This window comes from Devosia sp. WQ 349K1 (assembly GCF_016595685.1).
GTDB lineage: Bacteria > Pseudomonadota > Alphaproteobacteria > Rhizobiales > Devosiaceae > Devosia.
In genome coordinates this window covers 110,546-168,216 of sequence record NZ_JAENGO010000006.1, presented here as the reverse complement: position 1 = coordinate 168,216, position 57,671 = coordinate 110,546, and the positions used below count along the sequence as shown (strand labels likewise).

Annotated in this window: 51 protein-coding genes and 1 pseudogene (2 of these 52 running past the window's edge); 39 read left to right on the top strand and 13 right to left on the bottom strand. The window is 56.9% G+C overall.

What is annotated here, in order from left to right; all coding sequences use genetic code 11:
• Positions 1 to 730: the 5' portion of a ParB/RepB/Spo0J family partition protein gene (locus JHL21_RS13205; RefSeq protein ID WP_200213936.1), read on the bottom strand. 122 nt of this gene lie to the left of the window's left edge; the window shows 730 of its 852 coding nt (coding positions 1-730); the start codon lies at positions 728 to 730; its stop codon lies beyond the left edge, outside the window.
• Positions 720 to 860 (bottom strand): hypothetical protein, encoded by a 141-nt coding sequence (locus tag JHL21_RS13200; protein WP_200213934.1) that lies wholly within the window; start codon positions 858 to 860, stop codon positions 720 to 722. Before JHL21_RS13200 ends, JHL21_RS13205 begins: the two co-directional genes overlap by 11 nt.
• A gap of 676 nt (positions 861 to 1,536) precedes the next feature.
• Here JHL21_RS13200 and JHL21_RS13195 point away from each other — a divergent pair.
• From JHL21_RS13195 to JHL21_RS13140, 12 genes are all read left to right on the top strand, one after another.
• Positions 1,537 to 2,439 (top strand): PfkB family carbohydrate kinase, encoded by a 903-nt coding sequence (locus JHL21_RS13195; protein ID WP_200213932.1) that lies wholly within the window; start codon positions 1,537 to 1,539, stop codon positions 2,437 to 2,439.
• Between the two features lie 171 nt (positions 2,440 to 2,610).
• Positions 2,611 to 2,874, top strand: a complete 264-nt coding sequence (locus tag JHL21_RS13190; protein ID WP_200213930.1) for a PepSY domain-containing protein — start codon at positions 2,611 to 2,613, stop codon at positions 2,872 to 2,874.
• A 177-nt stretch (positions 2,875 to 3,051) separates the two neighbouring features.
• Positions 3,052 to 3,519 carry a serine protease inhibitor ecotin gene (eco, locus tag JHL21_RS13185; RefSeq protein ID WP_200213928.1) on the top strand — a complete coding sequence of 156 codons (468 nt, stop codon included), beginning with the start codon at positions 3,052 to 3,054 and terminating at the stop codon, positions 3,517 to 3,519.
• Between the two features lie 643 nt (positions 3,520 to 4,162).
• Positions 4,163 to 4,483 (top strand): STAS domain-containing protein, encoded by a 321-nt coding sequence (locus JHL21_RS13180; RefSeq protein WP_200213926.1) that lies wholly within the window; start codon positions 4,163 to 4,165, stop codon positions 4,481 to 4,483.
• Positions 4,484 to 4,494: 11 nt separating this feature from the next.
• Entirely contained in the window at positions 4,495 to 4,863 is a 369-nt protein-coding gene (locus JHL21_RS13175; protein WP_200213924.1) for a response regulator, read from the top strand.
• Positions 4,860 to 6,839 carry a chemotaxis protein CheA gene (locus JHL21_RS13170; RefSeq protein ID WP_200213922.1) on the top strand — a complete coding sequence of 660 codons (1,980 nt, stop codon included), beginning with the start codon at positions 4,860 to 4,862 and terminating at the stop codon, positions 6,837 to 6,839. The genes JHL21_RS13175 and JHL21_RS13170 overlap by 4 nt, the downstream gene beginning before the upstream one ends.
• Positions 6,836 to 7,324 (top strand): chemotaxis protein CheW, encoded by a 489-nt coding sequence (locus JHL21_RS13165; protein ID WP_248308998.1) that lies wholly within the window; start codon positions 6,836 to 6,838, stop codon positions 7,322 to 7,324. The genes JHL21_RS13170 and JHL21_RS13165 overlap by 4 nt, the downstream gene beginning before the upstream one ends.
• Positions 7,324 to 9,423, top strand: a complete 2,100-nt coding sequence (locus JHL21_RS13160) for a methyl-accepting chemotaxis protein (protein ID WP_367948192.1) — start codon at positions 7,324 to 7,326, stop codon at positions 9,421 to 9,423. Before JHL21_RS13165 ends, JHL21_RS13160 begins: the two co-directional genes overlap by 1 nt.
• A gap of 90 nt (positions 9,424 to 9,513) precedes the next feature.
• Entirely contained in the window at positions 9,514 to 9,978 is a 465-nt protein-coding gene (locus JHL21_RS13155) for a chemotaxis protein CheW (protein WP_200213920.1), read from the top strand.
• 56 nt (positions 9,979 to 10,034) lie between these two features.
• Complete coding sequence (locus tag JHL21_RS13150) at positions 10,035 to 10,919, top strand: protein-glutamate O-methyltransferase CheR (RefSeq protein ID WP_367948191.1); 885 nt, start codon at positions 10,035 to 10,037, stop codon at positions 10,917 to 10,919.
• Positions 10,916 to 12,061, top strand: coding sequence for a chemotaxis response regulator protein-glutamate methylesterase (locus JHL21_RS13145; protein WP_200213918.1), 1,146 nt, complete (start codon positions 10,916 to 10,918; stop codon positions 12,059 to 12,061). The genes JHL21_RS13150 and JHL21_RS13145 overlap by 4 nt, the downstream gene beginning before the upstream one ends.
• A complete protein-coding gene (locus tag JHL21_RS13140) occupies positions 12,058 to 14,037 on the top strand; it encodes a hypothetical protein (protein WP_200213916.1) in 1,980 nt (659 codons plus the stop codon). Before JHL21_RS13145 ends, JHL21_RS13140 begins: the two co-directional genes overlap by 4 nt.
• Before the next feature lie 12 nt (positions 14,038 to 14,049).
• Here the strand turns inward: JHL21_RS13140 and hemN are convergent, their stop codons facing one another.
• A complete protein-coding gene (gene hemN / locus JHL21_RS13135; RefSeq protein WP_200213914.1) occupies positions 14,050 to 15,405 on the bottom strand; it encodes an oxygen-independent coproporphyrinogen III oxidase in 1,356 nt (451 codons plus the stop codon).
• 69 nt (positions 15,406 to 15,474) lie between these two features.
• Positions 15,475 to 16,398 (bottom strand): EamA family transporter, encoded by a 924-nt coding sequence (locus JHL21_RS13130; protein ID WP_200213912.1) that lies wholly within the window; start codon positions 16,396 to 16,398, stop codon positions 15,475 to 15,477.
• Between the two features lie 104 nt (positions 16,399 to 16,502).
• On the opposite strand from JHL21_RS13130, the gene JHL21_RS13125 reads away from it, so the two are divergent.
• From JHL21_RS13125 to JHL21_RS13105, 5 genes and pseudogenes are all read left to right on the top strand, one after another.
• Positions 16,503 to 17,564, top strand: coding sequence for an aldo/keto reductase (locus JHL21_RS13125; protein ID WP_200213910.1), 1,062 nt, complete (start codon positions 16,503 to 16,505; stop codon positions 17,562 to 17,564).
• Positions 17,557 to 18,240: a fumarylacetoacetate hydrolase family protein gene (locus tag JHL21_RS13120; RefSeq protein WP_367948190.1), complete on the top strand. Its 684-nt coding sequence runs from the start codon at positions 17,557 to 17,559 to the stop codon at positions 18,238 to 18,240. Before JHL21_RS13125 ends, JHL21_RS13120 begins: the two co-directional genes overlap by 8 nt.
• Positions 18,240 to 19,334 (top strand): ATP-dependent RecD-like DNA helicase, encoded by a 1,095-nt coding sequence (locus tag JHL21_RS13115; RefSeq protein WP_182394466.1) that lies wholly within the window; start codon positions 18,240 to 18,242, stop codon positions 19,332 to 19,334. The genes JHL21_RS13120 and JHL21_RS13115 overlap by 1 nt, the downstream gene beginning before the upstream one ends.
• Positions 19,335 to 19,501: 167 nt before the next feature.
• Positions 19,502 to 21,292, top strand: a pseudogene (locus JHL21_RS13110) (cation:proton antiporter); the annotation flags it as partial.
• A 510-nt stretch (positions 21,293 to 21,802) separates the two neighbouring features.
• Complete coding sequence (locus JHL21_RS13105; RefSeq protein ID WP_200213905.1) at positions 21,803 to 22,243, top strand: Rrf2 family transcriptional regulator; 441 nt, start codon at positions 21,803 to 21,805, stop codon at positions 22,241 to 22,243.
• A 216-nt stretch (positions 22,244 to 22,459) separates the two neighbouring features.
• Here JHL21_RS13105 and purU read toward each other — a convergent pair whose 3' ends face one another.
• The 5 genes from purU to JHL21_RS13080 form a co-directional block, all read right to left on the bottom strand.
• The gene (purU, locus tag JHL21_RS13100) at positions 22,460 to 23,314 is read right to left on the bottom strand and encodes a formyltetrahydrofolate deformylase (protein WP_367948189.1); all 855 of its coding nucleotides are present in this window, start codon (positions 23,312 to 23,314) and stop codon (positions 22,460 to 22,462) included.
• Between the two features lie 325 nt (positions 23,315 to 23,639).
• Positions 23,640 to 24,455 carry an ABC transporter permease subunit gene (locus JHL21_RS13095; RefSeq protein ID WP_169195593.1) on the bottom strand — a complete coding sequence of 272 codons (816 nt, stop codon included), beginning with the start codon at positions 24,453 to 24,455 and terminating at the stop codon, positions 23,640 to 23,642.
• Position 24,456: 1 nt separating this feature from the next.
• Entirely contained in the window at positions 24,457 to 25,338 is an 882-nt protein-coding gene (locus JHL21_RS13090) for an ABC transporter permease subunit (RefSeq protein WP_254082053.1), read from the bottom strand.
• Positions 25,339 to 25,447: 109 nt separating this feature from the next.
• Positions 25,448 to 26,599, bottom strand: a complete 1,152-nt coding sequence (gene potA / locus JHL21_RS13085; protein ID WP_169195591.1) for an ABC transporter ATP-binding protein — start codon at positions 26,597 to 26,599, stop codon at positions 25,448 to 25,450.
• A gap of 178 nt (positions 26,600 to 26,777) precedes the next feature.
• A complete protein-coding gene (locus JHL21_RS13080) occupies positions 26,778 to 27,869 on the bottom strand; it encodes a polyamine ABC transporter substrate-binding protein (protein ID WP_182394464.1) in 1,092 nt (363 codons plus the stop codon).
• Positions 27,870 to 28,306: 437 nt separating this feature from the next.
• Here JHL21_RS13080 and JHL21_RS13075 point away from each other — a divergent pair, with 437 nt between their 5' ends.
• Entirely contained in the window at positions 28,307 to 29,254 is a 948-nt protein-coding gene (locus JHL21_RS13075) for a pseudouridine-5'-phosphate glycosidase (protein ID WP_200213902.1), read from the top strand.
• A complete protein-coding gene (locus tag JHL21_RS13070; RefSeq protein WP_200213901.1) occupies positions 29,251 to 30,135 on the top strand; it encodes a carbohydrate kinase family protein in 885 nt (294 codons plus the stop codon). Before JHL21_RS13075 ends, JHL21_RS13070 begins: the two co-directional genes overlap by 4 nt.
• 15 nt (positions 30,136 to 30,150) lie before the next feature.
• Here JHL21_RS13070 and JHL21_RS13065 read toward each other — a convergent pair whose 3' ends face one another.
• A complete protein-coding gene (locus JHL21_RS13065) occupies positions 30,151 to 30,957 on the bottom strand; it encodes a siderophore-interacting protein (protein WP_254082052.1) in 807 nt (268 codons plus the stop codon).
• 131 nt (positions 30,958 to 31,088) lie between these two features.
• Here JHL21_RS13065 and JHL21_RS13060 point away from each other — a divergent pair, with 131 nt between their 5' ends.
• Complete coding sequence (locus JHL21_RS13060) at positions 31,089 to 31,616, top strand: HPP family protein (RefSeq protein WP_200213900.1); 528 nt, start codon at positions 31,089 to 31,091, stop codon at positions 31,614 to 31,616.
• 41 nt (positions 31,617 to 31,657) lie between these two features.
• Here JHL21_RS13060 and JHL21_RS13055 read toward each other — a convergent pair whose 3' ends face one another.
• The gene (locus JHL21_RS13055; RefSeq protein WP_200213899.1) at positions 31,658 to 32,974 is read right to left on the bottom strand and encodes an NAD(P)H-dependent oxidoreductase; all 1,317 of its coding nucleotides are present in this window, start codon (positions 32,972 to 32,974) and stop codon (positions 31,658 to 31,660) included.
• A 216-nt stretch (positions 32,975 to 33,190) separates the two neighbouring features.
• Here JHL21_RS13055 and JHL21_RS13050 point away from each other — a divergent pair, with 216 nt between their 5' ends.
• From JHL21_RS13050 to JHL21_RS13035, 4 genes are all read left to right on the top strand, one after another.
• Positions 33,191 to 33,481, top strand: a complete 291-nt coding sequence (locus JHL21_RS13050; protein WP_199532129.1) for an STAS domain-containing protein — start codon at positions 33,191 to 33,193, stop codon at positions 33,479 to 33,481.
• Entirely contained in the window at positions 33,478 to 33,843 is a 366-nt protein-coding gene (locus tag JHL21_RS13045; RefSeq protein WP_169195583.1) for a response regulator, read from the top strand. Before JHL21_RS13050 ends, JHL21_RS13045 begins: the two co-directional genes overlap by 4 nt.
• 85 nt (positions 33,844 to 33,928) lie before the next feature.
• Positions 33,929 to 36,217, top strand: a complete 2,289-nt coding sequence (locus JHL21_RS13040; protein WP_200213898.1) for a chemotaxis protein CheA — start codon at positions 33,929 to 33,931, stop codon at positions 36,215 to 36,217.
• Positions 36,218 to 36,303: 86 nt separating this feature from the next.
• Complete coding sequence (locus tag JHL21_RS13035) at positions 36,304 to 36,792, top strand: chemotaxis protein CheW (RefSeq protein ID WP_169195580.1); 489 nt, start codon at positions 36,304 to 36,306, stop codon at positions 36,790 to 36,792.
• A 108-nt stretch (positions 36,793 to 36,900) separates the two neighbouring features.
• Here JHL21_RS13035 and JHL21_RS13030 read toward each other — a convergent pair whose 3' ends face one another.
• On the bottom strand, positions 36,901 to 37,254 hold the full coding sequence (locus JHL21_RS13030; protein ID WP_200213897.1) for a hypothetical protein: 354 nt from the start codon (positions 37,252 to 37,254) through the stop codon (positions 36,901 to 36,903).
• 161 nt (positions 37,255 to 37,415) lie between these two features.
• Here JHL21_RS13030 and JHL21_RS13025 point away from each other — a divergent pair, with 161 nt between their 5' ends.
• The 15 genes from JHL21_RS13025 (at position 37,416) to JHL21_RS12955 (ending at position 57,372) form a co-directional block, all read left to right on the top strand.
• A complete protein-coding gene (locus JHL21_RS13025) occupies positions 37,416 to 38,006 on the top strand; it encodes a chemotaxis protein CheD (RefSeq protein ID WP_169195577.1) in 591 nt (196 codons plus the stop codon).
• Positions 38,007 to 38,205: 199 nt separating this feature from the next.
• Complete coding sequence (locus JHL21_RS13020; protein ID WP_254082051.1) at positions 38,206 to 39,609, top strand: methyl-accepting chemotaxis protein; 1,404 nt, start codon at positions 38,206 to 38,208, stop codon at positions 39,607 to 39,609.
• 23 nt (positions 39,610 to 39,632) lie between these two features.
• Positions 39,633 to 40,472 carry a protein-glutamate O-methyltransferase CheR gene (locus JHL21_RS13015; protein ID WP_169195575.1) on the top strand — a complete coding sequence of 280 codons (840 nt, stop codon included), beginning with the start codon at positions 39,633 to 39,635 and terminating at the stop codon, positions 40,470 to 40,472.
• Positions 40,473 to 41,525: a chemotaxis response regulator protein-glutamate methylesterase gene (locus tag JHL21_RS13010; protein WP_169195574.1), complete on the top strand. Its 1,053-nt coding sequence runs from the start codon at positions 40,473 to 40,475 to the stop codon at positions 41,523 to 41,525. It abuts the gene before it with no gap.
• Between the two features lie 95 nt (positions 41,526 to 41,620).
• Positions 41,621 to 42,010: a response regulator gene (locus JHL21_RS13005; RefSeq protein WP_169195573.1), complete on the top strand. Its 390-nt coding sequence runs from the start codon at positions 41,621 to 41,623 to the stop codon at positions 42,008 to 42,010.
• A 245-nt stretch (positions 42,011 to 42,255) separates the two neighbouring features.
• Positions 42,256 to 44,757: a methyl-accepting chemotaxis protein gene (locus JHL21_RS17790; RefSeq protein ID WP_254082050.1), complete on the top strand. Its 2,502-nt coding sequence runs from the start codon at positions 42,256 to 42,258 to the stop codon at positions 44,755 to 44,757.
• A gap of 158 nt (positions 44,758 to 44,915) precedes the next feature.
• Positions 44,916 to 46,991, top strand: a complete 2,076-nt coding sequence (locus JHL21_RS12995; RefSeq protein ID WP_254082049.1) for a methyl-accepting chemotaxis protein — start codon at positions 44,916 to 44,918, stop codon at positions 46,989 to 46,991.
• Between the two features lie 197 nt (positions 46,992 to 47,188).
• The gene (locus JHL21_RS12990) at positions 47,189 to 49,231 is read left to right on the top strand and encodes a methyl-accepting chemotaxis protein (RefSeq protein ID WP_200213896.1); all 2,043 of its coding nucleotides are present in this window, start codon (positions 47,189 to 47,191) and stop codon (positions 49,229 to 49,231) included.
• A 262-nt stretch (positions 49,232 to 49,493) separates the two neighbouring features.
• On the top strand, positions 49,494 to 51,209 hold the full coding sequence (locus tag JHL21_RS12985) for a methyl-accepting chemotaxis protein (protein ID WP_254082048.1): 1,716 nt from the start codon (positions 49,494 to 49,496) through the stop codon (positions 51,207 to 51,209).
• A 184-nt stretch (positions 51,210 to 51,393) separates the two neighbouring features.
• Positions 51,394 to 53,010 (top strand): globin-coupled sensor protein, encoded by a 1,617-nt coding sequence (locus JHL21_RS12980; RefSeq protein WP_254082047.1) that lies wholly within the window; start codon positions 51,394 to 51,396, stop codon positions 53,008 to 53,010.
• Between the two features lie 71 nt (positions 53,011 to 53,081).
• A complete protein-coding gene (locus JHL21_RS12975; RefSeq protein ID WP_169195568.1) occupies positions 53,082 to 53,444 on the top strand; it encodes a methylglyoxal synthase in 363 nt (120 codons plus the stop codon).
• 109 nt (positions 53,445 to 53,553) lie between these two features.
• The gene (locus JHL21_RS12970) at positions 53,554 to 54,339 is read left to right on the top strand and encodes an ABC transporter ATP-binding protein (protein ID WP_169195567.1); all 786 of its coding nucleotides are present in this window, start codon (positions 53,554 to 53,556) and stop codon (positions 54,337 to 54,339) included.
• Positions 54,339 to 55,043 carry an ABC transporter ATP-binding protein gene (locus JHL21_RS12965; protein ID WP_200213894.1) on the top strand — a complete coding sequence of 235 codons (705 nt, stop codon included), beginning with the start codon at positions 54,339 to 54,341 and terminating at the stop codon, positions 55,041 to 55,043. Before JHL21_RS12970 ends, JHL21_RS12965 begins: the two co-directional genes overlap by 1 nt.
• Positions 55,044 to 55,045: 2 nt before the next feature.
• Positions 55,046 to 56,053 carry a branched-chain amino acid ABC transporter permease gene (locus tag JHL21_RS12960; RefSeq protein ID WP_199532139.1) on the top strand — a complete coding sequence of 336 codons (1,008 nt, stop codon included), beginning with the start codon at positions 55,046 to 55,048 and terminating at the stop codon, positions 56,051 to 56,053.
• Entirely contained in the window at positions 56,050 to 57,372 is a 1,323-nt protein-coding gene (locus JHL21_RS12955; RefSeq protein WP_200213893.1) for a branched-chain amino acid ABC transporter permease, read from the top strand. The genes JHL21_RS12960 and JHL21_RS12955 overlap by 4 nt, the downstream gene beginning before the upstream one ends.
• Before the next feature lie 60 nt (positions 57,373 to 57,432).
• On the opposite strand, the gene JHL21_RS12950 is transcribed toward JHL21_RS12955, so the two are convergent.
• A protein-coding gene (locus tag JHL21_RS12950; protein WP_200213892.1) for a bifunctional 2-polyprenyl-6-hydroxyphenol methylase/3-demethylubiquinol 3-O-methyltransferase UbiG crosses the window boundary here: on the bottom strand, positions 57,433 to 57,671 show its 3' portion. It continues 352 nt past the right edge of the window; the window shows 239 of its 591 coding nt (coding positions 353-591); its start codon lies beyond the right edge, outside the window; it ends in the stop codon at positions 57,433 to 57,435.

The following is a 57,671-nucleotide window of genomic DNA, read 5'->3' as shown; positions in this document are numbered from 1 at the left end:
TTTGGAAGTGAGGTGTCCGCCCGAGGACGGGCTTGAGGGCCTCTTTGATGTCGTTTGCTTTCATGCGTGTCTCTAGGTCGTGGTCCCGTTCTACGGTCTCAAAGTGATTGCATTGGCGTCGGATGCTCTCCCAGCTTTCATCAGCGAGGGTCATTCGGCGGTGGCCTTCGGAAACCAGTTGATCGACAGCTTTACGGATCTTGGCCACCTGCGTTTTGCCAACGCCGCTGATCTTGGCGATCTCGCGTAGGGACTTCTCGGGCATGAGGCATACGTAGAACACGGCCAGCGTCATGCGCTCTGCGTTGTTCATCGGTAGCTTGTTCCGAGTGTTGCTCAGGCCCACGTGAGCGAGGGCCGCATTCAAAGAGCCAGACACTACCCTGACGGGTACTCGCCCGGTGAATGATAGGCGTTCGTAAGCCTGATGACGATGATGCCCGTCTACAAGGTACCATCCGTCGCCCCCCCACCAGACATCGATGGGTTCCATGCCTGTGGGATCGTCCTTGATCGCTCGCTTGAGTTCGCGAATGTGCTCTTCGCGGCCAAGCTTGTTTGCCCATTGGTCGCGTCTTTGGAACAACGTCTCGCAGACGATGATTTCCGACACGCGGAGACCATGGACTGGTGGTTGCGGTGGTTGGGGATACGCTGCGAGGGTCTTTTCCAGCGTCTCGATGGCAGAGGCGATGCTGTCGTATGTTCGTCTTTCGGCCTTAGCGGACATGGAAGCGCTCCGAGTGATGTGCGGTGGACTGGATTAAGGCAATCGCCCAGCAGAGGAGCGAGTGGTTCTGCGGGCAAGCGCCGACGATGGCCAGCACGAAGCTGCGCCCGAAAGAGGTGTTGATGGTCATAGGAAATCCTGCGGGCACCGCTCAGGGATGCCCGGTTACGAACGGTGTAGATTGGGGGAAGCGCCCGAAAAAGGTGGGCGGAGGGACGCGCTCGGATGAGCGTTCTATGTCCTCATTATGGGTACGTAATCAACCGAAGACGGGGGGGTCAAATTGCTGGCAATGCTACAGTTTTATGCTACAAGCCTCGTCGCAGCAGAAGGCTGAAAGGCTCGGAAATGCTGGACTTCAGGCGTCGGTCAGGAAACTCCCCCCCTCTCCGCCACTTCACTCTGGAATGCCCAGAGTTTGTAACGTCCCATTATATCACTGCCTTGACCATCCTGCTGTTCCATTGAACTGCTACAGCGCGGGCGTCATCAGTGTGCCCAAAATCGCCGTCGGGTGTCCCGCTATGGCCCTCAAGCGCCGTTTTGGCGCTGAGAGCGTTTCCTTTGAGACGCTTCCGCAAGGCTCGCAGTGTGAACTCTGCCGAGAGGCGAGTGCGTTGAGCCCCTCCACCTCCAGCACGACTGATTGCCTTGGTCTAGCGCTTGTCTATGATTGACGCGCGAGGGCGAGTTTCAATCGGCCCCCAAAAAGGGGCGGCTCAGGTTATGGGCCCGCACCTTATCGCACACCAATGACGACCCTTAGCCGCGGGCTTGTGCCCGTTGCTCATTTCTGCGAGCGCGTAATGTCTCCATCGCCCAAACTCGTTTTCTCAGGTGCTGCGACCATCGACATGATCTTTTCTGTCGATAGCCTGCCGACGGGACCGGGCAAGATCATGCCAAAGGCGATGGTTCAGGCTGCGCATGGCATGGCGACCAGTGCCGCTATTGCAGCCCGCCGACTGGGTGGTGACGTGTCGCTGATCGCCCGAATTGGCAATGACCTCATGGGCGATCAGTTCTTGCGCGAGGTTATGGGCGAGGGTGTCGATTGCGCTTTTGTACGTCGGTTTGATGGAGTGGCCACTCCGCTCAGCGCGGTCGTTGTCGACGCTGCAGGGGAGCGCCTTGTCCTGCCCTATTATGATAAGGGCTTAGGCGCAGATCCGGCCTGGATACCAGAGGCTTTGGTTCAAGGGGCAGACGGGGTCCAGGTTGATGTGCGATGGCCCGAGGGTGCAGAGCGCGTGCTATCGCTCGCATGTGAAGCCGGAAAAATCGCAGTCCTTGATGCCGATATTGGACCGGTGGACGTTATTGATCGGCTCGCAAAACTGGCGACACATACCGTCTTTTCTGCGCCCGCCGCCTTGAAAGTTGCAGAACGAGACAGCGTGGTGGAGGCACTCGCTGTTCTTACCGCGCGATACGCGGGTTTTATCGCGATCACCGACGGTGCAGACGGCTGTTATTGGCAGGAAAACGGCGCGCTCTGCCAGCTGCGCCCTCCAAGAGTAGACTCTATCGATACGCTTGCGGCGGGCGACGTCTTCCACGGCGCCTTCACGCTCGCCATTGCAGAAGGTCAAAGCATCCGCGAAGCGATTGCATTCGCCAATGTCGCAGCGGCTCTCAAATGTAAAACCTTTGGTGGACGCCTTGGGGCGCCCCATCGAGATGCCGTTCTCGCGGCATTAGCGGATTAGAAACGGCCGCAGCGGACGACACTGTTGACTCGAGATTGGTTTTGCAATCATTATCAATATAATGTGATTGTTCTGCAAAACTGCACAGTTCGTTGTGAAAACGCCTTCTTTTTTGTGTCGCGTACGGCCCCATATCTTGGCCACGAACGACATACAAAAAGGATTTAACCTATGTCACTCAAGGCCCTCGCAATCGCAACCGTCGCGACCGTCGCTTTCACTTCGACCGCAGCTTTCGCAGAAAGCCACTTCTCCAAGGACGAAGTGTTCGGCCGCTCGACCTATGCCACCACCGTTCTTCTGGCTGAGCAGGGCATCAATGCCACCAGCGTTGAAGCATGGGGTGAAGTGATCCGCGTTGAAGCCGCTGACGCCGATGGTTCGACGAAGCTGATCTTCGTGGACAAGGACACTCTGCGTCCCGTAACCCGCTAATTTTTTGAGACAAGGCTTCCGGAGCTTGATGACCGGGAGCCTTGTCTCTTTTCAGAGCAGGGCCTTTATCCTCAGTGCTGGGGATTTGGGGTTTCAAAAGTTAGTCGCCTCTTCGTGACTAAACTTTTTCCAAGTTAGGGTGTTGGTTCAGCATCTGCCTCAAACTTGGACTTGTTTATGAAATTCGTGCCTTTGTTCCTCGCCGGTATTGTCATGAGTGCTGCCACTGGTGCGGGATTTGCTCAGTCCGGTCCTGATTTGTCGCCCTATCCAGCGGCTAAACCCGGTCAGAAGCAACATGTCATCGTCCTGCCCCCCGAAGAAAACGAAGACCAGCTCAAGCTGGAGTTGATCGTTGGCAAGACGATGGAGATCGACTGTAACCATCATATGTTTGGCGGTGAGCTCGATGAGGAAACTGCCGAGGGTTGGGGCTACAATTACTATGTGCTCGACGAACTCGGTAACGGCGCTTCGACCATGATGGGGTGCCCCGATGACTCCAAGCGTGAAGCCTTCGTGCGCAGCGTCGATGAAGATTTGGTGCGCTACAACAGCAAGCTGCCTGTCGTTGTCTATACGCCCGAGGATGTTGAGCTGCGTTTCCGCGTCTGGCGTGCCGATGCAGAGCAGATCGTAAAATAGCGTTTCCAGCCCGTCTGGGTTGACGCGGACTTTAGAGCTCTTTTGGAACGGCGTACCTCAGGTGCGCCGTTTTTGTAACGTGTGCTTGCGCGTTCGGAGCGCTCGAAATTTAAGGGATTTCTTGAGGCGGGCTATCTTGTCGCAGTCGGCTCAGTGCCTTCACACTTGGGTCAGCGTTAGAGGACAAAAACAGCATTTTTGCGTCGTTCTGCGCAGGTGCTGTGGTCCGCGCGACAGTTGTATCTCTTCCCGGGCCTTGAGCCCAGAGTCACCGCCGGCTGTCTTGCGCGGTGAAAAACAAGCTTTGCTTTAGTGTTTAGTTGGGTGCCCGAAGCGGTAGTGGCTCGGTCAGTGAGAAGTGGTGCTGAATTAACTCGCCAGTAGAATCTAATTTCTTGGATTCACTTGTCGAAGTTGATTGTTAACCAAGTGCCTCGACTTCATAACCCTTTGTAAGCGCACAACAAAAGTAACGTCTGATTCATGAGCGGCAGCTAGTTACTGCGTGCCGCTCACAGCATGGGTGCGAATTCCTTCTTGTAATTGATGAATTGCAAGGGACGGATCGCTCACGCCTGTCGGCAGAAGAACGACAGAAAGACAGAATGCCTTCCACCGCCAACCGCTCGTCTCGAGGTTCTGTATGACCAGTACGCTCGAGCATATTCTTCGTCTTGACGGCGACATTGGCGTCAAAGCCGCTACCAATGTGGCGGAAATTTTGCGTCAGGCCCTTCAAGATCACGCAAGTGTCCTCGTCGACACGCAGGCGGTCACTCATGCTGATCTCACCAGCGTGCAGACCCTGCTGGCTGCCAGGCGCTTGGCGGATCAAAACGAGACCACAGTGCGCATGGCAGAGCCGCTTGCTCCCGCCCTCGTGAACGCGCTTACAAGCTTGGGGCTGCTGTCAGCTGGTCAAGCCGACCTGTCGTTCTGGCCCCTTAATCCTGAACAGAAGTGAAGGCTTGAACTATGGCTAAAACCATTTTGACCATCGATGACTCTGCTTCCATTCGGCAGATGGTGTCGATGACGCTCATGACTGCCGGTTATGACGTGGTTGAGGCTGCCGATGGCGCCGAAGGCTACGAAAAGGCGATCGCGCAGCCGATCGATGCCGTGCTGACCGATCTCAACATGCCCGTCATGAACGGCATTGAGTTTGTCCGTAAATTCCGTGAGCACCCCTCCAGCAAGGGCGTGCCGATCATTTTGCTGACCACCGAGTCCGACGACGAGCTCAAGCGCCGGGCCAAAGAGGCCGGTGCGACGGGTTGGATCGTAAAACCCTTTAAGCAAGACCAATTGCTTGCGGTTATTAAGAAAGTCACGGGCGCATGATCGGGATAGATCCTGCGGAAACGTTCCGTCAGGAAGCACGTGATCTTTTGGAAGAGCTCGAAAGCGGGCTGCTTGACCTTGGGCAAGATCCGCAAAATCGTGCGTTGATCGACTCCAGCTTTCGCGCCCTGCATACCATAAAGGGCTCCGGGGCGATGTTCGGCTTCACCGCGGTGGCCAATTTCGTCCATGAGTTCGAGACGGCTTTCGATCGCGTCCGCAAGGGCCAGAGCGACGCCAGCTCGCGCCTGATCGATATTGCGCTCGAAGCCAAGGATTACATTAGCGCGCTGATCGAGGACGAGGAGACCGACGTCGACGGCGACGCTATTCTCTCGCGTCTGCGCGTCATCGTCGGCTCCAGCGCGACTGCGCCAGCGGCTGATGTCGTTCCTGCGGCGCCTCGCGTGTCAGAGGATGACATAAGAACCTGGCGGCTTGAGTTTTATCTGCCGTCGGACGCTTTGGTTTTTGGCACCAATCCGCAGCTTTTGCTCGCCGAACTTGCCGACATTGGCCCAACCAAAGTCATGGCACTGACCGAGCGCGTTCCGGCCCTCGATACGCTCGATCCTGAAGTGCCACACATCGGCTGGCGCGTTGATATTGACGCTGTCGATCCAAGCGGTGCGATCGACGACGTCTTCATGTTCCTGCGCGATGCCATGGAATTAACGCTGGTCGAACTGGCACCAGAAGCCGCTCCTGTGCCCGTTTCGGGGCCTTCCGAACCTGCACCGAGCTCGGTGTCGAAGGTTGCTGCCTCGGCCAAGGCCGATGCGACAGGCGACAAAGCTGCCTCAACCTCACTGCGGGTGCCAGCGGAGCGTCTTGACGAGCTGATGGATCGGGTTGGCGAATTGGTGATTGCGCAAGCGCGCCTGAGCCAGCTCGCTGCTCATTCGGACGATGCGACGCTGAAATCGGTCGCGGAAGATCTGGAGCGTCTGTCCTCTGGTCTGCGCGATACGACCATGGGCATTCGCATGGTGCCGATTGGCACGCTGTTTAGCCGCTTCCGCCGCTTGGTCTATGATCTTTCAAGCGAGCTGGGCAAACCGATTGAGTTTGTCACTGCCGGCGAGGACACCGAGCTCGACAAAAACGTCATCGAACGTTTGGCCGATCCTCTGGTGCACCTGATCCGCAATGCGGTGGATCATGGTCTGGAATCTCCAGATCGTCGCCGCGCGAGCGGCAAATCGGAAACCGGCATCGTGCGCCTTTCCGCGACCTATTCTGGTGCGGAAGTCGCCATTTCGGTGACCGACGATGGTGCCGGGCTCGACGCTCAGCGCATTCGCGCCAAGGCCGAAGAAAACGGGCTGATCTCTGCCGATGCCAAGCTGAGCGACCAAGAGCTCTATCAGCTGATTTTCGCGCCCGGTTTCTCGACCGCTCAGCAGGTGACTTCGCTGTCCGGACGTGGCGTGGGCATGGATGTTGTTAAGCGCACCATTGATGGTCTGCGTGGCACCATCGAGCTCAACACCGATCCCGGTGCCGGGACCACGGCAAGCCTGCGCTTGCCGCTGACCTTGGCGATTATCGAAGGCATGTTGGTCCGCGTTGGCGATGGGCTCTACACCATCCCTCTCGCCGCCGTCGAAGAATGTGTTGAGCTGACCGCCGAGGCAGAAGCGACGCGTTCGGGCCGCAATTTCCTCGATATCCGCGGGAGCCTCGTTCCCTATCTGCGGTTGCGCGAAGTCTTCCAAACCCCAGGCGAGACCGATGAGTACCAGAAGGTGGTCATCGTCTCTTCGGGCGAAGGTCGGGTTGGTCTCGTGGTCGATCAGATCATTGGCAACAACCAGACCGTGATCAAACAGCTGTCGCGCCTTCACAGCGGCATCCGCACCTTCTCGGGCGCTACCATTTTGGGCGATGGCTCCGTCGCGCTCATTCTGGATACGGCTCATCTCGTGTCGGCAGGACAAAGCTACGTTGGTCGCTCTGAGAGGGCCGCATCATGACCCCATCCGATATGAAAGCGCTCACCATTCGCTTGGGCGACGAAATCTTCGCCCTCGAAGCCGAGCGTGTCCGCGAAATCCTTGAGCCTGTGCCCGTCACAATCGTGCCCAACGCTCCAGAGTTCGCGAGGCATCTGATTAACTTTCGTGGCCGCGTGGTGCCGCTGACCGATCTCCGGGTCGTGTTCAACATGCCCCGTCCACCCGCCGATCAAGACACGCGTGTCGTCGTCATGGAACTCGACATCGATGGCGAGCCGACCATCCTCGGCGTTTTGGCCGACAAGGTCTGCGACGTAACCGACATCGAGAGCAAATTTATCGAAGACGCCCCCAAAGTGGGCATGCGCTGGCCCGCCGAACTGGTCAAATCCATCGGCAAGCGCGACGGCGGCTTCATCATCATTCCCGATCTGGGACGCATCTTTCAAAGTCAGGGCGCCAGAATAGCGCCTAGTGCAGCATCAGAAGAAAGGCTCGCTTAGTGCGCCTATCCATTAAACTAAAACTGGCAGCAGTTTTTGGTCTCGTCGTCGTCCTGGCGGGCGCGGGCAATATGCTCGCGATCAATAGCCTTTCCACGCAAAATGCTCATTCCACCTATTTGATCAGCGAAGTCGCTGCGCGCTCGGTCACGCTGGCCAATCTCAAGGCCAGTTTCCTGACCTTGTCGCAGCAGGCCAATTCCCTGCTGATCATTAAGGAGCCTGAAGAGCGGGTGGTCATCCGTGATCAGCTCAACGCCAGCTACGAAGATCTCCGTCTTGTTATCGACAACGTTGGTCGCCGCCTGACCGATGACGTCGATCTGGCCGCCATGGAGCAGTTTGTCAAAAACGTTGATGTGTACTGGGATTTTGCTCAGCAGGTCGCCGATCTCGCCTTGCTCGATAGCGACAGGCAAGCGATGCAGCTAAGCCTTGAGCACGCTACGGTTCACGAAATTGAGTTTGAGCAGACCGCTTTGGCGCTGCGCGAAGCGGCCAAGGGCCGTTACGATAATCTCAAGCAGATCGATCCAGCAGGCGCTGACCAGGCTTTCGAAGCCTATATCGGCTACACGCGGATGTTCACCGACACTGCCGATGTGTTTGCTATGCATCGCAATATTCTGCTGCTGTCGGATGATCCCGCGACCCAGCAGGCCATGCACGACGATTACCGCGCCGTATTGGATCGCATGCTTTCGGGCGTGACCCGTCTTGAGCGTTTGGCTATCGGCGATGAAGTTGCTGTGTTCGCTTCGGCAATGTCCCAGCTCACCGAACTTGCTGGTGCGATGGACGAAGCTGTCGATCTGGCGATGCAGCGCTCCGCTTATGTTGGGTACACCATCTCGACCCAGCGGGCTGCGCCACTGCGCATCGAAGCTATGGCACTGATTGATCAGATCATTGATCGCAATGCCCAATATCTGATGAAGTCGGTCGGTGAAGCAAAGCAGACCTTCGAAACGGAACGCAACTTCCTGTTTGGTCTGATGGCAATTTCGGCCTTGGTGGCCCTCATTGCGGCGATCTTTATCACCACCACCATCACGCGTTCGCTTGGTCGTGCGGTCAAGCTGGCTGAAGCTGTCGCCGGCGGCGATCTCAACGCCAAGGTTGAAGTGAAGACCAATGACGAAGTTGGCGACCTGATCAAGGCGCTCAACTCGATGACTGTCAAACTCGGTGAAGTCGTCTCCGAGGTGGTCAGCGCAACCCGCAATGTTGCCTCGGGCAGCCAGGAAATGTCGGCCACGGCCGAACAGCTGAGCCAGGGCGCAACCGAGCAGGCCTCGTCCACGGAAGAAGCTTCGGCCTCGATGGAACAGATGGCTGCGACCATCAAGCAGTCGGCTGAAAACGCTACCCAGACCGAAAAGATCGCGCGCCAGTCGGCCGCTGATGCCAAGGCATCGGGTGAAGCCGTGACCAATGCGGTCAACGCCATGCAGACCATTGCTGAAAAGATCATGGTCGTGCAGGAAATCGCCCGTCAGACCGACCTTCTGGCGCTGAACGCGGCAGTGGAAGCGGCGCGCGCTGGTGAACATGGCCGTGGATTTGCGGTTGTGGCCTCCGAAGTGCGCAAGCTTGCGGAACGCAGCCAGAGTGCTGCAGCCGAAATCTCGACCCTTTCGGGCACGACGGTTAAGGCCGCGCAGTCGGCAGGCGACATGCTTGCAAAGCTGGTTCCCGATATTCAGCGCACCGCTGAATTGGTGGAAGAAATCTCGGCGGGTAGCCGTGAGCAGAGTGCTGGCGCCATGCAGGTAAACGCTGCCATCCAGCAGCTTGATAAGGTCACCCAGCAGAACACCTCTGCGGCTGAAGAAATGGCGTCGACCTCGGATCAGTTGGCGGCGCAGGCCGAACAGCTCGAACAGGCGATCAGCTACTTCCGCCTCGAAGAGGAAGCGCGCGAAACCAAGCGCGTCGATCCAGCGCCGGTTGAAAAGAGCAAGCCTGTGCGTGCGCCAGCCCGCAAGTCCGAAGCTGCGTCTTCCAAGACAGCTCAGGGTGGCGGTTTCGACCTCGACCTCAGTGATGATGGTCAGGACGAATTCGACAGCGAGTTCGCCCGGCGCCCGAACGTCTGACCGTTCAACTCTTAAACGATCCGGTCGCTCTTCTTGAGCGGCCGGACACACAAACGATTGCTGCGTTTTCGCGGCGCTTTGGATTGTCGAATGGCTGAATTATCTCAATACGTTACCCTAGGCGTCGCTGACGAAGTGTTCGCCGTGCCGGTTGGCAAGGTGCAGGAAATTCTGGATCTTCGGCCAATCGCACGCCTGCCGCGTGCGCCTCATTATCTGTTGGGCATGATTGATGTGCGGGGCACTTCGGTCCCGGTGCTGGATCTGCGTCTGACCTTGGACATGCCCGCCGCTGCGGACACCGAAACCAGCCGTATTCTCGTGCTGTCGGTGGAAGGGCCCAATGGCAGCATGACGGTCGGTCTCAAGACCGACCGGGTCTTTGAAGTCACCGTTCTCGACGATGACACGCTTGATCCTGCGCCAACAGTCAACAGCGGCTGGAGTGATCACGGCATTGCTGGCGTCGGTCGGCGCAAAGGCGAATTTGTCGTTGTCCTCGACCTCGACCGGCTTCTGAAAAAAGAAGTCTCTGCGGCCACCAACGCTCTTTGACCCCTTTCACGATCGGCATTTCTGCCGGTCGTGCCTCCTTTTGTTCGGAACTCACCTTGCATTCCTCCGCCACTCCATCGCTTGTGGGTGACCTCGATCACCTGACCAGCGTCGACTATGACCGCATCGCGAGCATTATTTCGTCGCAGATCGGCATTCGTTTGCCTCCGGCCAAACAGTCGATGGTGGAGGGGCGTCTGCGCAAGCGCGTGCGCGCGCTCTCGCTCAAGAGTGTTCGGACCTATGGCGATTATCTGTTCCGTCAGGGCGGGCTCGATAAAGAGCTGCCCTATCTCATCGATGCGGTAACGACCAACAAGACCGATTTCTTCCGCGAAAGCGATCATTTCGAGCTGATGCGCAGCCGCATGGTCCCGCAGCTCCTCAAGGCGCGGCTGGGTGAAGCTTCGCCGCTGCTCAAAGTGTGGAGCGCGGCAAGCTCAACGGGAGCCGAGGCTTACACAACCGCTATGGTGCTCGCCGAGATGCAAGCTCAAAGCAAAGACTTCCGCTATGCGATCCTGGCCACGGACGTGTCGCGCTCGGTGCTCAAGATTGGCCAGATGGCGATCTATCCAGAAGAGCAAATCGCTCCCGTGCCTAAGGCTATGCAAAGCCGATATCTGATGTTTTCGCGTCGCAATGGGATCCGCAACGACGTGCGCATCGTCCCTGAACTGCGCCAGCGTGTGCGCTTCAACTATCTCAATCTGATGGAAACCAGCTATCCGGTTGACCGTGACGTGGACATCATCTTCCTGCGCAACGTTCTGATCTATTTTGAGAAAAACGATCAGCAGGCGGTCATAGAACGGCTGATGAGCCACCTTCGTCCGGGTGGGTATCTGGTTCTGGGCCATTCTGAATCCATGATTGGGACCTCGGCCGGTTTCCACCAAATCGCCCCTGCGGTGTTCCAGAAAACAACGGTAGCTGCATGACTGAGCTGACCACCTCCAAAATTCGCGTGCTGGTTGTCGACGACAGCGCCTCGGTGCGCACGGCGCTCTCTGATATCATCAACTCGGACCCCGAGCTTGAGGTCATGGCGACGGCAACCGATCCTTATGTGGCGGTGGAACGCATTCGCCATGAAGTGCCCGATGTCATCTTCCTCGATATCGAATTGCCGCGCATGGATGGGCTGACCTTCCTGCGCAAACTCATGTCCCAGCGCCCCATTCCGGTGGTGATTTGCTCGAGCCTGACGCAAGACGGCTCGGACATGTTTTTGCAGGCGATGGAAGCGGGCGCCGTCGATATTGTGGCCAAGCCGCAGATGGACACGGCGCAGTTCCTGCATGAATCGAGCATGCGCATTTGCGATGCGGCCAAGGCCGCAGCCCATGCCCGTATGCCCGGCACGGCCAAGCGCCGCGTTGCGGCCCCGGTCGCCCAGATCAAGGTCGAAGGCAAGCTGACGGCAGACGCGATTTTGCCGCCGCTCACCGATCTGCGCCGCACCAATCTTATCGCGCGCTTGCCGCAAACAGAGCCGCTAATTGCCATTGGTGCCTCGACCGGGGGCACGGAAGCCCTGCGCGAAGTGCTTGAGGCCTTGCCCGAAACCAGTCCGGCCATTCTGATCGTCCAACATATGCCGGCAAAATTCACCGCCGCCTTTGCGCGCCGCCTCAACACCACCTGCGCCGTCACGGTCAAAGAAGCTGAAGATGGCGATGTGGTTCTGCCCGGTCAGGTGCTCATCGCTCCGGGCAATCAGCATATGGTTTTGGTGCGCAATGGCCCGCGCTACACCGTGCGTCTGGATGATGGCCCCCATGTCGCGCGCCATCGTCCTTCTGTCGATGTTCTGTTCCGCTCGGTCGCGCAGTCCGCTGGCAAAAATGCCTTGGGCATGTTGCTCACCGGCATGGGCGACGACGGCGCAAACGGCCTTCTCGAAATGCGCGGAATGGGCAGCACCACCATCGCGCAAGATGAGGCGACTTCGGTGGTCTATGGCATGCCCAAGGAAGCGGTGCAGCGCGGCGCGGCGGTAAAAATTCGCCCGCTCGATCGCATGGCCGCCGAGATCGCCGCCTTTGCCCATGCTCACAACAGCTCTGGAGACAGCGCATGACCATTCAGCTTGATCCAGCACAGCTTCGCGCCCTCGTAGAGGACGTGCGCAAACCGCGTGAAGCCATTGAAGCGGCCTTCGTCGACGCTGGCGATCGGTTGAGCGAAGGGGCAAGCTTGCTCAATACGCTCACCCGATTGTTTGAAGCCATGCCCAGCGCCTTGCAGGGCGAGGAAGTCGGCGCGGCAGTTCAGCATCTCGATGCCGTTTCGGGCCGGGCTCTGACGCTGTCCGAGCGCTTTGATTTTGAAAAGACTGATCTCGATAGCCTCGTGGGTGTGGTGACGGCAGCTTCCTCGCCCATCGATGCCCTGCGCCGCACTATCAAAATGATGGGCATTGTCTCGATCAATGCACGCGTCACCGCCGCAGGCATTGTCGGCAATGACGATGATTTCGAGGTGTTCACCGCCGACATCAAAACCCTGTCCGATACGGCGGGCAAAACCATTCAGGAATTTGCGCAGGTCTATCGCCAGCTCGCCGATGAGGTGAGCCGGGCGTCGCTGCAGCGCTCAGAATTTGAAAGCACCCATTCCAACACGCTGAGCACACTGGCGCAGAACCTCAGCACGGCCATCACGGGGCTTAATCAGCATCAGTTCCTCGCCGCCGAGTCCAGTATCGAAACCGGACGCGTCGGTCGGCAGATCACGGGGCGTATTGGCAGCACTGTCATGGCCCTGCAGGTGGGCGACGCCACGCGTCAAAGGCTTGAGCATGTCGAGGCACTGCTGAGCGCGCTCTCAACCCTAGCCGAAACTGGCAGTTTTGAAGGTGAAGCTATCGCGCCAGAGCATCTGCCGCTCTGCCTTGCGGCACTCGCCGCCTTGCAGGACGAATTGTTTGGCGATTGCATCGACACCTTCGCCGATGAGGTCAGCGCGGCCCAAAACGCTCTGCGCGAGCTGGTGTCTGATGCCAGCATCATCATCTCCTTGAGCAAGGAGTTTCAGGGCGATGGCAAGGGCAGTGGCTCGGCCATCTCGACGCTGAACGTGCAGGTGGGCACCGCTGTGACCACCGTCAACGATTTCGAAGGCGAGCGCGGTAAGCTTGAGGCGACCTCCATTTCCGTTCAGGAATTGGTGCGCAAGCTCCTCGAGCATGTGGAAGCGGTTCAGGAAATCGAAGCCAGCATGCATCTTGTCAGCCTCAACACTGCCGTGCGCTGTGCCCAGATGGGGCCGCGCGGCGCGCCGCTTACTATTATCGCCATGCAGTTGCGTGAGCTGACCGCCGAAACAGTCACCGCTGCGCAAGCTGCGATGGAGCAACTGACGAAGGCGACAGAATTTGCCAGCAAGCTCCACGACGCCGAAGCGCAAAGCGCTGATGGCCCGGTGGGGGAATTGGAGCGGCGGGCCAAGGCGGCATTGGCGATCCTGCTTGAGCTTGATCAGCGCATCTCGGTCGCGCTCAAACAGCTTAACTCCGACGCTCCGCGCGTTATTCGCCTGCTCGAAGCGGCCGAGCGCGGGCTCGAAGGGCAGACCCGTCTCGTTGAACGGCTCGATGCCATCAAGGCGGAAATTGAGGCTTTGCGCGGCGAAGACACGCCAGAGCATTTGCCTGACGCTCTCAAGCCGATCTTTGCCAAGCTGCGCAAACTCTACACCATGGAAGCGGAGCGTCAGATCCATGATCGTCTGGTCGGAGCCCCTGTCGTCGCGGCCACTGCCGCAGCCGATGACGGCATTTTCTTCGGCTTTGATGAACCCGATGCCCCGGCTTCTGAAAGCTCTGACCTAGGCGATTTCGATCTCTTTGAAGCCGAACCCCCTGCCGCTGTGGAAGTTCCTGCGGAAGAGGATGTCGTCTTTGATGATTTCGGCACCGAGCCAGAGCCAATTGTGGCCAGCCCAACCAGCGACATTGACGGCTTTGAGCTCTTGAGCGAAGCGCCCGAAGTCAGCGTGACGGACCCTGAGCCCAAGAAAAAAGATGCCGACGATCTCGACGACATCTTCTTTTAAGCTATCCCTTGCCTAGACCGACAGCGAATGTCGGGCCGTTCCGAGGGTCAGATATTGGTCAAACCGCGCCGCTATGGCCCGCACGAATGGTCGGCCCGTATCGGTGACGACCACTGAATTGCCCGAAAGCGTGAGCAGCCCGTCGCTGTCGCTTTCGGCCATCAGCACGGCGCTCTCAAAAAGATTTGCGCCCGCCCGTCCAAACTCGTGAAAATCCTCCGGCCGCAAGGCAAAGGCGCAGAGCAGCCGCTCAATAGCGTGGCGATGGAGGCGATCCTCTTGTGTCAGCGCCACGCCTTTACCAGTGGCCGGCTTGCCCTCATGCACCCGGCGTTTGTAGTCCGCGGTCGCCACAATGTTTTGCACATAGCCCTGCGGAAACTGCCCGATCGCCGAAGCCCCGAAGCCGATAAGCGCATCGGCCGCATCATCGGTATAGCCCTGAAAATTGCGCTTGAGCGTGCCGTTCTCGGCAGCAATGGCGAGGCTATCGCCGGGCCGGGCAAAGTGATCAAAGCCAATCGGGCGATAGCCCGCCCAGGTAAACATTTCCGCTGCGCGCTGTGCTTGCTGAAACCGACTATGCCGGCCGGGCAATGTCGCTTCGTCGATCATCTTTTGATGCGGCTTCATCCAAGGCACATGCGCATAGCCAAAGAGCGCGCAGCGATCTGGCTCCATCAGCAGCGCCTTGGCGACGGTCTTTTCCAGCGCCGAAAGCGTTTGGTGCGGCAATCCATAGACGAGATCGAGATTGACCGAACGCACGCCCCGGCTGCGCACCGCCTGTACCACGGCCGCGGTCTGCTCATAGCTTTGCAGCCGATTGATCGCCTTTTGCACGGTGATGTCAAAATCTTGCACGCCGATGCTGGCCCGCGTCAGCCCAAACTCTGCAAAAGCGTCAAACCGCCCCTCATCGAGATCATTGGGGTCAATCTCAATGCTAATCTCCGCCGCGGGGCTGAGTGTAAAGCCGTCCGCAATCTTGCGTTTTAGCGCGAGGAGATCGGCGGGCTTGAGCAAGGTTGGCGAACCGCCCCCGAGGTGGATCGCCGTAACAATTCCACGCCCCTCAAGCTGGCGCGAAACCCAATCCATCTCCGCGTAAAGCGCAAGGAGATAGTCCGCCACCGGCTCATAGCGCAGCGTGTGCTTGGTGTGGCAGCCGCAGAACCAACAGAGCCGATCACAATAGGGGATATGAAAGTAAAGCGAGAGCGTTGCGTCTTCTGGCAATGCCTTGAGCCATTGCGCATAGATTTCGCCTGTGATGCTGCCATGAAAATGCGGCGCGGTGGGATAGCTTGTGTAACGCGGAACAGGGGCGGAATAGCGATCCACCAATTGTGCGGTCGTCAGCGCCATGGGAAGGCTCCGGGCCAATATCATTGACCCGTTATTAGCGCTCCATCGCCCGTCGCCATTTGATTGGGATCAAATGTTTTCGCGGTTTTTCGCGCGGGCAATGGTCAGCGTCGCCCCAATTGACGCCGCCATAATCGCCACCATGCCGATGGTCTGCAAAACGCTCAACCGCTCGCCCAAGATAACCAGCCCCGAGATTGCCGCCAAAGCGGGTTGCCCGCTCATCAAAATCCCAAAGAGCCGCGCTGGAATATGGGGCAGGGCCACCATATCAAGCGCATAGGGAATAGCGCTCGACATCAGCGCCACAGTGATAGCGAGCGGCAGGATCGAGACTTCAAACAGCGCCGGCCCCGCCGTCATAAGTCCAAAGGGCAGGGCGATGATCGCGGCCGTGCCAACACCGAGTGCTGCAATATGGGGCCCGCCGCCGGTCCCCGCCCGCTGCCCAAAGACAATATAGCCCGCCCAACACGCGCCTGCTGCCAGAGCGAGCAACACCCCAATAATCGAAATATCGTCACCGCTTCCGCCCCAGGGAATTAGCGAACCAAAACCGATCAGCGCCAAAACGATCCAGAAGAAATCGAGTGGCTTTCGCGCGCCAAAAAGCGCGACCGCCAGTGGCCCGGTGAACTCGAGGGCAACCGCCAACCCCAGCGGAATGTGTTCCAGCGCCGCGTAGAAGAAGAGGTTCATCGCGCCCATGGAAACGCCATAAAGCAGAACCGCCCGCCACTGTTTCCCATCGAGCTTAAACCGCCAGGGGCGGAAAATGGCGATGAGAACAACGGCGGCAATGGTCAGCCGCAGCGCCGTTGCCCCCGGCGCGCCCACCAGCGGAAACAGCATTTTGGCAAAGCTGGCCCCGGTTTGGGTAAAGGCCATGCCGAGCGCGACGAGAAGTACCGGGAGAGCGATGGAATTGGGCCGCACAACACTGCCTAAGACGAGGTGACGAACAGCTCTAGCATTGAAACTTTGCCGCGTCATGGTCTGCCCTCGCGCTCACCCTTGCGAGAAACGCCACCCAACCGATTGACCGCAGCCGCTCCAGTCTTTAGCCCTGTTAAGAGGAGAACAAAGGAGGAATGCTCATGGAATATCGTCAACTGGGCCGATCAGGCCTCAAGGTCTCGGTTATGACCATGGGCACAATGACTTTCGGCGGTAGCGAAAAGATTGGCCATGCCGACGTCAATGCCGCCGCGCGGCAAGTGGACATGTGCCTCGACGCGGGGATCAATCTCTACGACACAGCCAATGTCTATAATGCTGGCGTCTCCGAAGAAATCTTGGGCGAAGTGCTCGCGCAGAATGGTCGGCGCGACAAGGCGCTTGTCGCCACCAAGGTGCGCTTCAAAATGGGCGATGGGCCCAATCAGGCCGGGCTGTCGCGCCACCACATTATCGAGCAGTGCAAGGCGAGCCTGAAACGGCTCAAGACCGATTACATTGACCTCTATCAGGTCCATGAGTGGGACGGGCTGACCCCCATCGAGGAAACCATGGAGGCACTGGATACGCTCGTGCGCCACGGTCATGTTCGCTACATCGGCTGTTCGAACTATTCCGGCTGGCACATCATGAAAGCGCTCATGGCCAGCGAAAAGCGCGGCAGCGAACGCTTTGTGTCCCAGCAAATTCACTACTCGCTGCATTCGCGCGATGCCGAATATGAACTGGTCCCTGTTTCGCACGATCAGGGCCTTGGCATTCTCGTGTGGTCCCCGCTGGCGGGCGGCCTGCTCTCGGGCAAATATCGTCGCGATGGAGGCCCGGAAAGTGGTCGTCATGTCGGCGGTTTCCGCGAGCCTCCGGTTTACGATTGGGAAAAGCTCTATTCCATCATCGACGTGCTCATTGAAATCGCCGAACAGCGCGGCGTCTCCGGGGCGCAAGTGGCGTTGGCTTGGCTGCTAGGCCGTCCCGGCGTCACCTCGGTGATCATTGGCGGTCGCAACGAAGCCCAATTTGCCGACAATATCGCCGCCGCAAAGCTCACCCTCTCGAGCGAAGAACGAGCGCGGCTCGATAAGGCTAGCCAACCGCCGCTGCTCTATCCTTATTGGCATCAAAGCTTTACAGCGCAGGATCGACTGGGCCCCGCCGATTGGGGGCTTATTCGCCCCTATGCTGAGGAGCTCAAGCGTGGTTGATCTGGTTTTTGCCGCGCCGCAGCCGGTGCTTGTGCCTGTAGCCGATGGGCGCTTTTTTCCGGTGCGCCGCGTTTACTGCGTGGGCCGTAACTACGCTGAGCACGTCAAAGAGATGGGCAATGATCTGCGCGATCCGCCCTTCTTCTTTGAAAAGCCAGCGGATGCCGTGGTCATTGACGACGCCCCAATCGCCTATCCGCCGCAAACCGTTGATTTCCATCATGAGGTCGAGCTGGTTGTTGCCATTGGCAAAGACGGCGAGAACATTGCTGAGGCCGATGCGCTAACCCATGTGTTTGGCTATGCGGTGGGTCTCGACATGACGCGCCGCGACCTCCAAGCCCAAGCGAAAAAGCAGGGGCGGCCGTGGACAATGGCCAAAGGCTTTGATCAGTCTGCGCCAATTGGGCGGGTTGTGCCCGCAGCGCAAATCGGCCATCTCCAAGCCGGTGCCATCACGCTCAAGGTCAATGGCGCGCTGCGCCAATCGGGTGATTTGTCTGAACAGATTTGGTCCGTTCCCGAGACCATTTCCTATCTCAGCCAATTCATTGCGCTCAAAGCAGGCGATTTGATTATGACCGGCACGCCTGCGGGCGTTGGAGCGGTGGTGAAAGGCGATGTTCTCGAAGGCGCTATTGCGGGCCTTGGGACCATCAAAGCGGAGATCATTTAATGCCACCCGTCTGGTCTGCTCAGCAGGACGCAGCACTTATCGCTGTTTCAAATTGGCTTAAGGACAAAAATGCTCCGCAAGTCTTTCGCCTGTTTGGTTGGGCCGGCACGGGCAAGTCAACGCTTGCCGTGCACTTAGCGCAAGACGTGCGCTCGGTGCGCTATGCAGCGTTTACCGGCAAGGCTGCGATGGTCATGCGTAAGCGCGGTTGCAAGGGCGCGCAAACCATCCATTCGCTGATCTATACGCTGGTCTCGGACGATAATGGCGAGCCGCGCTTTGCGCTCGATCCCGAAAGCGGGGCAGCCGACGCCGACCTCATCGTCATCGACGAGGTTTCGATGGTCGATCAGCAATTGGCCATCGATCTTCTCTCCTTCGGCACCAAGGTTTTGGTTCTCGGCGACCCCTTCCAGCTGCCGCCAGTGCAGGGCGCAGGCTTTTTTACCGATGTCGAACCCGACATCATGCTCACCGAAATTCACCGTCAGGCCGCAGATAATCCGATCATTCGCCTTTCGATGGCTGTCCGTGAAGGGGGCTATCTGGAACACGGCACCTATGGCGAGAGCTGCGTTGTCACCCGTGCTCAGGTTGATCGTGACGCGGTGATGGAGGCCGATCAGGTTCTGGTTGGGCGCAATAAAACGCGTCTGACCTATAACGATCGTATCCGCGAGCTGAAGGGCCTGCCCTTCCATGAGCCCGTCCTTGGCGACCGAATGGTGTGCCTGCGCAACAATCCGCGCAAACGCCTCCTCAACGGTCAAATCTGGATCGTCTCGGAAGCTTGGAAGCGCAACGCTGGCAAGTGGACGCTTCTCCTCGTTGATGATGAAGGCAAGGGCGAGGCGAAGGTCCTCACGCACAAGGCGTTCTTTGCGGGTGAGGAAGACGCTATGGCGTGGACCGAGCGCCGCCAGTTTGACGAGTTCACCTTTGGCTATTGCCTCACCGTCCATAAGGCGCAGGGCAGCCAGTGGGACAATGTCTATCTCTTCGATGAAAGCCATGTCTTCCGCGAGGAACGCGCGCGCTGGCTGTATACGGCGATTACCCGGGCCGCTGAAAAGATAACCATCGTCAGCGGCTAAGGTCGCCATTCGGCCGCGCCAGAGTCAAAGTTCAGTCATGTTTTCCGCATCTATGGGGGCAGGGCCTAAGCTTGCCCGCGCGTATCGCCTCGGGCCGATGCTCGCTTGAACTTGAGGTTTTGATCCCTCATTGTGAACTTTGAAATCGCGAAAAGCCGGAGGCGCAGATGCACCACGAGTCCCCATTGATCACGACGATCGTAGCGGGTTTGGTGCTAGCCTATATCTTCGGCATGATCGCCAACCGGTTCAAAATGCCCCCTTTGGTGGGCTATTTGTTCGCCGGTATTCTCGTCGGTCCCTTCACGCCCGGCTTTGTTGCCGATCAGAAAATCGGTGCCGAACTGGCCGAAATGGGCGTCATCCTCCTCATGTTCGGGGTTGGCCTCCATTTCTCTCTCAAAGACCTGATGAGTGTCCGCAATATCGCCATTCCCGGCGCTGTCGTGCAGATCGCCTCGGCCACGGTTCTGGGTGCGGGCTTGGGCCTTCTCTTAGGCTGGAGCCTTGGCGCGGCCCTGCTCTTTGGCTTGGCGCTGTCCGTGGCGTCCACCGTCGTGCTGCTTAAGGCGCTGCAAGATCGGCGCTTGCTGGAAAGCGAACGCGGGCGGATTGCTGTTGGCTGGTTGATTGTCGAAGATCTGGCGATGGTTCTCGCCCTGGTGTTGGTTCCCGCTATCGCCAGTGTGAGCGGCACGACAACGGGCGTGCACGATCCCTTCGTCTCCTTCGTTACCCGTATTCTGGGCGTTGATATCGGCATCTGGGGCGTGCTCGTCCTGACCCTTATCAAGGTGGCAGCTTTCGTTGGCTTCATGCTTGTCGTGGGTCGGCGCATTATCCCTTGGGCGCTGCACACCACGGCCCACACCGGCAGCCGCGAGTTGTTCCGTCTCGCCGTGTTGGCGATTGCCTTGGGTGTTGCCCTCGGCTCGGCCATGCTCTTTGGCGTGTCACTGGCGCTTGGGGCCTTCTTCGCGGGAATGATCTTGGCTGAGAGCGAGCTTTCTCACCGCGCTGCCAACGAAACCTTGCCGCTACGCGACGCGTTCTCGGTGCTCTTCTTTGTCTCGGTCGGCATGCTGTTCGACCCGGCCATCCTTTTGGCGCAGCCGTTCCAGGTTCTCGCCACCGTTTTTATCATTATGGTGGGCAAATCTCTTGCCGCCTTCGGGATCGTGCTGCTGTTCCGTCGCCCCGTCGGCACTGCCCTCACCATTTCGGCCTCGCTGGCGCAAATTGGTGAGTTCTCCTTCATTCTTGCCAGCATGGGCGTGGCTCTGGCCATTCTCCCCACCGAGGCGAAAGACCTTATTCTTGCGGGCGCGCTGATTTCCATTCTGCTCAATCCCGTGGCTTTCTGGGCTAACGATCTTATTCGTCCTAAGCTTGAGGCGCGCTTTGGCAAGCCGTTGGGCGAAGACAAGTCCAGTGTCCCAGCTTCCGGACGTCATGAGCCCTCTTTGGCTGCAACACGCCCCGCGACAACCGACATCCCAACCGCCGCTGGCCTTGATCGCGCAGCGCTTGGCGCTGACGACGATACGGCAGAGCCATCCACTCAAACCGAGCACACCGTTCTGGTTGGTTACGGCGAAGTGGGGCGCGTGATCGCCCAAGGCATCAAGGCCGAGGGTGGTGACGTGGTCGTAATCGAGGATTCTGATCACGACGTCGCTGCCGCGCGTAGCGAAGGCTTTGAAGTGGTGGTCGGGAATGCGGCGCACCAAGACGTGTTGAAGCTCGCCAATCTCGCACAAGCCAAAACGCTGCTTGTCGCCATTTCCAACGCCTTTGAAGCGGGCAGTGTTTGCGAGAGCTCCGCAAAGCTCAACCCAAGTATCCAGATCATCGCCCGCGCCTATTCCGATGAAGAAGAGAGTTTTCTGCGCGGGTTGGGGGCCAGCACGATCATTCGCGGCGAACGCGAAATTGGTCGGGGCTTTTTGGATGTGCTGCGCGCCGCAGGCGCCATTACCAAGGCACCGATGAAGGAAGCACATTCCGCCGTGCTCAAATACGCGGCCCTCGGTGAGGACGAGCTGCCAACTGTGGCTCCGGCATCAGAAGACGCTCAAGAGCCGCATCGCGATGCCGATAGAATTGAGCCGCTTGTCGATGACGAAACCACCGCTGAAACGGTGCTCGTATCGGCAGCTGAGGAGGCGGTCGAGGTCGAAGCGTCAGAGCAAGTGGCACAAAATCGTCCGGCGCCCATCGAAATCGAAGTTTTGACCATTGTGGAGCCCATAAGTGCCGGCAGAGTGCCACAAATAGGCCCATCAGAGGCCCCTCGTTTACCGCCTGCTGAAATAACCGTGATCGAAACGGTTGACGAACCCGTCGCGACGGAGGAGGCTTCACCAGAGGATGCAACTGCATCTGAAGGTTCCGAGGAGACCTCGACGAATGATGACGTGCCGGTGGTTAAACCAGAGACCAAAGACTGATAAGGCCCGGCGCGCATTATGATTTCTCAAAAGGCCAAATACGCCTTGCGCGCTCTGGTTGCTCTCGCCCGTACCGCTCCGGGCGAGACCCGCATGATCGGCGAAATCTCCCGCGATCAGGCCATCCCAAAAAAGTTCCTGGAGCAAATTCTCTTGGAATTAAAACGGGCTGGCATCGTCACCAGCCGCCGCGGACGCATGGGCGGATACGGTCTTGTGCGCGCGCCATCGGAGATTACCTACGGAGAAGTCCTAAGGTTGATCGATGGTCCAATCGCCCCGCTCCCCTGCCTTTCAAAGATCGCCTATCGCAAGTGCGTTGATTGTCAGGATGAAGCGTCCTGCGAAATTCGTCATGTTTTTGAACGTGTTACACTGGCAACCCGTGCTGTGCTGGACCGGACGAGCCTTGCGGACTCGCTCCACCTGGCTGATATCGAAATCGACGCTGTGGCCTAACGGCCCGCGAGAAAACTCTTTGCGAAATCAATGAGTTCAGGCCGTGTCACCACGACAAACGCAATGGCGGCCAAAGCCGCTATCGCCAGAATGCCCAAGAGATGCTTGAACACTGATAAAATGAGCCAAGCCGCAGCGATACCCGCTGCGGCCAGGATAATTAGTGTGGTTGTATCGGTAGTTATGGCGTGACGCTCCGGCTAAAGGCCGAACCAATCAGCCAAATACAACCGTTTTACGACCATTGAGCATCACGCGGTTTTCCAAATGGAATTTCACCGCACGCGCCAGAACCCGGCTTTCGATATCGCGGCCAGCGGCCACCAGATCATCAGCGCTCAGGGCATGGGTCACACGGGCAGTCTCCTGCTCGATAATGGGACCCTCATCGAGGTCTGGAGTGACGTAATGCGCTGTTGCGCCTATGATTTTTACGCCACGCTCATGCGCTTGGTGGTAGGGCTTAGCGCCCTTAAAGCTCGGTAGGAAGGAGTGGTGGATGTTGATGACCTGACCGAAAAGGCGGGTTGAGAGCTTGTCCGACAGCACCTGCATATAGCGCGCGAGCACGACGAGGTCAGCGCCACTGTCGCGCACAATCTCAAGCACCTTGGCTTCTTGGTCGGCCTTGGTTTCTTTGGTCACCGGCAGGTAATGGTATGGAATCCCTGCATCTTCTGCAATTTTGCGCGCTTCTTCGTGGTTCGAGACGATCGCTGCAACATCCGCATTCAGCCAGCCAACACGGATCTGGTAGAGCAGGTGTAGGAGCGTGTGGTCGAACTTTGAAACCATGATCACGATGCGCTTGCGAATGCTCTCATCGCTCAACGCGGTCTGCATATCAAAGCGAGCGATTGGGGATTTTAACGCATTTTCAATAGCTTCGCGGCTCAGCCCATCCGGTGCGGTAAAGGCGATGCGCATAAAGAAGCGACCGGTTTCCTTATCCCAGAACTGATTGCTCTCAGCGATATTGGCATTCAGGCCCGCCAGTTCTGTTGTAACGGCAGCCACAATGCCCGGACGGTCGATGCAGGATAGGGTCAGAACAAAATTAGCCGAGGACACGGCAAGCCTCCAAAATATTTGCATTGGGGTATCAATGCCTAAAGCCCCCACGTCAAGCCCAACAAAAAGGGCCACCCCTAAGAGTGGCCCTTCCTGAGTTAATCAGTCTCTGGGACTGCGGAGGTGTGCTAGCCGAGATCACTCCCGTTCACTGCACGAATACCGGAGCTCGAGAGAACTAAAACCTCAAAAGACACTGGATCACCTCCTTATAACAGGTTGAACATAATAGGAGTGTGCCCTCAAAGTTCTGCTCTGTCTAGTCCGGCGAGTAATGGGCGAATGTGCCAAGAAAAAACCCGCTCGGAAGCGGGTTTTAACGAGGTTACGCACGGGCCTTTTTCTTGGGCCGTCCGCGCAATTGCAGCAAGGTTGCCAGCAGTACCCCGGCAGCGACGATACCAATTATTATGGTCGCAAGCGCATTTACGTCAGGCGACACGCCAAGACGGACCTTGGAGAAAATCACCATTGGCAGGGTCGACGAGCCTGGGCCCGAGACAAAGCTGGCGATCACAAGATCGTCGAGCGAGAGGGTGAAGCCCAAAAGCCAACCCGATACGAGGGCTGGTGCAATGATGGGCAAGGTTACGTCAAAGAAGGTGCGAACAGGGCTCGCGCCCAGATCCATCGCGGCTTCTTCAAGGCTTCGGTCGAAATCTGCAAGGCGCGATTGAACCACAACGCAGACATAGGCCGTGCAGAAGGTGGCGTGGGCGATGACGATGGTCATCATCCCGCGCCCGCGCGGCCAACCCAGCATGGATTCCATGGCCACGAAGAGCAAAAGCAGCGACAGGCCCGTGATCACGTCCGGCATGACCAGCGGGGCCGACACCATTCCCGAGAACAGTGTACGTCCCTTGAACCGGCGGAAGCGCACGAGCGCCACTGCCGCAAGCGTGCCGAGTACAAGCGCTATTGTTGCTGCAAGTGCTGCGATCTGTAGGCTCAACCAAGCAGCGCCCAAGAGCTGCGGGTCGTTAAAGAGCGCGGAGTACCACTTGGTTGAAAAGCCTGACCAGACCGTGACGAGGCTGCTTTCGTTGAACGAGAAGATGACCAGCGACACGATTGGCGCATAAAGGAAGGAGAAGCCAAGTGCTGCGGCGATGGGCAAAAACCATCCACGTGAGAACATCTTACTTCTCCACCATCGAGCTTTGCACCTTTTGGAGGAGCATGATGGGAACGACGACGACAAGCAGCATGGCGCAGGCGACAGCTGCAGCGCGCGGCCAGTTGGCGGCGGTGAAGAATTCATCCCACAACACGCGGCCGATCATGAGTGTTTCAGGACCGCCCAAGAGCGAGGGAATGACGAACTCGCCAATGGCTGGAATGAACACCAGCATCGACCCGGCGATAATGCCCGGCAGCGAGAGCGGCAGGGTAACCGTGAGGAAGGTCAGCACAGGACGCGCGCCAAGGTCTGCTGCGGCCTCGAACAGCGAGCTATCGAGCTTCACCAGCGTCGTATAGAGCGGCAGGATCATAAAGGGCAGGTAGGTGTAAACAATGCCGACATAGACGGCAAAGTCGGTCTGCATCATCACCAGAGGCGGAATGCCGAACATGCCCAAGAACTGGTTGATGACGCCATTGCCGCGCATAAAGCCCGAGAGGGCATAAACACGCAGCAGGAATGATGTGAAGAACGGCAGAACCACCAACATCAGCAAGATGTTGCGCCACCGGTCGGGCGCACGCGCAATGGCATAAGCCATTGGGTAGCCAACGAATAGAGTGATCACTGTTGCGATCGCGGCAATCCGGATCGAGCTCAAGTAAGCTGCGATATAAAGATTATCGGTGAAAAGCCGGATGTAGTTGCTCAAATGCAGCGTGAGCTGCACGGTGCCGTCTTCGGTGCTCAGGAGCGCTGAATAGGGCGGGCGGCCGAACTGCTTGGTCGCCAGCGAGATGCCGAAAACAACCGCGAGCGGCACCAGAAAGAAGATGAACAGCCAAAGCGCAGGAGCGGCCAACACCAGCATGCGGCCGGTGATGCCTACTTTACGCAATGAGCGCTCAACCGCGTTCCAGGGTTTTAGCCGTCGGGGCGGAGGAATGGTTGGTTCGTGAGCTGAAGTCATGCTCGGACCCCACGCTGGAAAACAACAAAAGGGGTGATCATACTGTTAGCACCGAACCGGCGTTGTCATCCCAGGTGATGTAGACCTTCTCTTCCCAGGTAATCGCGTCTGGATTACCTCGCACGGAATTGGTCTGGCTCACACGGACGCGTTTGCCGCTTTCCAGCTCCACCTGATAAACCGAGATGTCGCCCAGGTACGCGATTTCTTCGACCACGCCAGTGGTGACGTTGGCGCCGAAATGGCCTTCGGGCTTTTCACGGCTCAGCGACATTTTCTCTGGGCGGATGGCCCACCACAAAATCTGATCTGGTGCGCAGTCGACCCCGTGGCCGACGTAAATATCGCAGCCCAATTCCTTGGAACGAATACGCACGTGGTCTGGCTCGTCCTCGGTGACAGTGCCTTCGACCATATTGGCCGAGCCAATAAAACTCGCGACAAAACGGGAGTTTGGATATTCGTAGATGTCAGTTGGTTCGCCAATCATGGCGATTTCGCCTTGGTTCATCACCCCGATACGGGTGGCCAAGGTCATGGCTTCTTCCTGGTCGTGGGTCACGACGATGAAGGTAACGCCAAGCGATTCCTGAATTTTGACCAGCTCGAACTGGGTTTCCTCGCGCAGCTTCTTGTCGAGCGCGCCAAGAGGTTCGTCGAGGAGCAAGAGTTTTGGCCGCTTAGCAAGAGCACGCGCGAGGGCAACGCGCTGGCGCTGACCACCGGAAAGCTGGTGCGGCTTGCGCTTGCCATAGTCCTGCAACTTCACCAATGCGAGAAGTTCAGCGACACGCGCAGTGATCTCATCCTTGGGCAGGTGATCGCGCTTGAGACCATAGGCGATGTTCTGCTCGACCGTCATGTGCGGGAACAGAGCATAGCTCTGGAACATCATATTGATGGGACGGTTATAGGGCGGGACATTGGTCATGTCCTGGCCGTCGATCTCGATGGTGCCCGAGGTTGGCATTTCAAAGCCTGCGAGCATGCGCAAAAGCGTCGACTTGCCCGAGCCTGAACCGCCCAGTAGGCAGAAGAGTTCAGAGCGATAGATGTCGAGCGACACGTCATTGACAGCAGTGACGTCGCCAAACTTCTTGGTCACATTTTTAATGCGAACGAAGGGCTTATTATTACCAGTATCGCGCCATGGGCGCGTATCGACTGCAAGCTGCGGCTTCTTGGCCATTGACGCTCTGCAACTCTACTGACGGCCACCTGCCGTCATCTTCAGCGCTGCCGACTTCTCCGTTTAAGGCAAAAATCGGTACTCGAAAACAACGCCAGGGGAGGGTGTTCGAAGACTTTCGAAAACCGGGCTGGCAATGGTTGAAGGGGCGGTCGAAACCGCCCCTTCGCAAAACTTGTTACTGACCCGTTTTGATGCGGGTCCAAGTGCGGGTCAAGACCTCTTCGTACTCTGGAGAGTGCGCAGACATCACAAAAGCTTCGGCCAGCACTTCTGCAGGCGGATAAATGCCAGGATTGTTCTTCACTTCATCGTCTACAAACTCAAGAGCTGGCAGGTTTGGGTTGGCGTAGAACACATAATTGGTGATCTCAGCCACAACTTCTGGGCGCAGGATGTAGTCGATAAACTTGTGGGCATTTTCCTTGTGCGGGGCGTCCGCAGGAATCTCCATGAAATCGAACAGCGTTGCTGCACCTTCCTTGGGGATCAGATAGTTGACTTCGACGCCACGATTGGCTTCGGCTGCCGCGTCCGAGGCAATGAAGATGTCGCCCGAGTAGCCGAGGGCCAAGCAGATTTCGCCGTTGCCCAGATCGTCGATGTACTGCGACGAGTGGAAGTAACGGATGTGCGGCTTCACCGAGTTAAGCAGAGCTTCGGCCTTGGCGAGGTCTTCCTCAGATTCCGAATTGGCGTCGATGCCGAGGTAGTTCAGCGCAATACCCATGACTTCAGACGGGCTATCGAGAACAGCAACACCGCAAGAGGCCAGCTTTGATACCACGTCAGGCTTGAACAGCAGGTCCCAGCTGTCGATTGGCGCGTCGGCACCCAGAGCTTCCGCCAGCTTGGCGCTGTTGTAACCCAGACCGATCGTGTTGATCATGTAGGGAACCGCGTGGGCATTGTCTGGATCGTGGCGTGCGGCTTGTTCCATAACGACCGGATCAAGATTGCCCAGATTGGTCAGCTTGGACTTATCAAGCGGAGCGATCAGGCCGAATTTGATCTGACGTTCAACGAAATTGCCCGACGGCACGACGATGTCATAGCCCGAATTGCCAGCAAGGAGCTTGGCGTCGACGATTTCGTTGCTGTCATAAACGTCGTAGTTCACCTTGATGCCAGTTTCCTTTTCGAAATTGGCGATGGTGTCTTCGGCGATATAATCGGACCAGTTGTAGACGTTGAGCACTGGCTCTTCCTGCGCAAAGACAGGGCTAGCAGCCAAGAGAGCACCCAGGGCAATGGCGAGTGGCTTGTTCATGGGATCAGTCTCCTATTGGGACCTTGGTTGAGGTGATGGTCTGTCTGACGCGACAGCTGGTTTAGCGGCGTAACGCTTGGGTCGCGGAAAAGCCCCGCGACTTGCCCCGGCACCTCATCTTTGAGAGCTCGGAAAATGTGAAATTGGAAATGTGAATCGAGAAGTCGCCCGCTCGTCAGAGCGGTTGGTCAACGCTGCCATTGTCCCGGAGCCGGGCGTGTATCGAGGCGCAAATTGCGCGCCATCAACAATAGACGTGTTCAGCGAAGTAACCTTTCCCTCAGGATCATTGCGAAATTAGCAGAATTGGGCCCGCCGACAAGGCGGTGTAAGCGAAGTTTTTGCACCTCTTGACCCATTTGTTGCCCAAGCGCAAAAGCTAGTATGGCAGTGCTGGCCTTTTGCGGCACCCACAGGGTTGGGAATAGGGAATATCCATGGACGGGAAAGCCTATCTATCGGTCTCGGGCGAGGTGAAATCGGCGCTGGCGAAGGGTCTGCCAGTGGTTGCTCTCGAATCGACAATCATCACCCATGGCATGCCCTATCCGCAGAATCTGGCCATGGCGCGCGATGTCGAAGATGTCGTGCGTAAAGCAGGCGCTGTCCCAGCGACGATCGCTATTATGGACGGTCGCCTATGCGTTGGTGTTTCTGGCGATGACTTGGAACGCTTAGCGGTAGAAGGTCATAGGGCAGCCAAAGCCAGCCGTCGTGACGTTGCCGCACTTTTGGCGAGCGGCGAGATGGCGGGCACAACTGTTGCCACCACTATGCAGATTGCAGCGCTTGCCGGAATTGCCATTTTCGCGACTGGCGGCATCGGTGGGGTGCATCGCGGCGCCGAGGACAGTTTTGATATTTCGGCAGACCTAGAAGAGCTCGGCAACACGCCTGTGACGGTCATTTGTGCGGGCGCGAAATCCATTCTGGATATCGCCAAGACACTAGAGGTTTTGGAAACCAATGGTGTGCCCGTGCTTGGCTTTGGAACCGATGATTTTCCGGCGTTTTGGGCCCGGACCAGCGGGTTCAAGGTCGATCATCGATTTGATACTGCCGCAGCGGTTGCAAAAATGCTGTCCATTCAAGCCGATTTAGAAATGGGTGGGGTGCTGATTGCCAATCCTATTCCGGAAGCGGACGCATGGGAGCCAGAGGCAATCGAAGCCTTCATCACGCAGGCTTTGGCTGACGCGGAAACCCAGGGCATAGCTGGTAAGGCGACCACGCCCTTTCTGCTGAAGCGGATTTTCGAGCTGACCGAGGGACGGTCGTTGGCCTCAAATATTGCCCTCGTCAAAAACAATGCCCGGGTTGCAGCAGAAATTGCGGTCGAACTGGCGGCGATCGAAGCCAATAAGGCGAGCGTGCATCGCCCATGAGCTTGAAGGTCCTCGTCGTCGGCGACGTGATGACCGACATTATTGTCAAACCTGAGGGCCCCATAGTGTGGGGCTCTGATCGACGCGCGAAAATTCGCAATCGGCCCGGCGGTTCCGGAGCCAATCAGGCTGTGTGGCTTGGTGCCGCCGGCGTGCCCGTCAAGTTTGTTGCGCGGGTAGGGCAGGACGATTTGGCCACGCACGAGCGCTATTTTGCGCGCTTTGGTGTTGATGCCCACTTGGCTGGCGATGCTGAGTTTGATTCTGGCATCCTCGTGACGGTGCTGGATCAGAACGGCGAGCGTAGCTTTCTCACCGACCGCGGCGCCAATCTCAACCTATGCTCAGATGATATGCCCGAAACCGTTTTGGACGAGGTCGGGCTCGTCTTGATTTCGGGCTATAGTCTGTTTTCGCCAGGGCCGAGGCAAGCTGCGCGGCGTCTGCTCGATCAAGCCCGCGCGCGGCAGATTCCAATTGCTGTCGACCCGGCCTCGGTTGGATTTCTGGCCGAGATCGGCCCCAGCCAGTTTATGGCTTGGGTTGGCTCATGTGATTGGATATTTGCCAATGACAGCGAGGCAGAGGTTTTGACAGGCCACGCTGATTTCGAGCAGCAAATCGCGATACTCGCTAAAACCTTCCGAAATGTCGTTATTAAACGCGGTCGGTTCGGGGCGGTGCTGGGCGGGACAGAGGGGATTGTGCTGAGCCTTCCGGCGCCTGTCGTGCCGGTGGTTGATACAACCGGGGCAGGGGATGCTTTTGCGGCCGGATTTGTTGGCGCGCTTCTGGCCGGTGCGGATGCTGCTACGTGCCTCGGTGCCGGGATAGCTGGCGGTGCTAAAGCTGTGCAATTTGTTGGAGGCCAGCCTCAGTAAGGCTGGCCCACAGAATTAGTGGTCTTCGTGAGCGTCAGCGACGCCATAGCGCCAGTAGCCTGCAGCTTTGATGTATTCAGGGTTGAAACCGCGCTCTGAGGTTAAGTGGTCGCGCACCGCGTGGGCCATGGTCACTTCACCCGCGATATAGGCATAGGCTACGCCGTCTGGCAGTGCTGCAGCAGTCACAGCGTCCGCGAGAACTGTCGTCGTGCCTGCGGTCGCGCCATTGCGGTAGACATAGTGCAGTGCGAGGTCCGCCTTGGTTTCAAAGCTCTGCACTTCTGCAGGGTTGTCGACCTCGAGAATGGCAATAACCTTGGCGCCTTCAGGCATTTCTTCAATGCGGCGACCAATCGCGGGCAGTGCTGTTTCGTCGCCGACGAGCAAGTACCAGTCGAATGCGAAGGGCACGATCATCGAGCCGCGGGGCCCGCCGATAACCAATTTGCTGCCGGAGACAGCAGCGTTTGCCCAAGTGGAGGCAGGGCCGTCGCCGTGGAGGACGAAGTCGAGTTCGATCCAGCCTTCTTCCACATTCCAATAGCGTGGGGTGTAGTCACGCATTTCAGGCCGAGTGCCAGGCGCAAATTCAGCACCACGTGGGCCAACGGGCGGAAGCTCCGGTGCCACACCTTCGGCAAAAAGGAAGGTTTTGATGTGGTCGGCGTGTCCAAGTGAAGCGAAACCTGCCATATCGCCTTCAAGACGTATGCGGCGCATGAGGGGGGTGATGTCAGTCACGGTTTTGACCGTGAGCAGACGAAGCCTGGTCTCGTGGCGAACGCGCTGCGGAGCGCGTGGGTCAATGGCGTCCATCATGTTTACTTTATTTCTGAGTTAGCGTGTCAGCAATTATCCCGTGCGGCGTCTGGGCGCAAGCACGCAAGGGGCATAGGCAAAGTGCAGATGAAACTTTATCTGGCGATTGAAAAATGGAAAATTGTCCACGAATGCGCCAATTAAATCCCCTCCTTGCCCGCTGGGTTGCACGCCATGAGCCGAAAGCGGACTGGCGCATCCATCTCAAATCCACGATCGGAACAGCGCTCAGCGTCACGTTAATTGCCGGATTGGGCGTCGCCAGCGGATTGCCTTTGCTGCTCGCGCCATTGGCTCCAACCGCACTGCTGATATTTGGCCAGCCGCAAGCGCCGGGCGCGCAGCCGATTAACATTTTTGCGGGTTATTTCATTGGGGCTGTTTTTGCGGCGCTGAGCATGGTGATTGTCCCCGAGCCGTGGTGGCTCGTTGGGCTGGCGGTGGGGCTGACCATGTTGACCATGCTGGTCTTTCGGGTTTCCCATCCCCCGGCGGCGGCGGTTCCACTGATGGTGTATACTGGCCCTGTGCCAGCCTTAAACCTGTTTGGGGCGTTGCTCGCGTCCTGCATTGTTCTGGTAGTGGTTGGCATGGTCATGCACCGCCTGCCACCCCACCGGAAGCGCTATCCGTTGCCCCTATCGCAAAACGTCGAATGAAAATGAAAGAAGCTCCCCTGAGGGAGCTTCTGGGGATCGTCTTAAATGTAGCCCAGCATGCGGTCCTGCTCTTGGCGCAGTGAAAATAGTCGCGTCGAGGTGTCAGGTTGCGCGTTGGCGGTGGAGATCAGGCTGCCCTTGGCGATAGGGGCGGTCACTCGTCCGCCTTCCAAAAGACCAACAGGGATGGCCTTGGCCGCCTGCGCGTCAGTAACGGTCATTGCATAAGAGCGGTAGCAGGTCTCACCAATCGCATCCAGGCTCTCGCCGGGCAGGAGATCGCGCTTGGCAACGGCACAGACTTCAGCCACTGGTCGTGGCAGAGGCACCATGTCTGGTCTGCCGTACATCATAATCCGTGCGCAGGTGAGCGGCACTTCCAAGCTGGTCAGATGATATGGGCGGAAGAATGCATAGTACGGCCCGTGCCCGATATGCAGATCATCCATGCGCTCGATAATGCGCGGGTGGTCTGCTTTCACGATCACAAATACGCCGGGTGCAACACCCTTACCGATGGTGAAATCAACCACGCCCATCTTGTTGAGGATGCCCCCGTCTTCTTTGGGGATCAGAACCTTGGCCATGTCATCACGATGCGTTGCGGGGCCATGCATGCCCGGAACGTCAGGCACTAGGCCGGTGGCGTTGGCGATGGCGGTCATTTCCACGGCGGTTTTTGAACCGTCGACAAATTCCACCAACATGCGTGGGTTCATGTTCCGGCGCATGGCTTCTTCGCGATAATCGTCGGGGACGGCATCGTGCTTAAGAGGATTGTTCTTGCCCTTGCCGGCGGCAACAATGTCGAGGCCAAGTGCTGAAACGAACTCGATCAACTCCATGCATGAGCTTGGTTCATCGCCCGCGCCCACCGAATAAACAACGCCAAGGCGATCGGCCTGAGCCTTTAAGTAAGGTCCAATGGTGACGTCGGCTTCGACGTTCATCATCACCACATGCTTGCCGTGCTCCATGGCCATAAGGTCATAGTCGGCCGCAACGCCCGGTTTGCCCGTCGCATCAATAATCACGTCGATGTTGGGCGTCGTGACCAGCGTCTCAGCGTTGGTGATGGCAATCTTGCCTTGCTCAATTGCGGCCGTGGCCTGAGCTGGCGTTTCCGCTTCCTTGCCGCGACTATCATCGCCATAGGCGATTTTCATGGCGTCGAGCGCGGTGTGCGGACGACGCGTGGCAATGGCAGCCATCTCTACGCCTTGCATCAGGCTCATCTGGGTCACGAGGTCCGTACCCATTTCACCCGAGCCAATAACCCCCACCCGGATGGTTTTACCTTGCTCAGCGCGAGCCGCGAGATCACGGGCAATGCCGGTGAGCGCTATTTTGGGGGCCATATGACTATTCCAATCTACGTTCCCTATGCCGATAGCGCGCAGATGGGAGCGGAGCAAGGTTTTCGCTCGAAACCTTTTCGCTCAATTTGGCAGCCCGGGCGGGCCATAAGTGGCGTTCTATGCTGTGGATAGGGCTGACTGACTGACACGATTAGCAATTCCTCAACCTGTGCGGGCGATTATGGCAAGTGAAGACTTCGGGGGCTTGTCTCGCCTATGGCCATTTCAAATAGCATTTCGGTCGCCTTACCAGCCATTATCGACCTCGATGCGCTAGATACCATACGCGATCGCCTCATCGACGCGATTGGCCTGGGCGCTGTTGTTGTCGATGCATCTGCGGTGGAACGTGTTTCCACCAATGCACTGTTTCTCTTGGTGAGCGCAGCTGAGACTGCACAGGTCCAGCAGACTGGATTTGCCATTCAAAATGTAAGCGCAGCCATGAGTGTTGCGATTGAGAGGCTGGGATTGAATGCCCGGTTTTCGGGGATGATAGAACAATGACGCTGCGTGTACTCACCGTCGACGACTCGCGAACGATTTTGGCCATGTTGCATCACACGTTGAGCAATGCGGGCTTTGAGGTCTTGCAAGCCGAAGACGGCCAGCAGGGACTTGATGTTCTCAAAAATGAGAGCGTCGATGTTGTTATCACCGACATCAACATGCCCGTCATGGACGGCATTGAGTTTATCAAGAACGTGCGCGCCACCGGCCAGCACAATAGCCTCCCAATTCTCATTCTTACCACTGAGACGAGCCAGGATAAGCGCGATCAGGGTAAGGCGGCTGGCGGTACCGGCTGGATCGTTAAGCCTTTCGACCCGGAAAAACTGATCTCCGTTATCAACCGCGTTGTCCACTAACTCCCTATATGTCCGCCGAACACGCCGTTCAGCGGGCATTTGACTACCAAATGCCAGATGAGCCCAGAAGGGGCGAAGAGCGCGTATGAGTGATCTCGACGATTTCAAGGCAACCTATTTTGACGAATGTTCCGAGCTTCTCACCGAGCTTGAAGAACAGTTTGCTGCCATTGAAGAAGGCGAGCGTGGTTCCGATCGCCTCAATGCTGTCTTCCGGGCCATTCACTCGATCAAGGGCGGGGCAGGAGCTTTCGGCTTCTCTGCATTGGTGGGCTTCGCGCACGCCTATGAAACCCTGCTCGATTACGTTCGTGATGGTAGAGTAGAGCTCACCGACGAAGTCGCAGCCCTCTGTATCCGCGCCAATGATATTGTCGCGGATTATGTGAAGGCCGCGCAATTGGGGGAAGAACTTCCTCTCGATTACGGCTCAGAAGAAAAGTCCCGCTTTGACGCTTTGGCGCGCGGTGACACCTCTACGAGCGACGATGAAGACGATCTCAGCGGCGAGATTGTCGAAGAATTCGACCTTGAGTTTGTGCCAGTCATGGTCTCCATCGGAACAGACGACGCCAGCGACGATACGTTTGACGCCCCTCCGATGGAGGATGTCGACGGAAGTTGGTCTATACGTTTTACGCCGCATCGCGCCCTTTACGCGCGTGCCAATGATCCGCTGTTGCTCTTCCGCGAACTTGCTGCACTGGGCGAGATAAGCGTCACTGCGCATCTGGCTGAGATCTCGCAATTGGCGGATTTCGATCCTTTTGCTGTCTACTGCTCGTGGACGATCACACTGAGCGGGCGTGACGTCAGCGAAGTCTCCATTCGCGAAGTGTTCGAATTCGTCGACGGCGATTGTGAAATCATCATCTCGCGTGGCGGTGCTGCACCTGTGGCTCCGGTCCAAGCCATCGTTGCCGACGAAGAAGAAGACGCAGACTTTGCCAGCCTTTTGGCGCTGACCGAAGAAGAAATGGCCAGCAAGAAGGCTGTGGTTGTTCCATCCGCTGCGAAGGCTGAAGTTCCTGCTGCCGCTGAAGACGCGGGCCTAAGCTTCCTTGATCTTGCTGCTGAAATTAAGCCGGCAGCGCCTGTGGTTGCAGCGCGGCCTGTTGCTCCAACTGCGCCGAAGCCTCCTGCGGCTGCAGCGCCGACAGCGGCAAACGAACAAGAAGAAAGCCACCGACCTTCTGGTGTTCAGTCAATCCGCGTCGACCTTGATAAGGTTGATCGTGTTGTGAACATGGTGGGCGAACTGGTTATCACGCAATCCATGCTGACCCAGCAAATGGATGAGACCCTGCGCGCACGCTATACCGAGCTGGTCCGTGGTCTTGAAGTTCTGGCGCAGACCACTCGTGGTCTTCAGGACTCGGTCATGGCGATCCGTGCCCAACCCGTCAAATCGGTGTTTTCTCGTATGCCGCGGCTCGTACGCGAGCTGGCGCTCAAAACCGGCAAGAAGATCAAGCTCGAAACCATCGGTGAAAACACGGAAATCGATAAGACGGTTATTGAGCAGCTTTCAGACCCGCTGACCCACATGATCCGCAATTCTGCAGACCATGGTATCGAGTCGCCAGAAAAGCGCCTTGCCGTTGGTAAGAACGAATTTGGTACCGTTCGTCTCTCGGCAGAGCAGGCAGGTGGCAATATTCTGATCATCGTCGAAGATGATGGTGCTGGCATCAATCGTGAGCGCGTGCTGCAACTGGCTCGCGACAAGGGCATTGTTGCGCCGGACTTCACACCGACCGATGAGCAAATTGATCAATTGATCTTTGCCCCTGGTTTCTCGACAGCAGATGCTGTGAGCGACATCTCTGGTCGCGGTGTGGGCATGGACGTTGTGCTCTCCAACATCAAGAAGATTGGTGGTTCGGTTCACGTTCGTAGCCGCACCGGCAAGGGCACGCGTATGACCCTGCGTCTGCCGCTGACACTGGCGGTACTCGACGTGATGTTGGTGCGATTGGGCGGGAGCCCTTACGTGGTTCCACTCTCTTCGATTGTTGAAACGATCCAGTGCTCGCGCGCAAGTTTTGACCGTGTTCCTTCTGGTGGTCGCGTGCTGCAGGTGCGTGGCGAATATGTGCAGGTGGCCGATCTTTGCCAGCGCTTTGGACTTCCGTCTGAAGTGCAGCCGGACGATCAGTTTGTTGTCTTGTGCGAGACCGAAGGCAGTCAAAAGCTGGCGCTGGTTGTGGACGACATTATCGGTCAGCAGCAGGTTGTTATCAAATCGCTTGAAGAGAACTTCGAGCGCGTCGAAGGCATCGCCGGGGGCACTATTCTGGGTGACGGCAATGTCGCTTTGATTGTTGACGTGCAAGGTCTGCGCACGACGCAACTTCATCAGAATGCCGCGTAGTCAGCACGTTAAGAAATTGTCGTCACCTTCGGGTGTAGAATTCAACCTCTGTTAGGCGCCCAGAAGGGCAGCAAAGGGCCAGAACAATGGAATCATTGAGCCTTCGAGACGATATGGGCGACAACACCGCTGTTGCCGGTCAAAACACTCTACAGCTGATCGCATTTTCTATCGGCGATCAGACCTATGGTGTGGAGATTACCACGGTGCGCGAAATCCGCGCGTGGAACGGTGCAACCCCGCTGCCAAACACCCGTGAATTCGTACGTGGCGTGATCAACCTGCGTGGCACCATTGTTCCAATTTTTGATCTGCGCGCGCGCTTTGGCGATGGTCAGACCTCGCCGACCAAAAACCACGTCGTGGTGGTGATGAGTGTTGGCGATAAGTGGGTCGGAATTCTCGTTGACGCTGTGAGTGATATTCTCACCGTCAACCGTGCCGACATTCACAATGTGCCAGAAGGCAATGCGATCGATACCGAGCTGCTCAATGGGATCGTGACCCACGATAGCCGTATGGTTGGGCTCATCGATCTACACGCCGTGGTTAGCGGTGCGCGTCTAGACGCATAAATAGCGTCGAAATATAGTTTTGTGGAAAATTAGGCGCCCTGACCGGCGCCTTTTTTGTTGTCGATGTCAGAAGAGCGAAAGGCGCCGTTGGGCGCCGTCCCAAAAGCTTTAAAACAAATCGGCGTCGCCGCTCGAATGGTTTCTAGCGACTCCGGAAAGCTCTGGAACGCGCAGTTCATCCAGGGTGAGGCTTTCCCATATCTCAGCATAGACACTCTCTGGTGCGGTAGGCGGCAGCAGAGCAAACTGGCGAGCGGCAAGAGCGATATTGCGGCACCGCTGCTCGATCCGGTCCTGTCCTTGCAGCGCGGTGATGATCAGGTGAACGGCTTGTTTCACCTTAGGGTCATCTCCTAACGGCTTTTGTGCGAGTAGGGTCAACGCCTGCGAAATACCTTCGAGCATTTCGGACGTCTGGCGTCCGGTCTCGTCGAGTTCTCTAGCGAGTTTTTGCAGCGACATTGAAAGTCTTCCTGGCACCGATAGCACACCCTAACGTGAAATTCTGAATCTCACGTTTCACCGATGCACACTTGGGGAGGCTCGTAAGGGGTGGTTAGCGTTTGGCTAACATTAGTCCGCTATCATCATGACGGAATAGCCTCAAGAGTAATACCACTTTCATGGTCCTCCCCAGTTCCTTGCCGCCAGAATTTGATCGTGGCGTGGTAACCTCCGTGCATCAGGGAGATTGCCACGTCTCATCTGATCCGAATGTGACCTTTTCGACCGTGTTGGGATCGTGCATTTCCGCCTGTGTTCGGGATCGCGTGGCCAATATTGGCGGTATGAACCACTTTTTGCTCGCCGAGCAGTCAGGGTCATCGCGAGACCGGTTTGGTGCTTCTGCCCGCTATGGCGCCTTCGCCATGGAGCAGCTTATCAACAAGGTTTTGTCAGCAGGCACGGGGTACAAGCCTAACCTCGAGATCAAGGTCTTCGGCGGTGGCAAAATTGCGACGACATTGGACGATGTTGGCGCCAAGAACATCGAGTTCATCCGCTCGTTCCTCCATGACGAAGGTTATATAACGACGAGTGAAGATCTGGGCGGGTCCTATGCCCGCCGCGTGTTGTTCAAGCCCCATTCTGGGAGAGCTTTTGTAAAGCGTCTAGACGCCGATGTCGGTGCGAACGTTGCAAGAGAAGAACTGGCGATTGCGCGTCGTCGGGTGGTTGTTCCTGCGCCAGCGGTGGATATCGAACTTTTTTAACCGCTGTTACCCAGAAATTACGGCCCACCATGGGGCTATAGGATTGGTTAACCATTTTTGACGTATGGTTAACGCTATGACGGTCAAGAGTGTGCAGCCCCCCGCTTCATTATCACCCGGTTGCTTCCAGCGACTGGCCGTCTCTACATCTGCAATGTGGTTGGTCGGTGGGGCGCTTAGCGCAGGTCTTTATGTTGCAATGGGACCCGGTTCTCTCTGGCTAAGCACGGTTGGTGGAACTGCCGCTTTTTGTGTCGCCGGGTCAGTGTTTCTGGCCAATAGATTAGCGCAAACCAGCCGACGAGATCTCGCAAAACTAGGACAAACCGTTGGTCTGAGCGAACGTGCTGATGAGCTCGACACTATCGCCGCGATGAGCGCGCGACTAGCGCAGCGCGTTGAGGTTGCGCACAGCTATCAGCAAGCACTCGTGCATTTGGACAGTGCGATTTCGATCGTTGATACTTTCGGCAAGGTGACCGCTCTTAGTCGCGGACTACGGGAGCTGGTGCCCGCGGCTAAGGTTGGAGACAGTATCGAGACCGTATTGGGGCCCGGCGCATCGGCACGGGACTTCCTCATGCTCGGCGGTATCCGTATGAATACCAATCGTTATTCCTTGCCAGGTGGCGGCTACGCCCTCGAAATAAAACCGACCGGGCAGTTGGTCCAGCATGATGATTTGGACGCGCTAGCCGGCGCTTTGGCGAGTGGGCAGACCGGCTTCCGGTTTGATGTCACGTCTATCAAACACGCTCCCGGGCTGTCGGCAATTAATGAGGCGTTGGGCATGATGGGCGAAGGCTTAGCTCAGCTCCAAAGCACCATCGCTGGTAAGAGCGAAAAGCTCCGCAATCCAAATCTGCCATTTGCCGAGCAGAGCCAACAGGTTCTAGATCTACTTTCCGCCTTTGACGACTTCCATGATGATCAGATCAACACGCGCGAAGCGCTCGAGACCAAGCTGTCGACCGTCAAGCAACTGCTTGGCCAGTTTGAAGAACGCGCGAGAGAGTTTGAGGCTAAGGCCGATCTGGGACGCCAAGCTTTGGCTGAAGGGGTAACAAAGCTCAAGGCAATGGAAGCGCGGGTTCAAGACGCCGCACGCAAGGCAGGAGATGCGCGCTCCCTTGCCAGCCAAGCCGACAAATCTGCACAGCGGACACATGAATTTGTCGCCGAGCTGGACCGTCTAACTGCTGAGATTGATCGCATGACGGCAGGGATTGAGGATGTTTCTTTCCGTACCAATCTTCTCGCACTCAACGCGGCCGTAGAAGCGGCGAGAGCCGGTGAAAAAGGCGCGGGTTTTGCAGTTGTGGCAGACGAGGTCCGTCAGCTTAGTAAGCTTACCAATCGTTCAGCCAAAGACATACGTGTTGTCGCGGATCAGGGCCGGACGCAGGCACGTGCGGGCCTTGCGGAGGCTGATGCGCTGCAAAATATCACCAAGGCACTGCAAGATAATTTACGCAATCTAAGCAATGAGTCGGCGACTATGCACACAGAGGGTAGCGTCACAGACATGCCCACCCGGGCAGAATTGGCCCGGACGACCGCTAATGGCCGCCTTGGGATCACCCCGATGCGGGCCGCCGGATAGAAGTCCGGCTGGAGAGGGTAAAAATGGAGCAGGGAGAATATTCCCTGAGTGAACGCGAGTTCGCGCGGATCAAGGCGCGGGTTTACACCGTCGCTGGCATTTCTCTAAGTGATGCGAAGCGGACGCTGGTTATTTCCCGCCTGTCCAAGATCCTGCGTGCTCATGGTTTGCCCAGTTTTGACGCCTATGTCGATTTCCTTGAAAAAGGCGGTTCGGCCGAGGATAGTCAGGAGTTCGTCAATGCGTTGACGACCAATTTGACGCGCTTTTATCGCGAAGACCATCACTTTGATCATCTGCGCCAATTTGTGGGCAATTTGATCAATGAGCGTCCACGCGGCCAGCGTCTGCGCATATGGTCGGCGGGTTGCTCCACAGGTCAAGAGCCTTACACGATCGGCCTCGACCTCTTGGTGGCGTTTCCTGAGTTGAAGCGTTGGGATTTCAAAATTCTGGCAACAGACATCGACACGTCTGTGATTCAGAAGGCGTCGATGGGCGTCTACCCAGAGAGTGAACTGGCCGGGTTGAGCGCCGAACGCTCACGTCATTTCGAAAAATCCAACGGCATGATCCGCGTTCCGCAAGCGGTCCGCGAACTCATTTCCTTCAAGCAGTTGAACCTCATTGGCCAGTGGCCGATGAAGGGTCCGTTTGATGCGATTTTTTGCCGAAACGTCGCGATTTACTTTGACAAGCCGACGCAAGGCGAGGTGTTCTCGCGCTTAGGTAAAATGCTGGCGCCAGAAGGATTTCTCTACATCGGACACTCAGAAAATCTGGGAACGAGTGGTGAGGCTTTCCGGCTGGTTGGTAAGACGATTTACCAGTCCCGCGAGAAACTGAATAGAAGAGCTGCATAAATGAGCATCAAGGTTTTGGTCGTCGACGACTCGGCGCTCATCCGCGAAGTGCTCGGCCGGATGCTAACCCGCGAGGGTGATATCGAAGTCGTTGGCACAGCAGTGGATCCTCTGGAAGCGCGCGATAAGATCAAGCAACTCAATCCCGACGTGGTCACGCTTGATATTGAAATGCCAAACATGAACGGGTTGGCATTTCTCGAAAAACTCATGCGCTTGCGCCCCACGCCTGTGGTCATGGTGTCAACCTTGACCAAAAAAGGGGCGAGTGAAACGCTTCTCGCGCTTGAACTCGGCGCGGTGGATTTCGTCGCCAAGCCGAGCGCTGAGTTCTCGGGTGGGCTCGAGGCCTTCGGCGCCGGTCTGCGCGAGAAAATCCGCGCAGCTGCCAAATCCGACGTTCGTGGGCGAACTGCTGCCCGTGGCGAACCGGTGCGCAAAGAAGCCCTACGCACCGCTGCGGCCCCCAAGGGGGCGCTGATCGCTATCGGCGCGTCGACGGGTGGGGTTGAGGCGATCCGGACGGTTTTGTCCGATCTGCCAATTGATTGCCCACCGGTCGTCATTGCCCAACACATGCCGCCCGGTTTTACCGGACGTTTCGCCGCCCGACTGGATGAGCTTTGCGCGTTAAAAGTTCTGGAGGCTGAAGACCGGATGGTTCTTGAGCCGGGCCACGCTTACGTTGCTAAAGGGGACTATCACCTGCGTGTCGAGCGGACATCTGGGCAGTTGAAATGCCGCCTTGGGCAGGAAGCACAGACGAGTGGGCACCGTCCAAGTGTGGACGTGCTGTTTGAATCTGTAGCGAAGAGCGTCGGTCATATGGCGGTTGGGGCAATTCTGACCGGCATGGGACGCGATGGGGCTCGCGGCCTGAAAATGATGCGTGACGCGGGTGCCTATACTGTTGGGCAAAACCAGGCGTCGTCGCTGGTCTACGGCATGCCACGTGTTGCCTTTGAAGAGGGCGCTGTGGTTGAGCAGGCTAGTATTAACCTGATCGCGACAAAGCTCGCCAACGCTCTGGCAAAGCTCAAATCAGCAGCGTAGCTTCGGTCAAGATTGAGATAATTGTAACCCTTGTTCTCTAAGGTCCAAGGAAACTCTGGGGCTCCACCCCAAGGCGTGTAGAAGGTTTAAAGTCCATGCCCAAGGCAAGCGCTGTCAGTGTTCTGATCGTCGATGACCAGCAGTCCATGCGCGGCATCTGTAAGTACATTCTTACTCAGCTTGGCTTCAAAGACATTATTGAAGCCAAGTCAGGTCGCGACGCTCTGACCAAGCTCGAAAAGGCCAATGTCGATCTGATCATTTCCGACTGGAACATGGAAGATATCGACGGGTTGACCTTGTTGAAGGTCATTCGCAAGCATCCGCGTACGGCGGCTATGCCGTTCATTATGGCAACCGGCCGTTCTGACAAGGAACAGGTCAAGGAAGCCATTTCGTTTGGTGTAAACAATTACATCATCAAGCCATTCGATGCTTCGACGATGAAAAAGCGCATCGAAGCCGTAATTGGCGCGCTGACCTAAACGCGGTTTTAAATCAAAGATTTGTACACACCCGGCTTTTCCAAGGTCGGGTGTTTTTCTTTGGCTGTCATGAGCTTGCTGCGACAAAACTTCACACTTTCGTCGCGATTGTAAGAAGTGCTTAAGGTGAGACTTATATCGTTACCACGCTCATGGGGATGATGAGCAAAATATACTGCGGGGTCTGAGATAAGCGCTGGAGGTTTGCGCTTATCGATTGGGCTCGGGCAGGTATGGGGGGCGTTATGGGATTGTTTCCGCAACTTAAAGTTGCGCAGAAGCTGCCGCTTGCTGTCGTTGGTTCAGCATTGGTAGTTAGCGCTGGCGTTGGTTTTGCGAGCTATTTTATTGGTTTGAACACCGTGCAGTCGCAGCGGGACCTGTCCATGCAGGCCTCTCTCAGCACGGCCGCGACGCAAGTCAGCGACTATTTCGCTGCGGCTGAAGTAGATTTGCGCCTGTTCGTGCAGCGATCCGATACGGTCACAGCCACCAAAAACCTAACCCGGGCGCTCGATGAGCTGCGGATGGGCTTGGCAGAGAAAGCCTCTGCCCAACTCAAGGTCGCCTACATCACCGAAAATCCGACGCCCGAAAATCGCGCGGCGACCGATAGTACCCCCAAAGGGGCAACTTACGACGCGCCCCATAAGCGGTATCATCCCGGCTTTCGAACACTGCAGCAAGAGCGCGGCTACTCAGACGTTTTGTTGATCAGCGCGTCGGGCGACGTCGTCTATTCGGTCGCCAAGAACGATGATTTTGCCAACAATGTGCTGACAGATCGCGCTTCTCAGGAGTCTGGCCTGGGGAAGGCCTTTGCCAGCGCACGAGAGCTTAAGGATGGTCAAGCCAGCTTTGTAGATTTTTCGCTCTATTCACCCACCGGTACGCCGCAGAGTTTTATGGCGATGCCTGTGTTTGAGCGTGACCAGAACGTCGGTGTCATGGTCTTGTCGATCGCTCCCGATGCGATGAGCGCACGCGTTGGTGCCCTTTCCGGGTTGGGGGAAAGCGGGGAGGTTGTGGTTGTTGGCAAGGACGGACTTTTGCGCAGCGAAAGTGTCCACACAGAAGAGCTTGATGTGCTCAACACTGCGCTCGACACCCCTCTGATCGCCGCTGCCTTTGCGGGCAGTAGCGCCGAAGGCATTTCTAGTAGTTACCGCAATGCGGCCATGGTCGTGCGGGCGCAAGCCATATCCGTCAACGGCGTGGATTGGGCTGTTGTAGCTGTGCAGCCCGAGAAGGAAGCCTACGCAGCGGTCGACGAGATGCGCAACTCGACGCTGTTAATCGGCGGTGCCTTGTTGGGCATTGCGGCGGTGCTCGGCTTGGTGTTCGCCCGCAGCATCAGCCAACCCATCAGTAAACTCACGAGGACGATGGACGCGCTCGCGGGCGGACACCTCGATTCTGAGGTCGAAGGAGCGGATCGCGGCGATGAAATTGGCGCAATGGCGCGTTCCGTCGAAGTTTTCCGTGCCAACGCTATGCGTGTCAGCGAAATGACTGAGGCAGAGGCCGCACGTATTATTTCAAGCCAGGCAGAACGTGCACAAATGATGCAGCAGCTGCAACGGGCGTTTGGACGAGTAGTGTCGGCAGCAACTTCAGGTGACTTTGGGCAGCGTGTCGGAGCAGAATTTCCTGATGACGAGCTCAATGCACTCGCACATGCTGTCAACGAACTGGTCGAAACCGTCGATCGCGGCATAGCTGAAACCGGGAAAGTGCTTTCGGCACTGGCGCAGACCGATCTGACCCTTCGGATGGAGGGCGACTACGAAGGAGCGTTTGCGCGCCTACAGAATGACACCAATGCGGTCGCCGATAAGCTGACTGACATAGTTGGGCAGTTGCGTTCGACATCTGGCACGCTGAAAACGGCAACAGGAGAGATACTCTCTGGCGCGAATGATCTTTCCGAGCGCACCACGCGCCAGGCAGCAACTATCGAAGAAACGTCGGCTACAATGGATCAGCTGGCGTCCACGGTGTTGATGAATGCCAATCGCGCGAGCGAAGCGAGTGATGTAGCGAGCTCAGTTACTCAAACTGCTGAACAAGGCGGTCAGGTAATGGGCAAGGCGACTGAGGCCATGGAGCGCATTACCCAGTCTTCGTCCAAGATTTCAAATATCATCGGGTTGATCGACGATATTGCGTTTCAAACCAATCTGCTTGCACTCAATGCCTCGGTCGAGGCGGCCCGGGCGGGCGAGGCTGGCAAGGGTTTTGCCGTCGTTGCCGTCGAGGTGCGTCGTTTGGCTCAGTCTGCGGCTCAGGCGTCTTCCGACGTCAAACAATTGGTCGAACAGAGTGCGCAAGAGGTGAAGGGCGGCTCGCGCCTGGTTGCCGACGCAGCGCATCATCTCGAGAATATTCTCACCGCCGCTCGATCATCCAGCGCGTTGATGAATGGCATTGCGGTGCAAAGCCGCGAACAGGCCTCGTCCATTGAGGAGGTCAATTCTGCTGTCCGCACGATGGACGAGATGACCCAGAGTAACGCTGCGCTGGTTGAGCAAATGAATGCTTCGATCGAGAGAACGGAAAACCAAGCCAGCGAACTGGATCGTATTGTTGATATATTTGCGATCAGCAATCGTCAGCGCCAGGAGCCCACTGCAAGCCTCGCGACAATGGCGGGCGCACGCGGATTGCAAGCCAATCTGTCTCGCAAGGCTCGGAGCTATCTGCGGCCTAGCAATGCTGCTTTCGAAGAGGAGTGGCGGGAGTTTTGATTGCGATGCGGGGGCCGGATCGCAATAACAAAAATAGGCAAATCTGATAAAAATAGCCGATGAGAGTAGTTTAGAACTATTCAGTAAGGTGTTTGACTTAAGGTTTCCCGCAATGGGCCAATGAGCGATATGTCCGCGCTTGGCCGTGGGGGACAGACATGAAAAAAATCTCTCAACTGCTTGGCAGTGTGCGCATGACTACGAGCATTTTGCTCCTCGTCATGGTCTCAATCATTGGCTCGGTTGGTGCTATATCTCATACACTTTACCTGACCATGCATCAGCGCTCGATCGACGAGAGCGAAATACAGCAAGACACCAATCTTGCTGTTGCAGCGACCATTTTAGAGCGCCGAATATCGGGCTCCATTTTGACCATGGCAGAGGATGGAAGCATTGTTTCTTTCCAAAGCTGGGCTGTGCCGCCTTTTTACGACAACGATGTCATCGACAGCGTGAGCCGCGTCACCAAGCAAGACGCCGCTATCTATGTTTTGGAAAAGGAGACCGGGGATCTGGTCGCTAAGACCACGACACTCCTGGCGGCCGATGGGTCTCGCGCTATAGATGCGAAGATTGCCAGTGGCGATCCAACTCTTGCCTTGCTGGGGCAAGGTGAAACCATTCGCTCGCAGATGACTTTGCAGGGCGTGCCTTACCTTGTCGCCATTCAGCCTATTGTTGGCACCAAGGGTGACATGATGGGTGCTATCTTGGTTGGCACGCCAATGGCAAACGTCAATGCCGCTGCAGGCGAGGTTCTCGGCGTTATTGGCATGGTCGGCATTCCCGTCACCATCGTCTTTGCTCTGTTGGGTTTTGTCTCATCGCGCCTCATTTCTCGACCCATACCGCGTTTGGCAAAGACTATGGATGTGATTGCCGAGGGCAATTACGACATCGAGGTGCCCTATACCGGCTTCAAGAACGAAGTGGGGGCAATGGCCCGCGCCGTTGAAGTCTTCCGCGAAAATGGTCTGCGCGTTAGCCAAATGACTGAAGCGGAAGCTGCGCGTATCGTGGCTGATGAGGATGCACGTCGCGCGATGATGGCCAATTTGCAAGATGCCTTCGGGCAGGTCGTGGATGCCGCTATTGCTGGAGACTTCTCGCGTCGCGTTAAGACAGAGTTCCCAGACGCAGAGCTCAATGCTCTGGCTGGAGGCGTAAACAAGCTCGTTGGTGCCTTTGATCACGGTGTCAGTGAAATTGGCACAGTGCTCTCTGCCATGGCCGAGGCTGATTTTACCCTTCGCATGGAAGGTGAATTCGAAGGCGCTTTCGCCAAGCTGCGTGAAGATACAGATGCCGTTGCTGACAAGCTGGGCGAGGTCGTTAGCCAGCTTCGCCACACCTCGGGATCTATCAAGAATGCAACCGGCGAACTCCTCTCAGGGGCGAATGACCTGTCGGAGCGCACCACACGTCAGGCTGCGACGATTGAGGAAACATCCGCGGCTATGGAGCAGTTCGCCTCCACAGTGCTTTCAAATGCGGAGCGGGCGAGCATTGCGAGCCAGAATGCCTCCAAGGTCACCAAGACCGCAGAAGAGGGCGGCCGCGTAATGGAATCGGCCAATGAGGCGATGGACCGGATCACTCAGTCTTCGTCCAAGATTTCCAACATCATCGGTTTGATCGACGATATCGCCTTCCAAACCAATTTGTTGGCGCTGAACGCTTCGGTGGAAGCCGCACGTGCTGGCGAGGCTGGCAAGGGGTTTGCCGTGGTTGCGGTAGAAGTGCGCCGTTTGGCTCAGTCGGCGGCGCAAGCCTCGTCCGAGGTCAAGGTATTGATTGATCAGTCCAGCTCTGAAGTCGCAACTGGCTCCAAGCTCGTCAATGACGCGGCAAGCAAGCTTGCGAGCGTGCTGGACGCGATCCGCGAAAATACCAAGGCGCTGGAGACCATAGCTCAGCAGAGTTCGGAGCAGGCAAATTCCATTGAGGAAGTCAGTTCAGCGGTGCGTCAGCTCGATGAAATGACCCAGCATAACGCTGCCTTGGTCGAAGAGACTAACGCCGCTATTGCTCAGGCTGAATCGCAGGCGAATGAACTTGATCTGATTGTCGAAGTCTTCGCTGTCGATGCTGTAGTAGCACCTGCGCATCATCGTAGTGAAGCGAACGTAATGAGGCCTGCGGCGACTGAGCGCCCGTCGCGTCAATATTCTTCTCGTGGCCCAAGTTCTCAAGGAAATCTTGCGGTCTCGCAAGATTGGAACGACTTCTAACGTCAGTGTCTATGAGTGTTTAATCTTTAACGCGGGTCAGCGATGGCTCGCGTTATTTTTTCCGTAATAACAGTTGGTTAAGCCCCTTTATCCTAGTTTGGGGTTAAACAGCTCAACCGCCTTTGGAACGTGGGGTCGGAGGGCGGGAACATATTGGGGACTGGTCTATAGCTATGCAAATTTTCGGCAAAATCCGCATGACCGCTCTCATCGCCACATTGGTGATTTCGGGCATTCTTTTATCGACGGCAGCTGTCTGTACGGCCACATATATTACGCTGAGCAATCAATCTCGCGCGGACGCAATGGTCACGCTCGAGAACCACATGCGCACCGCTGTTTCTCTAATCAGCAGCGAGATGGCCTCGACCAAGGTCGAGTGGAATGAAGATGGCAGCGTGAGCCGCGTGACAGCATTTTCGATGCCGCGTGTTTTCATCAACCACAACATCATCGACTCTGTTGTCCGTCTTACCGGTGGCACTGCGATGATTTACGGCGCGGAACAAGCGGGCCAGCCACTGAACGTTCTGACATCGAGCTTTGTGGAGGAAAGCGGAGAACGTAGCTTAGGTTCGACATTTGCGGAAACCGACCCTGCCTATAACCCGGTTTTGACCAGCGGCTCCTATCGGGGCGAGGGCTCCTATGGCGATGTTGGCTACTATATCGGCTATCAGGCGGTCACAAATCACCAGAACGACGTCATCGGCGTCATCTTTGTCGGCCTCGATAAGGATCAAATCGAAGCTGGCATTCAGCAGACATTGTGGATTTTGCTGATTGTTGGCGCGGTCACCTTGGTTGTTCTGGGTGTGCTCGGCTATCTGGTTTCGTCGCTGATCATGTCGACCATTCCCAAGCTGGCAACGACCATGAACGCGATCGCCAAGGGCGCGTACGAAACCGATGTACCCTATGTTCAGTACACCAATGAAGTTGGTGATATGGCGCGTGCGGTCGAGGTTTTCCGCGAAAATGGTCTGCGTGTGAACGCTATGACGGAAGAAGAACGCGCTGCTTCGGAGCGCCGCCGTATCGAACGCACCGACATGATGGTCGAGTTGCAGGCGGCTTTTGGCGAAGTGGTGGACGCCGCTATTGCTGGCGACTTCACCAAGCGCGTTCATGCCGAATTCCCTGATCGTGAGCTCAATGCTCTGGCCGCTAGTGTCAACTCGCTGGTTGAGACTGTCGACCGTGGTATCGGCGAGACCGGCGATGTGCTGGCGGCGATGGCCAAGGCCGACTTCACCCGCCGTATGAACGGTCAGTACCAGGGTTCGTTCGCCAAGCTCAAAGAAGACACCAACGCCGTGGCAGAGAGCCTCTCGGATGTTATCGGGCAGCTGCGCGAAACCTCGCGTACGCTCAAGACAGCAACTGGCGAACTGCTCTCCGGCACCAATGATTTGTCCGAACGCACCACCAAACAGGCGGCGACGATCGAGCAAACCTCTGCTGCGATGGAACAGCTGGCAAGCACCGTGCAGGATAATGCCCGTATGGCTGACGACGCCAACGCTTCGGCCAATGCTGTGTCTGCCGATGCAGAGCGCAACGGAAAGATGATGGAAACGGCAAATGATGCGATGGATCGCATTGCTCAGTCTTCCGCCAAGATTTCCAACATTGTCGGCATGATCGATGACATTGCCTTCCAGACCAACTTGCTGGCACTGAACGCTTCGGTTGAAGCGGCGCGTGCGGGTGAAGCGGGCAAGGGCTTTGCGGTGGTCGCTGTCGAGGTGCGTCGTCTGGCGCAGTCTGCAGCTGAGGCTTCGGCCGAAGTGAAGGCACTGATCGAAACCAGTGCGAAGGAAGTCAAATCCGGCTCTGATTTGGTGTCGAGTGCGGCCAAGCAGCTCAAGGCAATGCTGGGCGCGGTGACTGAGAATGCCGTCTTGATGCAGTCGATTGCCAAGGCCAGCAAGGCCCAGGCTTCAGCGATTGACGAAGTCGGTGTTGCTGTGCGCACGCTCGATCAGATGACGCAGCATAACGCGGCTCTTGTGGAAGAGACCAATGCGGCCATCGAACAGACCGAAGCACAGGCCAGCGAACTCGACCGTGTCGTGGATGTGTTTACAATCCATCAGTCTGAGCGGGCCCAGCCCGCTGCGACAAAACGCGATACCCGTGGTACGGCCCCGGTTCAACGTGAACGCGTCAAGAGTGCTGCACGCTCTTACCTCAGCCAAGGCGGAACAGCGCTGAACGCCGACTGGAGCGAGTTCTAAGCTCTGCTGACCCTAGAATTTTCCCTTGAGGGCGCCACGGCGCCCTCTTTTTGTTTTTATGGTTAATGCGAGGTAAACTCCAAACTTACTCGTTGGCCTTGATCAAAAAACACGGCGTCGTCCAGCAGCATTGGACGGACTAACGCGACCCTTGCGCGGGAGCGTTGCTGCGCCACCAAGCGTCACAAAAGTCTTGGTTAACCATCCTCCTCCAGTCTTTTCGTGCACGGCCGGTGTGCCGCCGGTCCAAAGGGGCATGGGCATGAAACGGTTTTCGTTTGGGCAGAACAGCAACAAAGACAACGCAGCCAAACTTGCTGCCCTGCTGAGAAGTCAGGCGGTCATCGAGTTTGAACTCGATGGTACGATCATCACCGCAAACGAGAACTTCCTAAAGGCCTTGGGATACGGGCTCGATGAAGTGCGGGGCAAGCACCACTCCATGTTTTGCGCCCCCGAATATGTCAAAAGCCCAGCATACAAAAGCTTTTGGTCGGACCTCGGCAAAGGTGAGTTTAAATCCGACGCCTTCCAACGCTTTGGTAAGGGCGGGCGGGAAGTTTGGATACAAGCCAGCTACAGTCCGGTGTTCGATGCCAGCGGTCGGCCAGTCAAGGTGATCAAGTTCGCCGCCGATATTACCGAACAGCGACAGATGGCGGCAGACCATGCGGCTCAAATCGAAGCGATCTCGCGCGTTCAGGCGGTGATATCGTTTAACTTAGACGGCACTGTCATCGCTGCAAACGCCAATTTCCTGACGACGCTCGGATACACTTTGGCCGAGATCGTGGGAAAGCATCATGCCATGTTTTGCGATCCCGCCTACACAAGGACGAACGAATACGCTCAGTTCTGGCAGCGCCTGCGGTCCGGCGAATATGTGGCCGCAGAGTTCCAGCGGTTCGGTAAGGGCGGGAAAGAAGTGTGGATCCAGGCGAGCTACAATCCCGTGCTCGATGCCGCGGGTCGTGTCTCAAAAATTGTCAAGTTTGCCACCGACATTACCGAGCGCAAGCGCGCCGAGGGCGTCATAAACGAACTCACAAAAAGCCTACGAATGATGTCGCAAGGCGATTTGTCCGGCCATATCGACCACGTTTACACGGGACAATACGAGGCGCTGCGCCACGCGTTCAATTCATCGCTGGGGCGGTTGCAGGAAATCGTTGAGGGAATGCGGACGACCTCGCGCTCGCTCAAAATTGCCACTGGTGAAATCCTGTCGGGGGCCAACGATCTCTCTGAACGCACGACCCGCCAAGCGGCCACGATTGAAGAAACATCGGCCTCGGTGGAGCAGCTCACGGGAGCTGTGACTGAAAACGCTAAGCGTGCCACCAGTGCGAACGAAAAAGCGCGCCACGTGGTTTCTGTAGCAATCGATGGCGGGACAGTGATGGGTCGGGCAACCGAGGCCATGACCGCGATTGAGGCGTCGTCGACCAAGATCTCGAAAATCATCGGTCTCATTGATGACATTGCCTTCCAGACCAACCTTCTCGCGCTTAACGCGTCCGTTGAGGCAGCGCGGGCAGGCGAAGCCGGCAAGGGGTTTGCCGTTGTTGCTATTGAAGTGCGGCGGCTCGCTCAGTCAGCTGCGCAAGCGTCCTCAGATGTTAAAGTTTTGATCGAAGCCAGCGAGGGCGAGGTGCGCGGCGGTTCGCAATTGGTGTCAAAGGCGGCGGATCGTCTCGCTGACATCGTCAAAGGCGCCGAAGAGAGTGCAACACTCATCGATGAAATTGCCACCGCGAACCGCGAGCAATCTGCCTCCTTGGTCGAAGTTTCCGTCGCTGTGCGGCAGATGGACGAGATGACCCAGCACAATGCCGCACTTGTTGAAGAGACCAACGCGGCCATTGAACAAACAGAAACACAGGCTGCAGCCCTGGACGATCTCGTCGCAGTATTTAAAAGCGAGGGGGCTGGCACCGGAGAGCATGCGTATCAGCACGGCTTGCGCGCTGCAGAGTAAGCAGAGGTTCGCTAATAGCAGTGGACAACCACGGCGCCGTTTCGCACCTAAATCGTTGGTTCGCCCCGTTTCACGAGCGGTAAATAACTCCGTGTTTACCCTCATCGTTTAGCGCTTTGGCTTGGTTGATCCAAATCAAGATGTTCGCATCTGGAATGGTGAACTGATCCAGCGGATCTAAACTATGGTGTCTGACTTGCCTTCGAACATTCCTGCCGCGCTGCAAACTCGCCTGGACTTTATTGACCTGAACAAAGATGCGCGTGCGCAGCTGGCCAGTATTCAGCCAACCATTGAAAAGCATGTCGGTCCAGCGCTGGATCACTTTTATGACAAGGTCGCTAAAGAACCTGAAGTGGCCCGCTTCTTCGGAGGTGGTCGCCCGCACATGGATCGCGCCAAGTCACGTCAAATTGGCCATTGGAGCGCGATTGCCGCTGGTCAGCTCGACGCTGAATATATGGAAAACAGCGCCAAAGTTGGCTTGCGGCACGCCCTGATCGGGTTGGAGCCGCGCTGGCACATTGGTGGTTATGGCGTCATTTTTGAAACCTTGCTCAAGAATGTCGTCCAAGATTTGATGACCGAGGTCATGCAGCCCAAGAAGGGGCGCTTTGGTCGTATGGTGCCACCGAGCTGCGATCAGGTCATGGCAGGCGCGGCCGACGTCTCCGACAAGGTTGTCGCTATGATGAAGTCGATGCTGATCGACATCGACATTGGTGTGACGGCTTATTTCGACAAGCTCACCTCGGATGCGCAGGAAGCAGAAGCGGCGTCTCGTGAGAAAATTCATCAGGCGATGGACGCTACGGGTAAGGTTTTGCGCGGTGTTGCGACCGGTGATTTGACCCAGCGCGTTACGGAAGATCTGGACCCGCAGTTTGATCAACTCAAGCAGGATACCAATGCGGTGGTGGACAAGCTTGCCGACATTGTTGGCCAGCTCCAGCATACATCGCGCTCGCTGAAGACGGCTACGAGTGAAATCTTGGCTGGCACCAACGATCTGGCCGATCGCACGACACGCCAGGCAGCTGCGATTGAACAAACATCTGCCTCCGTTGAGCAGTTGTCGGCAGCAGTCTTGGAAAATGCTACCCGCGCAAATGACGCCAGCGGGAAGGCGCGTTCTGTCGCTCAGGACGCCATTGAAGGCGGCAATGTGATGGCCGACGCGACCAAGGCAATGGACGCAATTCGTCAGTCGTCTGCGAAAATCTCCAACATCATCGGCATGATCGATGACATCGCGTTCCAAACCAATTTGTTGGCACTGAACGCCTCTGTCGAAGCCGCGCGTGCTGGTGAAGCGGGTAAGGGTTTCGCCGTGGTTGCGGTTGAAGTTCGTCGCTTGGCGCAGAGCACAGCCAATGCTTCCGCCGAAGTGAAGACGCTTATCGAAGCGAGTGCGAACGAAGTTCGCGGCGGCAATTTGCTGGTGTCTAAGGCGGCCGAAACCCTTGAGGCGATACAGGGCGGTGCTGAAGAGAGCGCTAGCCTAATTGACTCGATCGCGCTGGCTAATCGTGAGCAATCGACCGCTCTTCGCGAAGTGACCACGGCTGTCCGCCAGATGGACGAGATGACCCAGCACAATGCAGCACTGGTTGAAGAAACCAATGCTGCCATTGAGCAGACAGAAGCTCAGGCGAGCGAGCTTGACGTTATCGTGGATGTGTTCCGTCTCAATGATCGTGCCGGGCGTACGCCGGTGAGCGAACAGCGCCGCAGACGTGGGGGCGCTCCACTCCAAACGAGTGGGAATACCGCGCTCGCCAATAACTGGGATGAATTCTAACCCCTGCTCAACGAATATCCGTTGCTCGCTGTCCCCTTTTAAGGGCTAAAAGAGAGCAACGGAGACTTCTTATGGCGCATATTGGCCTTGTGGCCCACGACGACAAAAAAGATGACCTCTGCCGCTGGGCGGAGGTTCATAAGGATAAGCTGGCTCAACACGAGCTCTGGGGCACTGGGACAACCGGTAGCCGTATTATGGCCGCAACCGGTCTTGACGTTAAACTGCTTAAATCTGGGCCTCTCGGCGGCGATCAACAGCTTGGTGCAATGATCTGCGAAGGGCGCTTGGACATGTTGATCTTCTTTATTGATCCCCTGTCAGCGCAACCTCATGATGTTGATATCAAAGCGCTAAACCGCCTAGCGACGTTATACGACGTGCCCTTTGCCAATAATAAATCGACAGCTGATGCGGTATTGGCTGCACTTTGACTAAGTGGCCCCGGTTGACCGGTTCGCAATCGTATGAACAGATGCCTGAAGACAGCTCGGAATAACCGGGCGCAATAGTTTGTTCAGGAACATCGGGGCTCTCGGGAACTTGTCCTCCGACTTAGTTATTGACGTTCAAAACGTCAGCAAGAGTTTTGGCGGCCTCAAGGCCGTCAATAACTGCTCACTCTCCGTCAGGCGCGGCTCTATCACTGGGCTGATCGGGCCTAACGGTGCCGGGAAATCGACACTCTTCAATATAGTCGCCGGGAACATTGTTCCTGATAGCGGACAGGTCATCTTTGATGATCAGGACGTTACAGGGATGAAGCCACATGCCCTTTTCCGTATTGGCATGTTGCGCACGTTTCAGATTGCGCATGAATTCAGCCAGATGAGCGCCTTAGAGAACCTGATGATGGTTCCGGGCGACCAGCCGGGTGAAAGCTTGCTCGACAATTGGCTGCGGCCCAGATTGGTGCGTAGCCGAGAAACCGAAGTGCGCAAAAAGGCGCTGGAAGTCATCGACTTCCTCAAGCTCGGACATGTCCGCGACGAATTGGCTGGCAATCTCTCCGGGGGGCAGAAAAAGCTCCTAGAGCTTGGTCGTACGATGATGGTTGATGCCAAAGTCGTCCTGCTGGACGAGGTCGCAGCTGGCGTCAACAAGACGCTGCTCAATGATCTGGCGGACAATATCGAGCGCATGAACCGCGAGCTTGGTTACACGTTCTTTGTCATCGAGCATGACATGGACCTCATCGGGCGCATGTGTAATCCGGTGATCGTCATGGCACAGGGTGAAAAGATCGCCGAGGGGCCGATGAGCGAAATTCGCGCAAACCCTGCCATTGTTGAGGCCTATTTTGGCTCCCCGGTAGAGGTAGCAAACTAATGGCGTTGATCGAATTAAAGCACGTCGTTGGCGGCTATGGTGGCGCGCCCATTCTCAATGGCGTCGACATGGCGATTGAGCAGAGCGATATCGGTGTCATTGTTGGGCCTAATGGCGCGGGAAAGTCGACCACTCTCAAGGCCATTTTTGGCCTGCTTAAAGTTACAGGTGGAACGATCGAATTTGGTGGCGAGAATATCGCCAATTCGCTCCCCGATAAGCTCGTGCCTAAGGGGCTGAGTTTCGTGCCCCAAGAGAAAAACGTTTTTACTTCTATGACTGTCGAAGAAAATCTCGAGATGGGCGCATTTACCCGTCGCGACGATTTCTCCGGCACGTTGAGTTGGGTTTACGACATGTTCCCAGTGCTCAAGGAAAAACGCCGTCAACCTGCCGGTGAGCTTTCTGGTGGGCAACGTCAAATGGTGGCCATGGGGCGGGCACTGATGAGCAAGCCCAGCCTCCTCATGCTTGATGAGCCTTCCGCAGGCTTGTCGCCGCGCTATGTCATCGAGATTTTTGAAACCATTGTGCGCGTCAACAAAGAAGGCGTCGGCATATTGATGGTGGAGCAAAACGCCCGCCAGGCTTTGGCCTTTGCCTCTAAGGGCTTTGTTTTGGCGCAGGGGCAGAACCGCTTCACAGGCACTGGACCGGAGCTGATTGCAGATCCGGAAGTGGCCAAGAGTTTCCTGGGGGGCTAGGCGTGGACGAGCTTATTTTCTTTATCAACCGCGCTCTGATTTCCGGAACCGTTCTGGGATCGATCTATGCGCTTGGCGCCATCGGCGTGACGCTGGTTTTCGGCATTCTTCGCTTTGCGCACTTCGCCCATGGCGACATGATGACCATGGGGGCTTTTATCGCCTTCCTATTGGCATCGGCCATGGCGGCGATGGGTATAATCTTGCCTCTGCCGATGGCGTTCATTGTTTTGCCGGTGGCAATGGTCATCACAGCGTTCTTGGCGCTGGGGATCGATAAAGGCTTTTACGCGCCTTTGCGCGCCCGCGGGGCAAAGCCGGTGACGCTGCTTATCGCATCGATCGGCGTGACGCTGATGATCCAAGGCCTTGTGCGTCTCATCTTTGGGTCGAGCACGCGCCAATTGTATGTTGAAGGCGAAACCAAAGATATCTTCCGCTTCGACATGAGCTGGGCCGGGGGGACGCGCCCCATCAGCATCACCGAGCCGCAGATCATCATGTTTGTGGTTACGGCCTTGATCGTTATCGCCCTGCATTTCTTCCTGACCCGGTCGCGACTGGGTAAGGCGATGCGCGCGATGGCGGACAACGCAGACCTGGCGCAGGTTTCCGGGATCAATACCGCCCTTGTTGTTCGCGTCACTTGGGTGATTGCAGGCTCGCTCGCGTGTGTGGCTGGAACTATGCTGGCACTCGACGTTGCGCTTATGCCGGACCTCGCTTTCAATATTGTGTTGCCTATCTTTGCGGCGGCGATCGTTGGCGGGCTCGGCCACGCCTATGGGGCAATCGTGGGCGGGTTCTTGATTGCTTTTGCCGAAACGCTGGCAGTGTTCAACTGGACTGCTGTTTTGCGACCTCTCAACGCCTTCTTGCCCGAAGGCATGGAGCTGCCGTCAAACCTGGCCCTAGTCCCAACTGAATATAAGCTCACAGTCGCTTTTGTGATTTTGGTGATTACGCTGCTGGTGCGCCCGACCGGTATTTTCAAGGGAGCATCGACATGAGCGCGTCGCCCTCTTCACTATCCAAAATTTGGGAAGATCCGGTACGGCGTGGCATTGCCTTGTTTGCGGCAATGTTCGTCTTGGTGTTGCTCGTGGGCCTTGTTCAGGGGACCGCGTCTATCCTGCTGATTTTAACGCAGGCGACCGCCTTTGCCCTCATCGCACTTGGCCTTAATATTCAGTGGGGCTATGGCGGATTGTTCAATTTCGCCATCATGGGCTTCCTCATGGTCGGTGGTGCCTCGACCGTGTTCCTCTCCTATCCCGTCAACATGGCGTTTTGGGAAAGTGACGGCCCACTCATGTTGGGTCGCGCTGTGCTGGCGTTCCTCATTGCCGTTGCGCTGGTTTGGGCGGCGCGCAAAGTGGATCGTCTTGGCGTTACTGGTAAAGCGCGCACCGTCATTGTCGCCTTGGCATGGTTCGTCGGCTACATCATCTATCGGACCCAAATTGACCCCGCTGCGGCCTATATAGAATCGACCGCTGGCTTTGTGGGGGGCTTGGGTCTGCACCCAATCTTAGGCTGGGCTTTCGGTGGTTTGGTTTCGGCGGTTATTGCCTTCTATGTTGGTAAGATCAGCCTTGGTCTGCGGACCGACTACCTGGCGATTGCCACGATCGGCATTTCCGAAATTATCCGCGCGCTGATCAAAAATATGGATTGGCTAACCCGTGGCACGATGACCGTGTCGCCCATGCCTTGGCCAACCCCACTGCCACAACAGTTGCAGGCGGCAGGCGCTTCGATCCCGGAAAGCTTTATCTACGCGCGCGTTATGTTCCTCGTTGTCTGCGTTGCCATCTTGATTGGCGCGTTCTTCCTCGTGCAGCGTGCCTATGGTGGCCCGTGGGGCCGGATGATGCGGGCAATCCGCGACAACCACATTTCTGCGGGCTCCATGGGCAAGGATGTCACTGGACGCCAGTTGGAGCTGTTCGTCTTCGGCTCCATCCTGATGGGCATCGGTGGCGCTATGCTCGCAACGTTCACCCAGATCTTTGACCCCTCAGGTTACCAGCCGATCAACCACACGTTCATGGTGTGGGTGATGGTGATCGTTGGCGGGGCCGGAAATAACTGGGGCGTCGTGCTTGGCGCGTTCCTGATCTACATCATTTGGATCATCTCGGACCCGCTCGCGCAGATGATCTTCCTCAATCTTTCGGTCATTACAGAGCAGATGGGGTGGGGCGCTATCCCAGAAATCGACAGCCGAGCCCTGCAAATGCGCGTGTTTGTCTTGGGTGTGGTGATCACTATCGCGCTGCGTTACGCGCCCAGGGGGCTGATTCCCGAAGTGGTCAAACGCAGTTAGCGTTGAGACTTGGTGGACAAGAACGGCTCGGCGGAAAACTGCCGGGCCGTTCTTTTGCGCTTAGCGCCGCGCCGTTACCCAGAGCCATCGTGTTGGCAGATTGTCGTAGCCGCTTCCATCTTCCGATTGTAGCTGCAGATCGGCCCAAGGTGCCGCTTCGCGATAATGAGCGAGAAGGGTGTCTGCGGTCGGATAGTTGTAATAGCGCCCGAAGCTATCGCGCCCCTCGCCATGGCCCGCCTTGAAGCTGGCAACAAACAGCCCGCCGGGCTTCAGCGCCCGATGAATGCGCGATAGGT

Coding starts and splice junctions, on each gene's coding strand:
- JHL21_RS13200 (WP_200213934.1), bottom strand. CDS start 860: ATGACCATCAACACCTCTTTCGGGCGCAGCTTCGTGCTGGCCATCGTC.
- JHL21_RS13195 (WP_200213932.1), top strand. CDS start 1,537: ATGTCTCCATCGCCCAAACTCGTTTTCTCAGGTGCTGCGACCATCGAC.
- JHL21_RS13190 (WP_200213930.1), top strand. CDS start 2,611: ATGTCACTCAAGGCCCTCGCAATCGCAACCGTCGCGACCGTCGCTTTC.
- eco (WP_200213928.1), top strand. CDS start 3,052: ATGAAATTCGTGCCTTTGTTCCTCGCCGGTATTGTCATGAGTGCTGCC.
- JHL21_RS13180 (WP_200213926.1), top strand. CDS start 4,163: ATGACCAGTACGCTCGAGCATATTCTTCGTCTTGACGGCGACATTGGC.
- JHL21_RS13175 (WP_200213924.1), top strand. CDS start 4,495: ATGGCTAAAACCATTTTGACCATCGATGACTCTGCTTCCATTCGGCAG.
- JHL21_RS13170 (WP_200213922.1), top strand. CDS start 4,860: ATGATCGGGATAGATCCTGCGGAAACGTTCCGTCAGGAAGCACGTGAT.
- JHL21_RS13165 (WP_248308998.1), top strand. CDS start 6,836: ATGACCCCATCCGATATGAAAGCGCTCACCATTCGCTTGGGCGACGAA.
- JHL21_RS13155 (WP_200213920.1), top strand. CDS start 9,514: ATGGCTGAATTATCTCAATACGTTACCCTAGGCGTCGCTGACGAAGTG.
- JHL21_RS13145 (WP_200213918.1), top strand. CDS start 10,916: ATGACTGAGCTGACCACCTCCAAAATTCGCGTGCTGGTTGTCGACGAC.
- JHL21_RS13140 (WP_200213916.1), top strand. CDS start 12,058: ATGACCATTCAGCTTGATCCAGCACAGCTTCGCGCCCTCGTAGAGGAC.
- hemN (WP_200213914.1), bottom strand. CDS start 15,405: ATGGCGCTGACGACCGCACAATTGGTGGATCGCTATTCCGCCCCTGTT.
- JHL21_RS13130 (WP_200213912.1), bottom strand. CDS start 16,398: ATGACGCGGCAAAGTTTCAATGCTAGAGCTGTTCGTCACCTCGTCTTA.
- JHL21_RS13125 (WP_200213910.1), top strand. CDS start 16,503: ATGGAATATCGTCAACTGGGCCGATCAGGCCTCAAGGTCTCGGTTATG.
- JHL21_RS13115 (WP_182394466.1), top strand. CDS start 18,240: ATGCCACCCGTCTGGTCTGCTCAGCAGGACGCAGCACTTATCGCTGTT.
- JHL21_RS13105 (WP_200213905.1), top strand. CDS start 21,803: ATGATTTCTCAAAAGGCCAAATACGCCTTGCGCGCTCTGGTTGCTCTC.
- JHL21_RS13095 (WP_169195593.1), bottom strand. CDS start 24,455: ATGTTCTCACGTGGATGGTTTTTGCCCATCGCCGCAGCACTTGGCTTC.
- potA (WP_169195591.1), bottom strand. CDS start 26,599: ATGGCCAAGAAGCCGCAGCTTGCAGTCGATACGCGCCCATGGCGCGAT.
- JHL21_RS13080 (WP_182394464.1), bottom strand. CDS start 27,869: ATGAACAAGCCACTCGCCATTGCCCTGGGTGCTCTCTTGGCTGCTAGC.
- JHL21_RS13075 (WP_200213902.1), top strand. CDS start 28,307: ATGGACGGGAAAGCCTATCTATCGGTCTCGGGCGAGGTGAAATCGGCG.
- JHL21_RS13070 (WP_200213901.1), top strand. CDS start 29,251: ATGAGCTTGAAGGTCCTCGTCGTCGGCGACGTGATGACCGACATTATT.
- JHL21_RS13065 (WP_254082052.1), bottom strand. CDS start 30,957: ATGATGGACGCCATTGACCCACGCGCTCCGCAGCGCGTTCGCCACGAG.
- JHL21_RS13060 (WP_200213900.1), top strand. CDS start 31,089: ATGCGCCAATTAAATCCCCTCCTTGCCCGCTGGGTTGCACGCCATGAG.
- JHL21_RS13055 (WP_200213899.1), bottom strand. CDS start 32,974: ATGGCCCCCAAAATAGCGCTCACCGGCATTGCCCGTGATCTCGCGGCT.
- JHL21_RS13050 (WP_199532129.1), top strand. CDS start 33,191: ATGGCCATTTCAAATAGCATTTCGGTCGCCTTACCAGCCATTATCGAC.
- JHL21_RS13045 (WP_169195583.1), top strand. CDS start 33,478: ATGACGCTGCGTGTACTCACCGTCGACGACTCGCGAACGATTTTGGCC.
- JHL21_RS13040 (WP_200213898.1), top strand. CDS start 33,929: ATGAGTGATCTCGACGATTTCAAGGCAACCTATTTTGACGAATGTTCC.
- JHL21_RS13035 (WP_169195580.1), top strand. CDS start 36,304: ATGGAATCATTGAGCCTTCGAGACGATATGGGCGACAACACCGCTGTT.
- JHL21_RS13030 (WP_200213897.1), bottom strand. CDS start 37,254: ATGTCGCTGCAAAAACTCGCTAGAGAACTCGACGAGACCGGACGCCAG.
- JHL21_RS13025 (WP_169195577.1), top strand. CDS start 37,416: ATGGTCCTCCCCAGTTCCTTGCCGCCAGAATTTGATCGTGGCGTGGTA.
- JHL21_RS13020 (WP_254082051.1), top strand. CDS start 38,206: ATGGGACCCGGTTCTCTCTGGCTAAGCACGGTTGGTGGAACTGCCGCT.
- JHL21_RS13015 (WP_169195575.1), top strand. CDS start 39,633: ATGGAGCAGGGAGAATATTCCCTGAGTGAACGCGAGTTCGCGCGGATC.
- JHL21_RS13010 (WP_169195574.1), top strand. CDS start 40,473: ATGAGCATCAAGGTTTTGGTCGTCGACGACTCGGCGCTCATCCGCGAA.
- JHL21_RS13005 (WP_169195573.1), top strand. CDS start 41,621: ATGCCCAAGGCAAGCGCTGTCAGTGTTCTGATCGTCGATGACCAGCAG.
- JHL21_RS17790 (WP_254082050.1), top strand. CDS start 42,256: ATGGGATTGTTTCCGCAACTTAAAGTTGCGCAGAAGCTGCCGCTTGCT.
- JHL21_RS12995 (WP_254082049.1), top strand. CDS start 44,916: ATGAAAAAAATCTCTCAACTGCTTGGCAGTGTGCGCATGACTACGAGC.
- JHL21_RS12990 (WP_200213896.1), top strand. CDS start 47,189: ATGACCGCTCTCATCGCCACATTGGTGATTTCGGGCATTCTTTTATCG.
- JHL21_RS12985 (WP_254082048.1), top strand. CDS start 49,494: ATGAAACGGTTTTCGTTTGGGCAGAACAGCAACAAAGACAACGCAGCC.
- JHL21_RS12980 (WP_254082047.1), top strand. CDS start 51,394: ATGGTGTCTGACTTGCCTTCGAACATTCCTGCCGCGCTGCAAACTCGC.
- JHL21_RS12975 (WP_169195568.1), top strand. CDS start 53,082: ATGGCGCATATTGGCCTTGTGGCCCACGACGACAAAAAAGATGACCTC.
- JHL21_RS12965 (WP_200213894.1), top strand. CDS start 54,339: ATGGCGTTGATCGAATTAAAGCACGTCGTTGGCGGCTATGGTGGCGCG.
- JHL21_RS12955 (WP_200213893.1), top strand. CDS start 56,050: ATGAGCGCGTCGCCCTCTTCACTATCCAAAATTTGGGAAGATCCGGTA.